General features: G+C 69.1%; 58 protein-coding genes and 2 pseudogenes (1 of these 60 running past the window's edge). 25 read left to right on the forward strand and 35 right to left on the reverse strand.

All coding sequences use genetic code 11. The annotated features are described in order from the left end of the window. Positions 1-100: 100 nt before the first annotated feature. A complete protein-coding gene (gene thrS, locus ACIBF5_RS22435; protein WP_396814619.1) occupies positions 101-2,164 on the reverse strand; it encodes a threonine--tRNA ligase in 2,064 nt (687 codons plus the stop codon). 114 nt (positions 2,165-2,278) lie between these two features. On the opposite strand from thrS, the gene ACIBF5_RS22440 reads away from it, so the two are divergent. Next, positions 2,279-3,421 carry a class I SAM-dependent methyltransferase gene (locus ACIBF5_RS22440; RefSeq protein WP_396814621.1) on the forward strand — a complete coding sequence of 381 codons (1,143 nt, stop codon included), beginning with the start codon at positions 2,279-2,281 and terminating at the stop codon, positions 3,419-3,421. Positions 3,422-3,540: 119 nt separating this feature from the next. Here ACIBF5_RS22440 and ACIBF5_RS22445 read toward each other — a convergent pair whose 3' ends face one another. After that, on the reverse strand, positions 3,541-4,494 hold the full coding sequence (locus ACIBF5_RS22445; protein WP_396814623.1) for an ADP-ribosylglycohydrolase family protein: 954 nt from the start codon (positions 4,492-4,494) through the stop codon (positions 3,541-3,543). A gap of 74 nt (positions 4,495-4,568) precedes the next feature. On the opposite strand from ACIBF5_RS22445, the gene ACIBF5_RS22450 reads away from it, so the two are divergent. The 4 genes from ACIBF5_RS22450 to ACIBF5_RS22465 all read left to right on the forward strand — a co-directional run bounded on the left by ACIBF5_RS22450 (position 4,569) and on the right by ACIBF5_RS22465 (position 9,182). Beyond that, the gene (locus tag ACIBF5_RS22450; protein WP_121159681.1) at positions 4,569-5,258 is read left to right on the forward strand and encodes a response regulator transcription factor; all 690 of its coding nucleotides are present in this window, start codon (positions 4,569-4,571) and stop codon (positions 5,256-5,258) included. Positions 5,259-5,287: 29 nt separating this feature from the next. Then, positions 5,288-6,679 (forward strand): ATP-binding protein, encoded by a 1,392-nt coding sequence (locus ACIBF5_RS22455; RefSeq protein ID WP_396814913.1) that lies wholly within the window; start codon positions 5,288-5,290, stop codon positions 6,677-6,679. Positions 6,680-6,793: 114 nt separating this feature from the next. Next, complete coding sequence (locus tag ACIBF5_RS22460) at positions 6,794-7,552, forward strand: class I SAM-dependent methyltransferase (RefSeq protein ID WP_396814625.1); 759 nt, start codon at positions 6,794-6,796, stop codon at positions 7,550-7,552. Positions 7,553-8,225: 673 nt separating this feature from the next. After that, complete coding sequence (locus ACIBF5_RS22465) at positions 8,226-9,182, forward strand: cation diffusion facilitator family transporter (RefSeq protein WP_396814627.1); 957 nt, start codon at positions 8,226-8,228, stop codon at positions 9,180-9,182. 58 nt (positions 9,183-9,240) lie between these two features. On the opposite strand, the gene ACIBF5_RS22470 is transcribed toward ACIBF5_RS22465, so the two are convergent. Further along, on the reverse strand, positions 9,241-10,266 hold the full coding sequence (locus tag ACIBF5_RS22470) for an adenosine deaminase (protein ID WP_396814629.1): 1,026 nt from the start codon (positions 10,264-10,266) through the stop codon (positions 9,241-9,243). Then, entirely contained in the window at positions 10,263-11,087 is an 825-nt protein-coding gene (locus ACIBF5_RS22475) for a trans-aconitate 2-methyltransferase (protein ID WP_396814915.1), read from the reverse strand. Before ACIBF5_RS22475 ends, ACIBF5_RS22470 begins: the two co-directional genes overlap by 4 nt. 84 nt (positions 11,088-11,171) lie before the next feature. On the opposite strand from ACIBF5_RS22475, the gene ACIBF5_RS22480 reads away from it, so the two are divergent. After that, positions 11,172-12,155 carry an aldo/keto reductase gene (locus ACIBF5_RS22480; RefSeq protein ID WP_396814631.1) on the forward strand — a complete coding sequence of 328 codons (984 nt, stop codon included), beginning with the start codon at positions 11,172-11,174 and terminating at the stop codon, positions 12,153-12,155. A gap of 103 nt (positions 12,156-12,258) precedes the next feature. Here the strand turns inward: ACIBF5_RS22480 and ACIBF5_RS22485 are convergent, their stop codons facing one another. From ACIBF5_RS22485 to ACIBF5_RS22515, 7 genes and pseudogenes are all read right to left on the reverse strand, one after another. Then, a complete protein-coding gene (locus tag ACIBF5_RS22485; protein WP_091424054.1) occupies positions 12,259-12,462 on the reverse strand; it encodes a cold-shock protein in 204 nt (67 codons plus the stop codon). Positions 12,463-12,798: 336 nt separating this feature from the next. After that, entirely contained in the window at positions 12,799-13,071 is a 273-nt protein-coding gene (locus ACIBF5_RS22490) for a DUF4235 domain-containing protein (protein WP_396814633.1), read from the reverse strand. Beyond that, positions 13,068-13,418 (reverse strand): DUF3618 domain-containing protein, encoded by a 351-nt coding sequence (locus ACIBF5_RS22495; protein WP_396814635.1) that lies wholly within the window; start codon positions 13,416-13,418, stop codon positions 13,068-13,070. Before ACIBF5_RS22495 ends, ACIBF5_RS22490 begins: the two co-directional genes overlap by 4 nt. Then, positions 13,415-13,849, reverse strand: a complete 435-nt coding sequence (locus ACIBF5_RS22500) for a phage holin family protein (protein WP_396814637.1) — start codon at positions 13,847-13,849, stop codon at positions 13,415-13,417. The genes ACIBF5_RS22495 and ACIBF5_RS22500 overlap by 4 nt, the downstream gene beginning before the upstream one ends. Positions 13,850-14,071: 222 nt before the next feature. Further along, positions 14,072-15,256, reverse strand: a pseudogene (locus ACIBF5_RS22505) (mechanosensitive ion channel family protein); the annotation flags it as partial. Positions 15,257-15,424: 168 nt separating this feature from the next. Beyond that, on the reverse strand, positions 15,425-16,258 hold the full coding sequence (locus ACIBF5_RS22510; RefSeq protein ID WP_396814639.1) for a DUF1206 domain-containing protein: 834 nt from the start codon (positions 16,256-16,258) through the stop codon (positions 15,425-15,427). 134 nt (positions 16,259-16,392) lie between these two features. Next, the gene (locus tag ACIBF5_RS22515; RefSeq protein ID WP_396814641.1) at positions 16,393-16,719 is read right to left on the reverse strand and encodes a hypothetical protein; all 327 of its coding nucleotides are present in this window, start codon (positions 16,717-16,719) and stop codon (positions 16,393-16,395) included. 101 nt (positions 16,720-16,820) lie between these two features. Between ACIBF5_RS22515 and ACIBF5_RS22520 the strand changes: the two genes are divergently transcribed. Then, entirely contained in the window at positions 16,821-18,050 is a 1,230-nt protein-coding gene (locus tag ACIBF5_RS22520) for a cysteine desulfurase-like protein (protein ID WP_396814643.1), read from the forward strand. A gap of 83 nt (positions 18,051-18,133) precedes the next feature. On the opposite strand, the gene ACIBF5_RS22525 is transcribed toward ACIBF5_RS22520, so the two are convergent. Both ACIBF5_RS22525 and ACIBF5_RS22530 read right to left on the reverse strand, forming a co-directional pair. Next, positions 18,134-18,913, reverse strand: a complete 780-nt coding sequence (locus tag ACIBF5_RS22525) for a hypothetical protein (protein WP_396814645.1) — start codon at positions 18,911-18,913, stop codon at positions 18,134-18,136. Between the two features lie 139 nt (positions 18,914-19,052). Further along, on the reverse strand, positions 19,053-20,570 hold the full coding sequence (locus tag ACIBF5_RS22530) for a glycoside hydrolase family 3 protein (protein ID WP_396814647.1): 1,518 nt from the start codon (positions 20,568-20,570) through the stop codon (positions 19,053-19,055). A 147-nt stretch (positions 20,571-20,717) separates the two neighbouring features. Between ACIBF5_RS22530 and ACIBF5_RS22535 the strand changes: the two genes are divergently transcribed. From ACIBF5_RS22535 to ACIBF5_RS22545, 3 genes are all read left to right on the forward strand, one after another. Continuing rightward, complete coding sequence (locus tag ACIBF5_RS22535) at positions 20,718-20,852, forward strand: hypothetical protein (protein ID WP_281278655.1); 135 nt, start codon at positions 20,718-20,720, stop codon at positions 20,850-20,852. A 105-nt stretch (positions 20,853-20,957) separates the two neighbouring features. Beyond that, the gene (locus ACIBF5_RS22540; RefSeq protein WP_396814649.1) at positions 20,958-21,461 is read left to right on the forward strand and encodes a hypothetical protein; all 504 of its coding nucleotides are present in this window, start codon (positions 20,958-20,960) and stop codon (positions 21,459-21,461) included. A gap of 39 nt (positions 21,462-21,500) precedes the next feature. Further along, a complete protein-coding gene (locus ACIBF5_RS22545; RefSeq protein ID WP_396814651.1) occupies positions 21,501-21,944 on the forward strand; it encodes a nitroreductase family deazaflavin-dependent oxidoreductase in 444 nt (147 codons plus the stop codon). Between the two features lie 85 nt (positions 21,945-22,029). Here the strand turns inward: ACIBF5_RS22545 and ACIBF5_RS22550 are convergent, their stop codons facing one another. Then, positions 22,030-23,061 (reverse strand): hypothetical protein, encoded by a 1,032-nt coding sequence (locus tag ACIBF5_RS22550; RefSeq protein ID WP_396814653.1) that lies wholly within the window; start codon positions 23,059-23,061, stop codon positions 22,030-22,032. Positions 23,062-23,311: 250 nt separating this feature from the next. On the opposite strand from ACIBF5_RS22550, the gene ACIBF5_RS22555 reads away from it, so the two are divergent. The 6 genes from ACIBF5_RS22555 to ACIBF5_RS22580 all read left to right on the forward strand — a co-directional run bounded on the left by ACIBF5_RS22555 (position 23,312) and on the right by ACIBF5_RS22580 (position 27,925). After that, positions 23,312-23,656, forward strand: a complete 345-nt coding sequence (locus ACIBF5_RS22555) for a hypothetical protein (RefSeq protein WP_396814655.1) — start codon at positions 23,312-23,314, stop codon at positions 23,654-23,656. A 115-nt stretch (positions 23,657-23,771) separates the two neighbouring features. Continuing rightward, positions 23,772-24,629: an alpha/beta fold hydrolase gene (locus tag ACIBF5_RS22560; RefSeq protein WP_396814657.1), complete on the forward strand. Its 858-nt coding sequence runs from the start codon at positions 23,772-23,774 to the stop codon at positions 24,627-24,629. A gap of 250 nt (positions 24,630-24,879) precedes the next feature. After that, positions 24,880-26,376, forward strand: coding sequence for an FAD-binding oxidoreductase (locus tag ACIBF5_RS22565; RefSeq protein ID WP_396814659.1), 1,497 nt, complete (start codon positions 24,880-24,882; stop codon positions 26,374-26,376). 190 nt (positions 26,377-26,566) lie between these two features. After that, a complete protein-coding gene (locus ACIBF5_RS22570) occupies positions 26,567-26,848 on the forward strand; it encodes a hypothetical protein (RefSeq protein WP_396814661.1) in 282 nt (93 codons plus the stop codon). 64 nt (positions 26,849-26,912) lie between these two features. Next, positions 26,913-27,350: a GNAT family N-acetyltransferase gene (locus tag ACIBF5_RS22575; RefSeq protein WP_396814663.1), complete on the forward strand. Its 438-nt coding sequence runs from the start codon at positions 26,913-26,915 to the stop codon at positions 27,348-27,350. Continuing rightward, positions 27,347-27,925, forward strand: coding sequence for an SUKH-4 family immunity protein (locus ACIBF5_RS22580; protein WP_396814665.1), 579 nt, complete (start codon positions 27,347-27,349; stop codon positions 27,923-27,925). The genes ACIBF5_RS22575 and ACIBF5_RS22580 overlap by 4 nt, the downstream gene beginning before the upstream one ends. 30 nt (positions 27,926-27,955) lie before the next feature. On the opposite strand, the gene ACIBF5_RS22585 is transcribed toward ACIBF5_RS22580, so the two are convergent. Beyond that, positions 27,956-30,667: a tetratricopeptide repeat protein gene (locus ACIBF5_RS22585; protein WP_396814667.1), complete on the reverse strand. Its 2,712-nt coding sequence runs from the start codon at positions 30,665-30,667 to the stop codon at positions 27,956-27,958. 100 nt (positions 30,668-30,767) lie between these two features. Continuing rightward, positions 30,768-34,448, reverse strand: a complete 3,681-nt coding sequence (locus ACIBF5_RS22590; RefSeq protein ID WP_396814669.1) for a CHAT domain-containing protein — start codon at positions 34,446-34,448, stop codon at positions 30,768-30,770. Positions 34,449-34,582: 134 nt separating this feature from the next. Between ACIBF5_RS22590 and ACIBF5_RS22595 the strand changes: the two genes are divergently transcribed. Then, positions 34,583-34,990 (forward strand): hypothetical protein, encoded by a 408-nt coding sequence (locus ACIBF5_RS22595; protein WP_396814671.1) that lies wholly within the window; start codon positions 34,583-34,585, stop codon positions 34,988-34,990. After that, a complete protein-coding gene (locus ACIBF5_RS22600; RefSeq protein WP_396814673.1) occupies positions 34,987-35,796 on the forward strand; it encodes a hypothetical protein in 810 nt (269 codons plus the stop codon). The genes ACIBF5_RS22595 and ACIBF5_RS22600 overlap by 4 nt, the downstream gene beginning before the upstream one ends. A 196-nt stretch (positions 35,797-35,992) precedes the next feature. On the opposite strand, the gene ACIBF5_RS22605 is transcribed toward ACIBF5_RS22600, so the two are convergent. The 3 genes from ACIBF5_RS22605 to ACIBF5_RS22615 all read right to left on the reverse strand — a co-directional run bounded on the left by ACIBF5_RS22605 (position 35,993) and on the right by ACIBF5_RS22615 (position 38,812). Beyond that, positions 35,993-37,042, reverse strand: a complete 1,050-nt coding sequence (locus tag ACIBF5_RS22605; protein WP_396814917.1) for an NAD(P)-dependent alcohol dehydrogenase — start codon at positions 37,040-37,042, stop codon at positions 35,993-35,995. 501 nt (positions 37,043-37,543) lie between these two features. Continuing rightward, entirely contained in the window at positions 37,544-37,996 is a 453-nt protein-coding gene (locus ACIBF5_RS22610) for a GNAT family N-acetyltransferase (protein WP_396814675.1), read from the reverse strand. Between the two features lie 24 nt (positions 37,997-38,020). Then, positions 38,021-38,812 (reverse strand): hypothetical protein, encoded by a 792-nt coding sequence (locus ACIBF5_RS22615; protein ID WP_396814677.1) that lies wholly within the window; start codon positions 38,810-38,812, stop codon positions 38,021-38,023. 307 nt (positions 38,813-39,119) lie between these two features. Here ACIBF5_RS22615 and ACIBF5_RS22620 point away from each other — a divergent pair, with 307 nt between their 5' ends. Next, positions 39,120-39,245, forward strand: a complete 126-nt coding sequence (locus tag ACIBF5_RS22620) for a hypothetical protein (RefSeq protein ID WP_396814679.1) — start codon at positions 39,120-39,122, stop codon at positions 39,243-39,245. A gap of 293 nt (positions 39,246-39,538) precedes the next feature. Here the strand turns inward: ACIBF5_RS22620 and ACIBF5_RS22625 are convergent, their stop codons facing one another. After that, positions 39,539-39,811, reverse strand: a complete 273-nt coding sequence (locus ACIBF5_RS22625; RefSeq protein ID WP_396814681.1) for a hypothetical protein — start codon at positions 39,809-39,811, stop codon at positions 39,539-39,541. Positions 39,812-40,222: 411 nt separating this feature from the next. On the opposite strand from ACIBF5_RS22625, the gene ACIBF5_RS22630 reads away from it, so the two are divergent. Next, entirely contained in the window at positions 40,223-40,477 is a 255-nt protein-coding gene (locus tag ACIBF5_RS22630; protein ID WP_396814683.1) for an LAETG motif-containing sortase-dependent surface protein, read from the forward strand. 394 nt (positions 40,478-40,871) lie between these two features. Here ACIBF5_RS22630 and ACIBF5_RS22635 read toward each other — a convergent pair whose 3' ends face one another. Next, positions 40,872-42,389 (reverse strand): MFS transporter, encoded by a 1,518-nt coding sequence (locus ACIBF5_RS22635; protein WP_396814685.1) that lies wholly within the window; start codon positions 42,387-42,389, stop codon positions 40,872-40,874. A 129-nt stretch (positions 42,390-42,518) separates the two neighbouring features. Here ACIBF5_RS22635 and ACIBF5_RS22640 point away from each other — a divergent pair, with 129 nt between their 5' ends. Further along, entirely contained in the window at positions 42,519-43,247 is a 729-nt protein-coding gene (locus ACIBF5_RS22640; protein WP_396814687.1) for a TetR/AcrR family transcriptional regulator C-terminal domain-containing protein, read from the forward strand. Between the two features lie 107 nt (positions 43,248-43,354). On the opposite strand, the gene ACIBF5_RS22645 is transcribed toward ACIBF5_RS22640, so the two are convergent. From ACIBF5_RS22645 to ACIBF5_RS22675, 7 genes are all read right to left on the reverse strand, one after another. After that, complete coding sequence (locus tag ACIBF5_RS22645; protein WP_396814689.1) at positions 43,355-43,993, reverse strand: hypothetical protein; 639 nt, start codon at positions 43,991-43,993, stop codon at positions 43,355-43,357. A gap of 67 nt (positions 43,994-44,060) precedes the next feature. Next, on the reverse strand, positions 44,061-44,453 hold the full coding sequence (locus ACIBF5_RS22650) for a hypothetical protein (RefSeq protein WP_396814691.1): 393 nt from the start codon (positions 44,451-44,453) through the stop codon (positions 44,061-44,063). 185 nt (positions 44,454-44,638) lie between these two features. Continuing rightward, on the reverse strand, positions 44,639-44,830 hold the full coding sequence (locus tag ACIBF5_RS22655; protein WP_396814693.1) for a DUF397 domain-containing protein: 192 nt from the start codon (positions 44,828-44,830) through the stop codon (positions 44,639-44,641). A 646-nt stretch (positions 44,831-45,476) separates the two neighbouring features. After that, the gene (locus ACIBF5_RS22660) at positions 45,477-45,665 is read right to left on the reverse strand and encodes a DUF397 domain-containing protein (protein WP_396814695.1); all 189 of its coding nucleotides are present in this window, start codon (positions 45,663-45,665) and stop codon (positions 45,477-45,479) included. After that, positions 45,656-46,096 (reverse strand): DUF5753 domain-containing protein, encoded by a 441-nt coding sequence (locus ACIBF5_RS22665; RefSeq protein WP_396814919.1) that lies wholly within the window; start codon positions 46,094-46,096, stop codon positions 45,656-45,658. Before ACIBF5_RS22665 ends, ACIBF5_RS22660 begins: the two co-directional genes overlap by 10 nt. A 255-nt stretch (positions 46,097-46,351) precedes the next feature. Beyond that, complete coding sequence (locus ACIBF5_RS22670) at positions 46,352-46,543, reverse strand: DUF397 domain-containing protein (RefSeq protein WP_396814697.1); 192 nt, start codon at positions 46,541-46,543, stop codon at positions 46,352-46,354. Further along, positions 46,531-47,301, reverse strand: a complete 771-nt coding sequence (locus ACIBF5_RS22675; protein ID WP_396814699.1) for a Scr1 family TA system antitoxin-like transcriptional regulator — start codon at positions 47,299-47,301, stop codon at positions 46,531-46,533. Before ACIBF5_RS22675 ends, ACIBF5_RS22670 begins: the two co-directional genes overlap by 13 nt. Positions 47,302-47,481: 180 nt before the next feature. Here ACIBF5_RS22675 and ACIBF5_RS22680 point away from each other — a divergent pair, with 180 nt between their 5' ends. The 4 genes from ACIBF5_RS22680 to ACIBF5_RS22695 all read left to right on the forward strand — a co-directional run bounded on the left by ACIBF5_RS22680 (position 47,482) and on the right by ACIBF5_RS22695 (position 48,932). Beyond that, complete coding sequence (locus ACIBF5_RS22680) at positions 47,482-47,688, forward strand: hypothetical protein (RefSeq protein ID WP_396814701.1); 207 nt, start codon at positions 47,482-47,484, stop codon at positions 47,686-47,688. Continuing rightward, complete coding sequence (locus ACIBF5_RS22685) at positions 47,678-47,959, forward strand: hypothetical protein (protein WP_396814703.1); 282 nt, start codon at positions 47,678-47,680, stop codon at positions 47,957-47,959. Before ACIBF5_RS22680 ends, ACIBF5_RS22685 begins: the two co-directional genes overlap by 11 nt. Continuing rightward, on the forward strand, positions 47,956-48,249 hold the full coding sequence (locus tag ACIBF5_RS22690; protein ID WP_396814704.1) for a hypothetical protein: 294 nt from the start codon (positions 47,956-47,958) through the stop codon (positions 48,247-48,249). Before ACIBF5_RS22685 ends, ACIBF5_RS22690 begins: the two co-directional genes overlap by 4 nt. A 413-nt stretch (positions 48,250-48,662) precedes the next feature. Next, entirely contained in the window at positions 48,663-48,932 is a 270-nt protein-coding gene (locus ACIBF5_RS22695; protein ID WP_396814706.1) for a hypothetical protein, read from the forward strand. A 25-nt stretch (positions 48,933-48,957) separates the two neighbouring features. Here the strand turns inward: ACIBF5_RS22695 and ACIBF5_RS22700 are convergent, their stop codons facing one another. The 7 genes and pseudogenes from ACIBF5_RS22700 to ACIBF5_RS22730 form a co-directional block, all read right to left on the reverse strand. Further along, positions 48,958-49,941 carry a DNA topoisomerase IB gene (locus tag ACIBF5_RS22700; protein ID WP_396814708.1) on the reverse strand — a complete coding sequence of 328 codons (984 nt, stop codon included), beginning with the start codon at positions 49,939-49,941 and terminating at the stop codon, positions 48,958-48,960. After that, entirely contained in the window at positions 49,925-50,956 is a 1,032-nt protein-coding gene (locus ACIBF5_RS22705) for a glycosyltransferase family 9 protein (protein WP_396814710.1), read from the reverse strand. Before ACIBF5_RS22705 ends, ACIBF5_RS22700 begins: the two co-directional genes overlap by 17 nt. Further along, positions 50,953-51,654, reverse strand: a complete 702-nt coding sequence (locus ACIBF5_RS22710; protein ID WP_396814712.1) for an SDR family oxidoreductase — start codon at positions 51,652-51,654, stop codon at positions 50,953-50,955. The genes ACIBF5_RS22705 and ACIBF5_RS22710 overlap by 4 nt, the downstream gene beginning before the upstream one ends. Next, complete coding sequence (locus ACIBF5_RS22715; RefSeq protein ID WP_396814714.1) at positions 51,651-53,090, reverse strand: PfkB family carbohydrate kinase; 1,440 nt, start codon at positions 53,088-53,090, stop codon at positions 51,651-51,653. Before ACIBF5_RS22715 ends, ACIBF5_RS22710 begins: the two co-directional genes overlap by 4 nt. 221 nt (positions 53,091-53,311) lie before the next feature. Next, positions 53,312-53,941: pseudogene (locus ACIBF5_RS22720) on the reverse strand (SIS domain-containing protein); the annotation flags it as partial. Continuing rightward, positions 53,941-55,158, reverse strand: a complete 1,218-nt coding sequence (locus tag ACIBF5_RS22725) for a glycosyltransferase (RefSeq protein ID WP_396814716.1) — start codon at positions 55,156-55,158, stop codon at positions 53,941-53,943. The gene ACIBF5_RS22725 and the pseudogene ACIBF5_RS22720, both read right to left, overlap by 1 nt. Beyond that, a protein-coding gene (locus ACIBF5_RS22730; RefSeq protein ID WP_396814718.1) for a glycosyltransferase crosses the window boundary here: on the reverse strand, positions 55,143-55,217 show its 3' portion. 903 nt of this gene lie beyond the right edge of the window; the window shows 75 of its 978 coding nt (coding positions 904-978); its start codon lies beyond the right edge, outside the window; its stop codon occupies positions 55,143-55,145. Before ACIBF5_RS22730 ends, ACIBF5_RS22725 begins: the two co-directional genes overlap by 16 nt.

Consider the following 55,217-nt stretch of genomic DNA (forward strand, 5'->3'; position numbering starts at 1 on the left):
ACGATCGCTGCGAACCTCGAACATCACAACCCCTGACACGATCAGGCGTTGCAACGATCCCTAGAACCCGAGGCGATAACAAGGGGCCCTTCCTTACACCTCAGCTGGTGGGCTGCTCGGTTTCGGCCACGGGGTCTGCGGCGGGGCCGGCGTTGGCCCGGGAACGGACCACCTCGACCACGTGCGCCACCGCCTCGGCCAGCGGGATCCCGTTGCGCTGCGACCCGTCCCGGTAGCGGAAGGAGACCGAACCCGCCTCCACGTCCGAGTCACCGGCGATCGCCATGAACGGGATCTTCTGCTGCTGGGCGGTACGGATCTTCTTCTGCATCCGGTCGTCGGAGCTGTCCACCTCGGCCCGGATCCCCTCGGCGCGCAGCGCCTCGACGAACTCGGCGAGGTATCCGGTGTGCTCCTCGCGGATCGGGATGCCGACCACCTGCACCGGCGCCAGCCAGGCCGGGAACGCCCCGGCGTAGTGCTCGGTCAGCACTCCGAAGAACCGCTCGATCGAGCCGAAGAGCGCACGGTGGATCATGACGGGCCGCTGGCGGCTGCCGTCGGAGGCCTGGAACTCCAGGCCGAACCGCTCCGGCAGGTTGAAGTCGACCTGAATGGTCGACATCTGCCAGGTCCGGCCGATCGCGTCCTTCGCCTGGACCGAGATCTTCGGGCCGTAGAACGCCGCGCCGCCCGGGTCGGGCACCAGGTCCAGGCCGGACTCCTCGGCGGCCGACCGCAGCGCCTCGGTGGCCCGCTCCCAGTTCTCGTCGGTGCCGACCGACTTCTCCGGGTTACGGGTGGAGAGTTCGAGATAGAAGTCGTCCAGGCCGTAGTCGCGCAGCAGGTCGAGCACGAAGCGCAGCAGCGACTTCAGCTCGCCGGCCATCTGCTCCTGGGTGCAGTAGATGTGGGCGTCGTCCTGGGTCATGCCCCGGACCCGGGTGAGGCCGTGCACCACGCCGGACTTCTCGAACCGGTAGACCGAGCCGAACTCGAACAGGCGCAGCGGCAGCTCGCGGTAGGAGCGACCACGGGCCCGGTAGATCAGGTTGTGGAACGGGCAGTTCATCGGCTTGAGGTAGTAGTCCGCGCCCTCGACCGACATGGGCGGGTACATGCCGTCGGCGTACCACTGGAGGTGGCCGGAGGTCTCGAAGAGGTGCCCCTTGGTGATGTGCGGGGTGTTCACGAACTCGTACCCGGCCCGCTCGTGCTGCTGCCGGGAGTAGTTCTCCAGCTCACGCCGGATGATCCCGCCCTTGGGGTGGAAGACCGCGAGGCCGGAGCCGATCTCGTCGGGGAAGCTGAACAGGTCGAGGTCCGAGCCGAGCTTGCGGTGGTCGCGACGCGCGGCCTCTTCCAGCAGCTTCAGGTACGCCTTGAGCGCGTCCCGGGTCGGCCAGGCGGTCCCGTACACCCGCTGGAGCTGCGGGTTCTTCTCCGAACCGCGCCAGTACGCGGCGGCGGAACGCATCAGCTTGAAGGCGCCGATCAGCCGGGTGTGGGGCAGGTGCGGCCCACGGCAGAGGTCGGACCAGCAGACCTTGTCGGAGTTGACGTCCAGGTTGTCGTAGATGGTGAGGTCACCGGAGCCGACCTCCATCACCTCGCCCGCGTCCAGCCCGGAACCGCCGGACGAGTCGCCGGCCCCCTTGACCTCGATCAACTCCAGCTTGTACGGCTCGTCGGCCAGTTCGGTACGGGCCTCGTCCAGGCTGGCGAAGCGGCGACGGCGGAACCGCTGCCCGCACTTGACGATCTCCTGCATCCGCTTCTCAAGCTTGTCGAGATCCTCCGGCTGGAACGGCTTCTGCACATCGAAGTCGTAGTAGAAGCCGTTCTCGATCGGCGGCCCGATGCCGAGCTTCGCCTCCGGGAAGACGTCCTGGACGGCCTGGGCGAGCACGTGCGCGGTGGAGTGACGCAGCACGTTGAGCCCGTCCGGGGAGTCGAGGCTGACCGGCTCGACCTCGGTGTCGACCTCGGGGGTCCAGTCGAGGTCGCGCAGTTGACCGGTGCCGTCGGAGGCCAGTTCCCGGACGACGACGATCGCCTTGGGGCCGGCTGCGGGCAGGCCTGCCGCGGCTACCGCGTCGGCCGCCGTGGTCCCGGCCGCGACGACGACCGGGTCAGCCACGACGGGGGTACGGGGTGCGGACACGGTTGACTCCTTCAATTAAGACAAAACGGGCAACGCCCTTGGATCGGCTATCCGATGCTATCGGTCCTGGATTTACGCCTCCCAGCGACGCGACCGCGGCGATAGATTGGCGCGGTGGCACCCTCGGACGTAGTCAGCGCACTACAGCGCAGGTACGAGACTTTTTTCGCCGCCCAACCGGCAATGCCGTTTGCGGTGGCGAACGCCGGCGCGCCGGCACACGTATTCGGCACCGGTGACCCGAAGTTCACCATCACCATCAGCGACCCCCGGGGCGCGAAGGCGCTGGCCGGGCTGGACCAGTTCGGGGTCGCCGTCGCGTACCTCCAGGGCTGGCTCGACGTGGAGGGCGACCTCTCCGCGGCGCTACGGATGCGCGCCTTCTTCACCGACTTCCACCCGGTCGCCTGGGTGGGTCGCTTCCTCCCCGCGCTGGTACGGGGCCGCCGGGAGGACGACCGCCGCTCCATCTCCCACCACTACGACGAGGACTCGGCGTTCTTCCTCACCTTCCTCGACCACCGGCACCGGTGCTACACCGAGGGTGTCTTCGCCTCCGACGACGAACCGCTTGAGGACGCGATGACCCGGAAGATGGACCTGGCGCTGGAGGCGATCGGGGTCAGCCCCGGCGATCACGTGCTGGAGGTCGGCGGCGGCTGGGGCGCGTTCTCCGAACACGCCGCCCGGCGTGGGGTGAACGTCACCACCACCACGCTCTCCAAGGAGTCCGAGCGCTACCTGGTCGACCTCTTCGAACGGGAACGGCTACCGGTCGAGGTGGTCCGCGAGCACATCTTCAACTACTCGCCGCACCGGCGCTTCGACGCCATCGTGAACATGGGCGTCACCGAGCACCTGCCCGACTACCGCACCACCCTGCGCAAGTACGCCGAGCTGCTCCGCCCTGGTGGCCGGGTCTACCTGGACGCGCTGGCGATGCGGCGCAAGCACGCCGCCTCCACCTTCCTCAAGCGCTACATCTACCCCGGTGCCTCGGCCCCTCTGCTGCTGCACCAGTACCTCCGTCACGTCGCCCGCTCGCCATTCGAGCTACTCAGCGTCACCGACGACCGGCACAACTACTACCTGACCTGCCGGGAGTGGGCCAACCGGCTGGACGGCGCCCGGGACGAGATCGTGCACAACTGGGGCGAGCCGCTCTACCGCCGTTTCCGACTCTTCCTGTGGGGGTCGGCCGCCGGCTTCGACACCGGACTGGTCCAGGCCTACCGCTGGGTCCTCCGCCTCCCCTGAGGTGTAAGGAAGGGCCCCCTGTTATCGCTTTCGGTAGAGGAAGGGCCCCTTCCTAACCCGCGCGGCGCGGGGGCGGCGGGACCCACGCGGCGCGGGGGCGGCGGGACGGGGGGCGCGGTTCAGGGGAGCCAGGTGGGGAGGGGTTCGCGGGCGGCGATCCAGTCGGCGGGAACCCCACCGGCGCCACCAAGCCCGGCGTACGCCGCGACGACGCCGCCGACGATCGCCGCCGTGGTGTCGACGTCACCACCGGCGTCGACGCAGGCCCGCACCGCCGCCGGGTAGTCGTCCAGGTACCTCGCGGCGACCCAGAGCGTGAACGGAACGGTGTCCTGGGCGCTCACCCGGCTGCCGTTGCCCAGTTCGTCGGCGACCTCAGCGCTCGTACGGTCACCGAGGGTAATCGCCCGTCGGATACCTCGGTGGACCTGTCCGGCACTGTCGAGCGGAGCCGCCGCCGCAGCGAGGAAACGCTCGGGCTCGGGCCGGTCACCGGAGAGCCGGGCCCGGGCGGCCAGCGCGGCGGCGACCGCCACCGCCACCGCTCCGGCGATCCCCTCGGGGTGGGCGTGGGTCACCTCGGCCGACGCTGCGGCCTGCGCCGCCGCCCGCGCCGGGGAGTCGCCGAAGTACGCACCGAGCGGCGCGACCCGCATCGCCGCGCCGTTGCCGTACGACCCCTGCCCGTCGAAGGCCGAGGCTGCGGCGACCGGCCAGGGCGTACCGGCGCGGATCAGTTCGAGTAGTTCGACGGCGCCCGCACCGTACCGTCGGGCGGGGTCGTAGTGGGCGGCGAACGCGGCGGCCAGCTCGTCCCGCTCGATCGCGCCGTGCCGGGCGAGGACGGCCAGGACCGAACAGGCCATCTCGGTGTCGTCGCTCCACTGCCAGAGCGCATCGGACGGGCAGAGTGCATCGGACCGGCTGGGTGCATCGGACCGGCTGGTTCCCCACGGCGCCACGCCGTCGCCGGGCACGAAGTGGCGACCGCCGAGGGCGTCTCCCACCGACAGACCGGCCAGACTGTCCCGAGCCAGGGCGAGCCGGGTGTCATCGACAAGTACGAAGGACATGGTACGGGGAGCATGCCGGCAAAAGGCACGTGGGCGCAACGCGCCGCACTTGCCAGGGGCAGTACGGTCTTCACGTGGCCACGGTGCTCCTGGTCGAGGACGACCACGTCGTACGCGGCGCGATGCTGCGCTCCCTGGCTGACCGCGGGCATGCGGTGCATGCGGTCGGTACGGCTCTCGACGCCCTGCGCCGGGTCGCCGCCGAAACGCCCGACCTGGTGGTGCTCGACCTCGGCCTGCCCGACCTGGACGGCGCGGACGCGCTGCGCATGCTCCGGGGCATCACCGACGTGCCGATCATCATCGCCACCGCCCGGGACGACGAGCAGTCCGTGGTCCGTCTGCTCCGGGCCGGCGCCGACGACTACATGGTCAAACCGTTCACCGGCGCGCACCTGGACGCCCGGATCACCACCGTGCTGCGCCGGGCCGGGCGGGCCAGCCGGACGGTGGCGCCCGCGGTGCACGAGGTCGGCGGGCTGCGGGTGGACGTGGGAGAGCGCAGCGCCCTGCTCGACGGGGTGCCGCTCGCGCTGACACGCAAGGAATTTGACGTGCTGGCTTATCTCGCGGCGCGACCGGGCCGGGTAGTGTCCCGCCGGGAACTGTTGGAGGAGGTATGGCGTCAGCCATCAGTCGGCGAGGATCAGACAATCGACGTACATCTGTACTGGCTTCGTCGCAAACTGGGCGAGTCCGCAGCGAAACCCCGCTACCTGCGCACCGTGCGGGGGGTCGGGTTCCGGTTGGTGGTACCGGACTGAGGTTGGCGCTGGCCTATCTCGGGGCCGGCATGACCTCGATCGTCGCGCTCGCCTTCCTCATCCCGCTCGGCCTGGCCTTGCAGCAGGAGGCGCGGGAGCACGCGCTCGCCGACGCGGGTAGACACGCCGCCGTGGTGGTGGGGGCGTTGGCCGCAGGGGCGGATCCGGCCCGACTCACCCAGGTGATCGATCAGTTCGACAGTGCTTCGGCCGAGCGGCCGGTGGTGCACGGGCTGGAGGCCGGTGGCACCCCCCACGCCAGCGAGGCTGACGTGGACCGGGCCAGGTCCGGTGGTGAGCTGGTCGTCGCCGACGTACCCGGCGGTGTGGTCCGGTTGGAGCCGGTGCAGCTCAACGAGCAGGTCGCGGTGGTCGAGGTCTTCATCCCCGCCGCCGCGCTGCAACCGGGGGCGGCCGGTCGCTGGCTCACGCTGTTCGCCATCGCGGTCGGGCTGGTGGTGGTCTCGGTGATCGTGGTGGACCGGCTCGCGGCCCGTGCGGTCGCCTCCGCCCGTGGCCTGGTCGAGGCGGCGCTCGCGGTGGGTGACGGCGATCTGGAGGTACGGATCGAGCCGAGCGGCCCACGGGAGCTGGCCGAGGCCGGCTACGCCTTCAACCGGATGGCGGACCGGCTCGTGACCTCGCGTACGGACGAACGTGAACTCGTCGCCGACCTCTCCCACCGGCTGCGTACGCCCCTGACGGTGCTGCGGCTCGACGCCGACGCGCTCGACTCCGACGACACCAGCGTCGGCTCGTTCAGCGAGGCGGAACTCGACCGGCGCCGGACGATCCGGCGGATCCGGCAGGCGATCGTCACCCTGGAGGGTGAGATCGACGTGCTGATCAACACCACCCGTAAGACGGTGGCGCAGGAGGCCGCGCCGGGCATGTGCGACGTCAGCGAGGTGGTCCGGGACCGGATGGTCTTCTGGGCGGCGCTCGCCGGGGACCAGAACCGCCCGCACCGGATCAGCGGCGCCCAACTGCGCATTCCCGTACCGGTGCCACGGGCGGAGCTGGCGGCGGCGCTCGACGCGGTGCTCGGCAACGTCTTCCGCTACACCCCGCAGGGGACCGCGTTCGAGGTGGCGGTCTCCCGACGGGACGGTTACATCGCGGTCCGGGTCGACGACGCCGGTCCTGGTATCGCCAACCCTGATCGCGCGCTGCGCCGTGGTGCGAGCGATCGGGGCTCCACCGGGCTGGGGCTGGACATCGCCCGACGGGTGGCGTTGCAGGCGAACGGTTCGGTCAGCATCGACCGGGCCCGGCTCGGCGGAGCCAGCGTGGTGATGCTGCTCGCCGACCCGGAGGCGACGCCGCGTCAGGTGAGCCGGTTCGGGCTGGTCGGGCGGCTGGCTCGGGAACGCGACGGCAAGGGCCGCCGCCAGCCGAAACCCGGCGGTACGGGAAGCTGACCCAGCGGGTTCGGGGTGCTGCGGGCGGGCTGGACCCGCCGCATCGCCGACGGCCCCGCGAGGGTCGGCAAAACCGTTGGACAACGCGCAGGTCCCGTGGCGATGGTGGGCGGCATGCGACAGGACGAGATCTGGAACGCCGACGCCGCACGCCGCTATGACACGCCGGGCACCGGCATGTTCGCGCCCGAGGTGCTGGGGCCGACCGTGGAGCGCCTGGCCGAGTTCGCCGGCGGTGGCGGCGCGCTCGAATTCGCCATCGGAACGGGGCGGGTGGCCGTCCCGCTCGCCGCGCGGGGTGTGCCCGTCACCGGCGTCGAGCTGTCCCAGCCGATGATCGACAAACTGCGGTCGAAGGTGGACGAGGTAACGATCCCGGTGGTCGTCGGTGACATGGCGACCGCCGTCGCCCCGGGCACGTACACGCTGGTCTACCTCGTCTACAACACCATCGCCAACCTGCTCACCCAGGCCGAGCAGGTCGCCTGCTTCCGCAACGCCGCCCGCCATCTGGCACCGGGCGGCCGGTTCGTGATCGAACTATGGGTGCCTGAGCTGCGTAAACTCCCACCCGGCCAGCAGGCCGTGGTCTGGCACTCCGAGCCCGGCTACATCGGCTTGGACACCTATGACGTGCTGCACCAGCACGTGGTGTCGCACCACTTCAGGTTCGACGACGGCACGCAGGCACGGTTGACCCGTACCCCGCACCGCTACATCTGGCCGGCCGAGCTGGATCTGATGGGCCAGTTGGCCGGGTTCGAGCTGGAGTCCAGGCATGCGGACTGGACCGGTTCCGACTTCACCGCCGAGTCGCGTTCCCACGTCTCGGTGTACCGCACCGCGCCGGGACACCAGCCCGGTACGAGGTGACACGCCGGCCGGGGGCACTGTGGTTGGTGCCCGAGCCCGCCGTCCTCCACAGAGGTCCGTGGTCGCTTACACCACTGTGGAGTGCGTCGTCGGCCCACGACTGCGCGTAACAGGCAAGAAATCTTCAAGTTCAGCTTAGGTCTGGATTAATCCTGTGATCGAGACGGATCGCCGATGGCAGGATTAACACCGATCCCATCCAGTTCCGCCGGACTTACCACCAGTTTTCCCCATCCTGGTCCGGCGGAAGTCGTGCGCGCGGCGGGACTCGGTCCCCCACACCCGTCCCGCCGCGCGCGCCAGCCCGAGCAGGAAGGTGGGTACGGCCCCCACCGGCCCTGCCTCACCGGCGACGCTCCGGTGCCGGGCGCCGACCCGCTGGTCGGCGTGCACCGCGAACCGCCCCCGTACGCTGGCCCGGCCCGGCCGCCCGCAGCACCCCGCGCCGGGCCAGCTCCTTCTCCCCAGATTCCGTCTCCGCCCGACAAACCGTTTCGTCCGGAAGACGCGGGGGAATCCGTCGCCCTGTTGCCGACCTGACCAGCCGTCCCCGACCGGGCGACCGCTCCCCCGACCCGGCGGTCCGTCTCCCGACGGGCGCCGGCCCGACCAGCTACCAGCGACCAGAGGCCCACGGCAGCCTCGACGGCCGCCAGCCGAGAAGGTCACCACCATGTCCCCAACGCCCGCGCGCGACCAGGCACAGGAGAGCCTGCTCACGGTCGTGATCGCGTTCGCCGCAAACCTCCTGGTCGCGACCGCCAAGACGGCCGCCGCGTTGGTCACCGGCTCCGCCTCACTGGTGGCCGAAGCCGCCCACTCCTGGGTCGACACCGCCAACCAGGTCTTCCTGCTCGTCGCGGAACGCCGTTCCCAGCGGCCCCGCGACGTCCGTCACCCCCAGGGTTACGGCAAGGAGGCGTACGTCTGGTCCATGATCGCCGCGTTCGGGCTCTTCACCGCCGGAGCCGTGCTCTCCGTGCAGCACGGCATCCAGGAGTTGCTCGCGCCGGAACCCGCCAGCGACTATCCGGTGGCGTACGTCGTACTCGCGGTCTCCGCGGTCATCGAGGGCGTCTCGTTCGTCCGGGCGTACCAGCAGGCCCGCCGGCTCGCCCGGGAGCGCAACACGGGCACGCTCGAACACGTGATCGCGACCTCCAACCCCACCCTGCGTGCCGTCTTCGCCGAGGACTCGGCGGCCATGGTCGGCCTTGTCCTCGCGTTCCTCGGCGTGCTGCTGCACCAGCTGACCGGGTCGCCGCTCTTCGACGCCCTCGGGTCGATCCTGATCGGCGTCATGCTCGGCGTCGTCGCGATCATCCTGATCGACCGCAACCGCCGGTTCCTGGTCGGTCAGAGCATCGACGAGGCGACCCGGCAGTTGATCATCGAGCAACTGCTGCTCCGGCCGGACATCGATCGGGTGACCTACCTCCACATGGAGTACGTGGGCCCGGACCGGCTCTTCGTCGTCGCGGCGGTCGACCTCGCCGGCAACGAACCCGAGGACCGGCTGGCGCTGTGCCTGCGCCGACTCGAACTGGACATAGAGCGCCATCCGAATGTCGCCGAGGCGGTGCTGACGCTTTCCGCACCGGGGGGCGAGGATCCGCGAACGGCGCGGTGACGCGACCCGCCGGGCCGAGCCCGCTGCCCAGCCACAGCGGGCGGGCGACCGGGGTTGTTCAGCCGATCGCCGTGGCCAGGTAACCGTCGATCTCGGCGATGATCCGCGCCTGCTCCGGCGCGGGGAGGAACGAGGCGTTGACCGCGTCGACGGCGAGTGCGGCCACCCCGTCCGGGCCGAGGCCGAGCAGGTTGGCCGCGACCGCGTACTCCTGTTCCAGCGTCGTGCCGAACATCGGCGGATCGTCCGAGTTGATGCTGACCAGCACCCCGGCGTCGACCAGGGTGGGCAGCGGGTGCTCGTCGATGCTCCGGACGGCGCGGGTGCGCAGGTTCGAGGTCGGGCAGACCTCCAGCGGGATCCGCCGCTCGGCCAGGTGTTCCATCAGTCGGGGGTCCTGGGCGGCGGAGATGCCGTGCCCGATCCGTTCCGCGCCGAGTTCGCGCAGTGCGTCCCAGATGGTCTCCGGGCCGGTGGTCTCCCCGGCGTGCGGGACGGACCGCAACCCGGCCGCGCGGGCCTGGTCGAAGTAGGGCTTGAACTGGGGCCGGGGGACGCCGATCTCCGGTCCGCCGAGACCGAAGCTGACCAGGCCGTCGGGGCGCTCGTCGAGCGCGATCCGGAGCGTCTGCTCGGCGGCCGGGAGCCCCGCCTCACCGGGGATGTCGAAGCACCAGCGCAGCTCGATACCGAGTTCGGCCGCCGCCGCCTTCCGGGCGTCCTCGATCGCCTCGCAGAACGCCGGCGCGGGGATGCCGCGCCGCACGTGCGAGTACGGGGTGACGGTCAGTTCGGCGTACCGGACCTCCTGTCGGGCGAGTTCGCGGGCCACCTCGTAGGTGAGGATCCGGACGTCGTCGGGGTCGCGGATCAGGTCGACGACGCTCAGGTAGACCTCGATGAAGTGGGCGAAGTCGCGGAAGGCGAAGTAGTCCGCGAGGGCGGCCGGGTCGGCCGGCACCGGGGTACGCCCCTCGTGCCGGGCGGCCAGTTCGGCCACGATCCGAGGGGAGGCGGAACCGACGTGGTGTACGTGCAGTTCCACCTTGGGCAGTCCGGCGATGAAGGCCGACAGATCGGTCACGGGTTCTCCCTAACTGCGGGTCGCTGATCCGCCACGGCACGGGCACCGGTCTGGGCGACGAAGAAGTGGCGGCGGAACGGGAAGTACACCAGACCGTCCCGGACCGGGTACGCCTCGGCGAGCCGGCGGCCGAGCGTGGCCCGGAAGTCGGCCCAGGCCGGGGTGTCGCCGCCCAGGCTCGCCCGGATCGGGCGCAGCGCGGTCCCCTCCATCCAGGTCAGCACTGGATGGTCGGCGGCGCGGTCGGCCGGGAGCAGGTGCACGTAGGTAGTTTCCCAGGCGTCCACCGCGCAGCCGGCGCCGGTCAGCAGGGTGGCGTAACCGACCGGGTCGGCGACGGGCGCCGACCGGAGCAGCGGCTCGATCGGCTCACGCCATCGGGGGTCCTCGGCGACGGCGCGCAGGGCACGATGCGAGGCGGCGTCGAAGTTTCCCGGCACCTGGACCGCGAGCCACGCCCCGGCGGACAACTGGGCGGCCCAGCGGACCAGCAACTCCTCGTGTCCGGGCACCCACTGGAGTACGGCGTTGGAGACGACCACGTCGACGGTCGGGTCCGGGGCCCAGTCGCGTACGTCGCCGACGGCGAACTCGATCCCGGATCCCAGTCCGACCGCCTTGGCGATCATCTCGGGGGAGGAGTCGAGTCCGGTGACCCGTGCCTGTGGCCAGCGCTGCGCCAGGGTCGTGGTGAGGTTGCCCGGCCCGCAGCCGAGATCGACCACGGTTCGCGCCGTGGTGGCGGGGACTCGGGCGAGCAGGTCATGGAAGGGGCGGGCGCGTTCGTCCCGGTAGCGCAGGTATCTGCTCGGATCCCACATGGCAATCTCCAAACCGTACGTACGTTTTTTTAGCATAGGGGCACCACGGCCCGCCCCGCCAGCCGAGAGGACTAGGCTCCTCCTGTGGAAAAGCGAAGCTTCCCCCGATTGGGGCGTGAGGTCGGTGTGGTCGGGCTCGGCGCCTGGCAACTCGGCGCCGACTGGGGCAACGTCAGCGAGGACGAGGCCCTCGAAATCCTCACCACGGCGGTGGAAGGCGGGGTCACCTTCCTCGACACCGCAGACGTGTACGGCGACGGGCGCAGCGAGCAGCTCATCGGCCGCTTCCTGCGGGAGCGTCCGAACGCCGGGCTGACCGTGGCGACCAAGATGGGCCGTCGGGTGCCGCAGACCCCCGAGGCGTACACGCTGGACAACTTCCGGGCCTGGAACGACCGGTCCCGGACCAACCTCGGAGTGGACCGGCTCGACCTGGTCCAGCTCCACTGCCCGCCCACCGCCGTCTTCTCCACCGACGCCGTCTACGACGCCCTCGACACCCTGGTCGAGGAGAAGCGGATCAGCGCGTACGGGGTCAGCGTGGAGACCTGCGACGAGGCACTGGCCGCGATCGCCCGCCCCGGCGTGGCGAGCGTCCAGATCATCCTCAACGCGTTCCGGCTCAAGCCCCTGGAGCAGGTGCTGCCGGCGGCCGAGGCAGCCGGGGTCGGCATCATCGCCCGGGTCCCGCTCGCCAGTGGCCTGCTCTCCGGCAAGTACGACGAGCGGACCACGTTCGGTGCCGACGACCACCGCAACTACAACCGGCAGGGGCAGGCGTTCGACGTCGGGGAGACCTTCTCCGGAGTGGACTTCAGCATCGGTCTGGAGGCCGTACGGCGCCTGGCACCGCTGGTCCCCGTCGGCGCGACGATGGCCCAGTTCGCACTCCGCTGGGTGATCGACCAGCAGGGCGTCACCGTGGTCATCCCCGGCGCCCGGAACCCCGCGCAGGCTCTCGGCAACATCGAGGCGAACGACCTGGCACCGCTGCCGGCCGAGACGCTGGCCGCGGTGAACGCGGTCTACGACGACCTGATCCGGCCCCAGGTGCACGACCGTTGGTGACCCGTTGACGCATCGAGCCCCGCAACCATCGCTGGCTGCGGGGCTCGACGTCGATCCGGTGATGGATCAATTACTAGGCCGGCGGCGGCCGACCGTCACTGAGTCAGATGGGGCGGACCTGCTCAGCCTGCGGGCCCTTCTGGCCCTGAGCGATCTCGAACTCCACCCGCTGGTTCTCCTCCAGCGTGCGGTAGCCGCTGGACTGGATCGCCGAGAAGTGGACGAACACGTCAGCACCCCCGCCGTCGACGGTGATGAAGCCGAAGCCCTTGTCTGCGTTGAACCACTTCACGGTTCCCTGCGCCATGTGTATCTCCTTCTAAACTGGCGGCCGAGCACGCCGTGCGGCCGGTTGGCCGTTTTCGAGCAGCGGCGCCTGAGGCGGCCCCCACGAAGGGAGACTTCTCAACCCCGCTGTCTCTAACAGCGGGGAACAGCAAACCACGTACGCAAAAACTTCGCACAGCCTACCCGACGAAATTCTCCGACATGTGACCTGAACGGCCGCTACTTCTTCGGCGAAACCATCGATGGCGGGCAGCGCTCCGGCCACTACGGTTACCAGCGGTGGCGGACATTTCGGGGGCCGACACCCAGAGCGATCCGCGCTGTACCTAACGGACAGTCGCGGCGGGCGCACCGGTCACTGCGGCCAGGAACCGGTGAGCCGCCGTACGCCGATCGCACCGCCCCGGTCGACGGCGGCGCGGACCACCGCGAAGATCGCCCCCTGCAACGCCGCGGCGGCCAGGATCTCGACCCAGCCGCGCTCCTCGTCGGTCGCGTCCGGCGCCTCGCCGTCGCCCGCCGTCACCTTCCAGACCTGCCGGAACAGCGCCCCGGCGAGGACACCCGCGCCCATGCCGAGCAGAATGCCGACCGGACGGTACGCGGCGCGACCGATTGCCCTGCTCATCGTTGCCTCCGCCGCATCACCAGCACCACGATCGCAGCCGCCACCGCAGCCGCGGCGAGTACGCCGGCACCCCACGGCACCGGCCTGCGCCGGACCGCCTGGTTCGCCTCCGACACCGACGAGCGGACCTCACCGATCCGCTCCTCCGCCTGCGTGCGCACCGATCCGGTGACGTTGGCGGCCTGCCCCCGCAGACGACCGGTGACCTGGCTGGCGGAACCCTTGATGCGGGCCTTCACATCCGCCTTGGCAGCGAGCGCCTGGACCGTCTCGGCCAACTCCGCCCTGGTCTGCCGGATATCCTCCCGCAACGCTTCGTGATCGCCTCTGCCATTACTCAACGTCATGGCTGTCCCCTGTCCTTCACCGCCGCGGCAACCGTGTCGACATCAGCCCGCACGCTCCGGACCGCAGCGGTCGGAACCGGCGGCACCGCCCGGGTGACCTGTCGCTTGCCGATCAGGGCGAGCAGCCCGGCACCGAGGAAGAGCGCGCCGGCGATGACCAGGGCCGCCGCCCAGGCCGGCAGGACCACGTCCAGGGCCAGGATCGCCGTGACCACCAGTGCCCCGAGCCCGTAAAAGGCCAGTGCGCCGCCACCGCCGAAGAGGCCCACGCCGATGCCGGCGTGCTTGCCCTTCTGGGTGAGTTCGGCGCGGGCCAACGTCAGCTCGTCGCGGACCAGCCTCGACACCTGCTCGGTCGCACGCTGCACCAACTCGGCCACCGACTGATCGGCCACCGGTCGGGTTACCTTGCCGTCGCGCAGGTCGGCCATGGTGTCCTCCTATCCGCGTGCTCGACCTGTATGCCCCGACTTACCCATGGTCAATCCTCCGCCCACAAACTTTTCCCCCCACCCCCGACCAGGGGTGAAGGAAGGGCCCCTTGTTATCGCATTCGGTAGAGGAAGGGGCCCTTCCTAACCCTTGAGGGGGCCGACGTCACCCTTGAGGGAGCCGAGGTCGGCACCGTTGACGTGGCCGGCGGGAGGGCCGGGGTCGACGGGTTCGTCGGGGCCGACGAAGGTGCTGCTGCGCGCGTCGCCGTCGTCGCTGCCCCCGAAGACACGGGCGTCGTCCGGTGCCTCGGCCGCAGGGGTCGGCCTGCCCCGGCCGGTCGTCGGCACGCCCTGCCAGGCGAACCCGCCGCTGGCGCCGCCGACCTCGGCCCGGGTACGGGGCAGGGCGATCGGACGCTGGTCCCTGATCCAGGCGACCAGGTGCTCGCGGACCAGACAGCGCAGGTCCCAGAGGCTCGGCGCGTCTGCGGCGCTGACCAGCGCCCGTACCCGGACCAGACCGCCCACCGCGTCGGTGACCTGGAGTACGCAGACCCGCCCGTCCCACAGGTCCGTACCCTCGACCAGCCGGCGCAGCTCCTCGCGCATGAGCTGGACCGGTACCGACCAGTCCACGTCGAACTCCGCCGTCCCGAGCACCGCCGCCCTGGTCCGGGTCCAGTTCTGGAACGGCTTGCTGGTGAAGTAGGAGGTGGGCAGGATCAGCCGCCGGTCGTCCCAGATCTGGACCACCACGTAGCTGAGGGTCAGCTCCTCGATCCGTCCCCACTCCCCCTCGACCACCACCACGTCGTCGAGGCGCACCGCGTCGCTGAAGGCGAGCTGGATGCCGGCGAAGACGTTGCCGAGCACGGTCTGCGCGGCAAGCGCCGCGACCACACCGATCACACCGGCCGAGGCGAGCACGCTGGCGCCGACACCGCGCACGCTGGGGAAGGTCATCAGCGTGGCGCCGAGGGCGAGTACGACGATCACCGCGATGGTGACCCGACGCAGCATCACCACCTGGGTCTTGATCCGCCGGGCCTGCCGGTTGTCCGGTACGTCGGTCCGGAACCGGGCCAGCGCGGTGTCCTCGGCGGCGAGGAGTACCGCACCCACCAGCCAGGCGGCGCCGGCGATCGTACCGAGGACCAGCACGTGCAGTAGCACCTGCCGCCACTGCGCGTCCTGCGCGTAACCGGTGCTGGCGCGAAGCCCGACCTGCACGGCGAAGACGGTCCCGGCGACCTGGAAGGGCCGGTGCCCGTGCTCGGCCAGTTCGATCAGGAGCAGTGACCGACGGCCCAGCCAGTGCATGACGCGGTAGAGCACCTCGGCCACGAGGAGGGCGATCGCCGCGGCACCCAGGGCGGTGGCGATCGTCTCGGCGTATTCCGGCACAACTGTCTCCCCTGGGCCTGACCGGGGTCCCGCGTACAGGCGACCGGTGTTCCGCGTGGGTCGGCGGTCAGGCGCCGACCCACGGGGGAACACCGGTCAGGTGGTACGGATCCCAAGGTCACATGCGGTAGATAGCGAGATTGCGCAAATTAGCCAGTTCTATCCCGCTTAAACCTTGCGGTACCGGGCCTGTACGAAACAGAAGGCACCGAACGCGGCGATGCCGAGCGCGACCAGGGAGAGCAGCAGGGTGCCGTACGACTGCTCGCGCAGGGTGTGCAGCGCGGCGTCCAACCCCCGAGCCCGGTCCGGGTCGTACGTCACGGCGGCGGTCAGGAGCAGCAGCCCGGCGATGCCGTACGCGACGCCCTTGGCGCTGTAGCCGGCGACGCCCAGCCGGCGGCTGAGGGTCCGGGTCCTCGGGCTCATCTCGCCGGTCATCAGGTGCTTCTCGAACCGCTTCTTGACGCCGTAGACAACCAGCCCGACGCCGAGGGCGGTGAGCGCGAGCCCGGCCAACCCGACCAGCCAACGCCCGCCCGAGGAGGCCATCAGCTCCTCGGTGAGCGCCTGCTGCTTGTCCGCGCTGGAGGAGTTGGCGTGGCTGAACACCTGGTACGCGGTCCACGCGAAGTAGAGGTAGACGAGGGTACGGCCGGCGGAGGCGAGCCGTTCGAAGATCCGCTCGCGGCCCTGGTCCTCGGTGTGCCCGATGGCGGCCTCGAACGCCTGCCAGATCGCCATCGCCAGCAGGCCGATCCCGATCGCGATCACGAGGAACCCGCCGAGGGGCTGTTCGGCCAGGGTACGCAGGGCGCCGGACTGGTCACCGTCGTCGGCGGCCGTACCGAAGGCGATCTGGAGCGCCAGCCAGGCGAAGAGGAGGTGGACGACCCCGTAGCCGACGAATCCGGCCCGGGCCAGGGCGGCGAGGGCGGGGCTGTTCGCGGCGCGGGACGCGGCTCGGGAGGCGGTGGCTTCGACACCACGGGTCATCGACATGGCCGTGTCATTGACCGGCCGCCATGATTTCCAAACGTCGCCGGACACCGGTCAGGAAGGCCGGACAGCGGTCAGGTGGCGGCCGGGGTGACCCCGACCGCCACCGCACGCCTAGCGGGACGTGCCGGGTCGGATCAGCGGCCGATCCGAACCACGACCTCACTGTCGGTGACGCTCTGCAGAGTCACCGCCATGCCACCGACCTCGGTGGCCTGCTGCCCCGTGGTGAGGGTGAGCTGTTCCCCGGCGACCTCGATGGTCACCTGCTCGCCCTCGGCCTTGACCAGCCTGGCGTTCACGCCGAAGATCGAGGCGTTCGCCTCGACCCCCTGCTTGAAGGTGACCGTGCACTGGTCGATCCCACAGTCGGTGTCGGCACCATCGGAACTACAGCCGGCGAGCAGCGCGGCACCGAGTGCGAGACCGGCGGCGAGACCGGCGATGCGTCGGACATTCGTCATTCTGGGATACCTGCGGGGGATATTCACCCCAACAAGAGTACGAGAGCGATGCGACGAAGCTCATTCCCCGTCGTGATCTCCGACCGGTTATCGTGCCGAACATGCCGTACGACATCGCCCGGGTCCGGGCCGCCTACCCCGCTCTCGCTGAGGGCTTCCTGCACTTCGACGGGGCCGGAGGCAGCCAGGTCGCGGCCGGGGTCGCCGACGCGGTGGCGGAGACGATGCGGACCGCGGTGGCGAACCGGAGCACCGCCTTCGTACCCGGGCAGCGGGCGTACCAACTGGTCGCGCAGGCGCGGGAGGCCATTGCCGACCTGGTCGGCGGGGTGCCCGAGGGCGTGGTCTTCGGGCCGAGCGCGACCGCGTTGACGTACACCGTGGCGCGGGCGGTGGCACGGACCTGGCGTCCCGGCGACGAGGTGGTGCTCTCCCAGCTCGACCACGACGCGAACGTCCGCCCCTGGGTGCAGTCGGCCGAAGCGGCTGGCGCGACGGTGCGCTGGGCGCGGTTCGACCCGGACAGCGGCGAACTTCCGACCGACCAGTACACGGACCTGGTCACCGAGCGGACCCGACTGGTCGCGGTGACCGGGGGCAGCAACGCGCTCGGCACGATCCCGGACGTTCCGGCGATCGCCAAGCTGGCACACGCGGCCGGTGCCCTGGTCTACGTCGACGGGGTTCATGCTGCCCCGCACGCCCCGACCGACCTGGCCGAACTCGGCGCCGACTTCTTCGTGACCAGCGCCTACAAGTGGTCCGGCCCGCACCTGGCCTCGGTCGTCGCGGCGCCGGAGGTCTGGGAGCCGCTGCGTCCGGCGAAGCTGATCCCGTCGCCGGACGGGGTGCCGGACCGGTTCGAGGCGGGCACGCCGAGCTTCGCGATGCTCGCCGGGGTCCGGGCCGCGGTCGACCACCTGGCCGACCTGGGTCGCCTGGCCGGCCTGCCGGACGCCTCGGCCGGTGACCGCCGGTCCCGGTTGCTGACCAGCCTGAGCGCGGTGCGGACGTACGAGGAGTCGGTCTTCGACCGGCTGCTGACCGGACTCGCCGCGCTGGACTCGGTGACCGTCCTTGGTTCGCCCCGGCACCGCTGGCCGACGGTCTCGTTCCGGGTCGCCGGCCAGGCGCCGGCCGAGACGGCGGCGGCCCTCGGCGCGCTGGGCATCTGCGTCTCCGCCGGTGACTACTACGCGTACGAGTATTTCCAGGCGATGGGGCTGCGCGAGTCCGGTGGCGCGGTCCGGGTCAGCGTCTACCACTACAACACGGTCGACGAGGTCGACCGGCTGCTGCACGAGTTGGAGCGGCTGGGCACGCACGGCTGAGCCGACGCCACCGGGGCGGGGTGCCCGGACGCCACCGGCACCGGGCCCGACCGGTTCGGCGCCGGTCAGGCCGGGGACTCCGTTCAGACCGCGTGTTCCGGGGCGGGCAGTTCGGTGAAAGGGAACCGCAGCCGGAAGTCCGGCCAGGGCACGGTGAGACGAATCCGCTCGTCCCGGTCGCGCCAGTCCAGACCGAGGTCGGCGATCTCGCCGAGGTCGCCGAGGGCCTGGCGGGTCTGCTCCACCGACAGCCCCGCCTGCGCGGCCAGTCCGGTGACGCTGGTGCCGACCACCCGGCGCCGCCAACGCCGCCGGGTGCGCTGCGCGAGCTGACGGACCGCGATGGCGAGGAGCACCGCTCGGTCGTCGCGCTGCGCGCGGGCTTCGAGTTCGCGCTCCTCGAAGGAGAGCGGGAGCACGTCGAGCGGATCCCGTTCGAGCCGTGGGCGGATCCACGGGTCGTCGGCGCCGCCGTGGTGGTCCAACTCGAACAGGCCGAACCCGGACAGGCAGGGCAGCAGTTCTTCAACGGTGTGCGGCATCGGCAGGTCTTGACGGCGGCACATCTCGCCGAAGAGTTCGATTCGGGCGCCGCGTACCTCGACCATCCAGTCGTAGTGCTCACGGGCGTGCCGCTCGGCGTGGGCGGCATCCCGACGTGGGTGGCGCTGCCGGGAGCGGGCCACCCAGTCCTCCACGTCGCCGGGATCGCACCAGAGCGCGTCGTCCCAGGGCACGAGGTCGCTCCAGGCCGAACGGCGGAAAGGCACCGAGGCGGGCACAACGGTCAGGTAGACAAAGGAGCAGGGGAGCCAGCGGATCCAGGACGGCATCAGCGCGGCCCGCTGCCAGCGGGGGGTCACCGGACGGAGAATACCGCGACTCGACGTGAAGATGGGGGCACCCTTCGTAAAGACTGGATCCATTCCGTTATGGAGAGTCGCCGATCGCACGGGCGCACCGGCCCCACCGGGCGCGGAACGTCGGGGCGTCTCCGTCCTATCAGGAACGACCGGTGAGCAGTTCCGCGGCGGCGCGGGCACCGGCCCGGGTCGCACCGAAGGTGGCCAGATGGAGTCGCCCGGTCACCCGCTCCGGTACGCCGAGTTCCACCACCACCGCGTCCGGGCGTACCGCCAGCACCCGGGTCACGGTGCCGGCCATCCAGTCGTGCCGGTGCAGGTCACGGACGACCAGTACGAGTGGCCGACCGACCGCCGGGGCGAGCAGTGACGGCGGTAGCCGGTCGCCCGTCGGCAGGTCCTCGGCGGTCAGCCGGACCGAGGTGGAGCCCGGCAGCAGGGCGACGAGCGGCTCGGCCAGCCCCCACGGGGTCTCCGCGCCGATGGCGATGTTGCGCGGCGGCGCGAACTCCACCACGTGGGCGGGGCTGTCCAACGGCAGCGGGACGGCGTCCGACTCGGCGGTCACCCGGATCGCCCGGCGGGCCGCGGCCAGTCCGATCGTCGACCCCTGTGGTCCGGAGCCGGGCCAGAGGGCCTGCTCGGCCCGGGTGGCGGTGGTCCACGCCGCAAGTTGCCCCACCCGCTTGGCGGCCTCGATCAGCCGCTCCTCGGGCAGCTCACCGGAGATGACCGCGGCCACGATGGCGTCCCGGAGCCGGCTCGCGGTCTCCTCGTCGGCGTGGTCCCCACCGACGCAGATCGCGTCGACTCCGCTGGCGAGGGCCCGTACGGCCACCGCCTCGATCCCGTACCGGTCGGCGACCGCGCGCATCTCGATCCCGTCGGTGATCACGACCCCCTGGAAGCCGAGTTCCTCCCGGAGCAGGCCGTTGAGGACCCGTCGACTCAGGGTCGCCGGCCACTCGTCGTCGATCGCCGGCACCAGCAGGTGTCCCGTCATGATCGCCTGGACCCCGGCGTCGATCGCGGCCCGGAACGGCGGCAGTTCGGCCAGTTCGAGCCGGGCCCGGGTCGAGTCGATCCGGGGTACGTCGATGTGGGAGTCGACGCTGGTGTCACCGTGTCCCGGGAAGTGCTTGGCACAGGCGGCGACCCCGGCGGCCTGGAGTCCGCGTACCCAGGCGGCGGTCTGGCGGGCCACCAGGGCGGAGTCAGCCCCGAAGGCGCGTACACCGATCACCGGGTTGTCCGGGTTGCTGTTGACGTCGGCGACCGGCGCGTAGTTCAGCGTGATTCCGGCGGCGGCCAGTTCGGCGCCGAGGTCTCGGGCCACCCGCTCGGTGAGTTCGGGGTCGTCGATCGCGCCGAGGGCCAGGTTGCCGGGGCGGGAGCTGCCGGTACGCGACTCGAAGCGGGTGACGTCGCCGGCCTCCTCGTCGATCGCCACCAGCACGTCCGGCCGCTCCGCGCGCAGTGCGGCGGTGAGCGCCGAGACCTGCGCGGAGTCGCGTACGTTGCGGGCGAAGAGCGCGACGCTGCCGAGCCCCTCGGCAAGCCAGCGGCGCACCCAGTCCGGCGGGGCGTCGCTGCCTTCGAAACCCGGCTGCAAGACCGCCGCGGCCAGAATCGACAGGCTGCCCGTCGGAGTGCTCATCAGGCTGCGTACCCCCGTGTTGTCCACAGTGAACGCGCTGGTCCGGTCGCCGCGCGTGCTGCCATGGTCACACCGGCCCCGGAAATAGTCAATAAACCTTTCTATTAGCGGGATGCGCCCTTCCGCCGGCCGTACGACAATGTGCGGATGGGTCAGATTCCACTCGCCGCCGAGGACACCAGCTGGTACGACGTGCCCGGCGTACGGCTGCTCGGCGCGGTCCTGGGCACACTCCTGCTGATCGCGGCGATCCGTTCGATGTTCGGCCGAGGTGGCCGCTGACCAGGGCGGCGGGCGGTGGCGGACGCGCGTCGCGAGCCGGATGGCCGGACCTGTTCTAACCTGTCAGCTGATCTGTATCCATCCGGTACGCGAAAGGGGCTTGTCGTGACAGACCAGCCGGTATTCAGCGAGTTCGGGTTTTCCGACGACGAATGGGGTCTGCTCGTCGGCCTGCCGCAGGCCGTGTTGACCGCGGCGAGTGCCGCCGAGTCGAACGGCACCCGGCGCACCCGGACCGAGAACGCCGCCGGCCTGGACGCGATCTCCGCCGGCCGGGAGTCGGCCAGCCCGCTCGTCGCCGCGGTCGCCGGGGAGGCGATCGCCCGGACCGGTGACCCCGAGACCGGCGAGGAACTGCCGATCATCGAGCCGGCCGACCCGCAGGCGATGATCGCCGACGTGCTGCAACGGGCCAAGACCGCCGCCGCCCTGCTCGCGAACCGGGTGCACGAGGGCGAGGTCGGCGCCTACGAGCACTGGCTGGTCGAGATCGCCGACCAGGTGGTGTCGGCGGCGCCCAGCGGTGGCATCCTCGGCATCGGCGGCGAGACGGTCAGCGACGCCGAGCGGCGGTTCCGGGACCGGCTGGCCGAAGTCCTCAACGACTGACCCGATGGCGACTGACCCGATGGCGAAGGAGACGGCGAGATGACCACACCAGCGACCGAGGATGTCCAGGACAGCCCTACTGGCTGGGTTGCCGACCACATCCGCGAGTACGTGGAGAGCAACGGCGAGCGGGGCCGGACCTGGCGGGGCTACCCGACGCTGCTGATCACTGTTCGGGGCCGAAAGTCGGGCAAATTGCACCGGACCGCGCTGATCTACGGACGGGACGGCGACAACTACCTGCTGGTCGCGTCACAGGGCGGAGCGCCGAAGCATCCCGCCTGGTACCTCAACCTCACCGCCGACCCGGAGGTTCGGGTCGAGGTGGACGGAAAGACCCTTGTCGCTCGGGCGCGTACCGCCACGCCCGAGGAGAAGCCGGAACTCTGGCAGCGCATGGTCGAGATCTTCCCGCCGTACGCGACGTACCAGACCCAGACAAGCCGGCAGATCCCGGTCGTCATCCTCGAACCCGTCGACTGACAGCCCGCCGCCGGGCCACCCGGGGCCCGGCGGCGGCAACAGGGGTGAGGGCGACGGGTACTGAGCAGGCGGATCGGGGCCGCCGTCAGCCGCTGCGGTGGCCGTCCGCCCAGCGCTGCCAGGCGTCCAGACCCGTACGGCGATCGTCCGCCCAGGCCCGTTGCGCGTCGGCGCTCGACACGTTCCGCTCACCGGTGGCGGTCACCCAGACGATCTCGTTGAGTGCGCGTCGCCGCAACTCGTCCGACCTCCACCAGGTGGCGTCATCCTGTAGGTCACCGACCTGCGCCACCATCGCCGTCACCGCCTCTCGCGCGTCGGCCACGCCCTGCTCTCGCAACTGCCGCTGCCGGCGGATCGCCGCCTCCCAGCGCAGCCCCCAGTCGGCGACCAGCGGCGGATGCGGACGGTTCATCGCCAGCTTCGCCGCGTGTTCGGTGTGGCTGGCGATCGTCATCGCCAGCAGTCCGTGGTGAGCCCAGAGCGGCTGTGTCTCGTCCGGGCCGGTCAGCGGGGACGGCTCCGAGCGGCGGCCGGCGTGGAGCGCGGCCAGTGCGTCCAGACACTCGCCCCGGCGGGCCGCGTACGAGCCGAGGTCGGTGAGGCGGACCAGCCCCGGCAGGGTCGTCACGCCCCGCCCGACCACCGTGACCACCACATCGTCGCGTACGAGGCGCCAGGCGACGTACCCCTGCACCCGCTGGACCAGCGCGGACGCCGCCACGGCGTCGACGGTGACCTCGACCGGCTCGGCGCGGGGCGCGTCGGGCAGGCCGTCCCGAGGTCCGGGCAGCATCCCCGGCACCGGGTAGTCCTCGCCGGCCTCGGCGAAGGCCGACGCGAGCACCCAGTCGAGCGGCTGCACCGTCGTGTCCGTACGCGAGTGGGTCTCCACCAACAGCCAGGACTCGTCGGTGCGCAGGCCGTACCCGATCTGGACGGTCATCACCGCACCGTCCTGCCGCGACCACCCGGCGAGCCAGCCCGACTCCACCGAGTCGGCCAGCCCGTAGACCGGCCAACCGGGCAGTTCGAGATCAAGTTCGGCCCGTTGCGCCTCGGCGACCTCGCGCAACGCCCCCACCCAGCCGGCTTCCTCCGGCCCGACGAACCTCATAACCCATTGTCTCGACCATGCTCCGTCCACACCACCCCGACCGCCGGTCGCCGGACCGCCGATACTGGTTCGATGGAAAACGGCGGTGTGGATACCGCCCCTACCGTCCCATCACCACTCGCGCCGCAATCGGATCAGGCGGGCACCGCCACCATCGCGGCTCGCGCTCGCCTGACGGCCGGCGGTGGCGCGGCCACGTTACCGTCGCCGGGTACGTCGAGTGGACCTTGAACCGAGCGGGGATGAGTGCATGAGGTACCGCGCCTTGGCCATGATCGCGGTAGCGGTGACCGCGTCAGCCGCCCTGGTCGCCTGCGACGGCGACGAGGCGTGCGCGGCGCCCGGTGGGTCGAGCGGCGGTCGGTCGAGCGGCGGTGGGTCCAGCGGATCGAAGTCGACCGGAGGCGGGACGAGCAGCAACCGGACCGCACCGAAGGCGCCCGTCGTCCAGCCGGTACAGCCCGCCTGGCAGCAGGGTGAGCCGGTGCGGAAGGTGCCCGGGGGCGGGCCGGTGGGCTCCCGGACCGGGAACCGCAACGGCGGACCGGCGGCCGTGCCGTACATCGTCGGGGACGACGATGACGACTGCGACTGAGTAGTTCGGCACCGGGCGAACGCCGACCGGGGTGCCGGGACCGTTGTTATGGTCAGCCTGACGGTCAGATCACGGAGAACCCTCGGCCCGCATCGGCACAGGTAGGAGCCACGCCGTGACCCTCTCAGCCAGCCAGACCATCCACACCGGGATGCGCGACATCGACGGTGTGACGGTTCGATTCGCTGAGAGCGAGGACCGGGTCGAGCACGCCCTGCTGCTCAATCCGTGGCCGGAAAGCCTGTACGCGTTCGCCCCGGTCTGGGGGCGACTGTCTGAACGTACCCACCTGGTGGCGCTCGACCTGCCGGGCTTCGGGCACTCCGAACGCCGCGACGATTTGATGTCCCCGCAGGCGATGGGCGATTTCGTCGTACGCGTCGCCGACGCCTTCGGGCTCGACAGCCCGCACGTCGTCGGCCCGGACGTCGGCACCGGGGCCGCCCTGTTCGCCGCCGCCCGGCACCCGGGCCGGTTACGCAGCCTCGTCGTCGGCAGCGGGGCGGCGGCGGTGCCGATCCAGTTGGGCGGGGCGCTGAAGGACTGGGTCGAATCCCCGGACCTCGACAGTTACCGCCGCATGGATCCTCGGGAGATCGTCAGCGCCGCACTGGCGACCATCAAGGGGTACGAGATTCCCGAGCCGATCCGCGAGGACTACCTCTCGTCGTACGACGGCGAGCGTTTCGTGGAATCGATGCGCTACGCGCGGGCGTACCCGGAGCAGTTGCCGGTCTTGCGTGATCTCCTGCCGCAGATGCAGACGCCCGTCCAGATCATCGCCGGGGCGCATGACCTGGCCGTGCCGCCGGTCAACGCCGAGTTCCTCGACCGGCGGCTCCCCCGCAGCAAGCTCGCCATGATCGACGCGGGGCACTTCACCTGGGAGGAGCGCCCGGACGAGTACGCGGCGCTGATCCTGGACTGGTGGCACGGCGGGTACGAGACGGCCGCGTCCTCGGCCATTCGGTAACCCCCACCGGCATTTCGCCAGCGCCTCGTCTCCACGCTCCGCTAAGGCTCTGCCCAAGCTAACAGTCCGCCCGGTGCGAACGTCCGGTCCGCCCCACAAACGACAGGTCAGCGTCACCCGACCGGGTTTTCGAGACAAGTTCCCGGATCTCCGAGGAACTCTCCCGTATTAGCGTGAGCTGCGCGCTGGATGGCGAACAAGAGTCCTCTTGGTCGATTACTGGCGTAACCCGATCGAGAGGATGCGAACCATGCACGACCTTTCTCGTCGCAAACTGCTCCAGGCGACAGCGGCCGTTGGCACAGGGGCGGTCGTTTTCCCGGGCATCATCACCGGCACCCCGGCCTTCGCCGCCGACGGCTCGGGTTCGCCATGGGGCGAGACAAGCGCACCGGCTACGCTGACCGGCCGCATCGTCCGTCCCCAGGATCCCGGATACGCGGACGCGAGCCTCGGCTGGGACGAACTGTTCGTGCGCTATCCGTTGGTCATCGTCTTCGCCCAGAACACCCAGGACGTGGTGAACGCCCTCACCTGGGCACGACAGAACGACGTCGCGCTGCGGGTGCGCAGTGGTCGCCACAGCCTTGAGGGCTGGTCGAATGTCGACAACGGAATCGTGATCGACGTCAGCGAGTTGAAATCGACCCACATCGACACCGCCACCAACACCGCAAGGGTCGGCGCGGGGCTCAATCAGTTGGAGGCGGTGACCGCGCTCGGGGAGCAGGGCCTCGCGGTGACGACCGGCACGGAGGGAAGCGTCGGCCTGTCCGGTGCGACCCTCGGCGGTGGCTTCGGCTTCCTCACCCGCTACCTCGGTATGGCCTGCGACAACCTCATCGGGGCGGAGATTGTCATTCCGTCGGGTGCCGACGGCGCGAAGGCGATCGAGGTCGACCTGAGGAACCACGCGGACCTGCTCTGGGCGTTGCGCGGAGCGGGAAACGGCAACTTCGGGATCGTCACCTCACTCACCTACAAGGTGACCCCGCTCAGCAGCGTCGCCTATCTGCAAGCGACCTGGGAGGGGCTCAACGACCTGCACGGAGTCTTCGACACGTGGCAGCGCAGCGCACCGTTCGCCGACAACCGTCTCGGCACCCAACTCGAAATCCACAAGTCCCAGATCCTGCTGTTCGGGGTGCTCGCGGAGGGGTCGGAGGCAGAGGCGAGGGAACTGCTGGCCTCGGTCCTCTCCATTGGCAACCCCGAGGTCACGGTGCAGATCGGGGGCTGGGGCGAAACCTATGCCGCATTCCAGATTCCGATCGAAGACGAGCCGGCGAACTGGAAATTCTTCTCGCAGTTCACCAACGCGCCGTTCCCGTACGAGGCGATCAGCCTGATTCGCGCGTTCATGGAAAACGCCCCCTCCGAGGACAGCAACTTCTTCACCCAGGCATTCGGCACCGGGGCTCAAACGAACGAACCGCCGGGCGGCTCGGCGTTCCCGCATCGTAACTCGCTCTTCTATTCCGAGCCCGGTGCCGGCTGGGGCACCCGTGGCGAACCGGACAGCGGCGACGCTCTCACCCCGGTCGCCCAGGCCTGGATCGCCGAGTTCAGCCAGGCACTGCGCCCCTTTGTGGACGGCGCCTACGTCAACGTGCCGAACATCGGGATGGCGGAATGGGAAACCGCCTACTGGGGCCGCAACTTCAAACGGCTCCGCACGATCAAGGGGAAGTACGATCCCCTCAACGTCTTCCAGTACGAACAGAGCATCCCACCCGCAACCTGTTGACCTGAGCGTGGAAGCCGGTTGGCGCCCGTACCCGGGCGCCTACCGTGCCCCCAGGGATCTTCCCCGGGTCGAGCCCGGCCGTGTCGTCGGCCTTGGTGCCACCTGTGATTTCGCAGGGGCGCGCGCGGAGGATGTAAGCGCCCGGAGCTTCCGGGTCAGCGAGTTCGCGACGTTGGAAGACGGCCGGCGCGTGATGCTGCACGCGGAGCGTGGGTTCAGCATCGCCGCCAGATCAACCGGTGCCCCGGGTAACGGTGCGATCCCGCTCCACGAGACTCGGGACGGCATCACCCAGAACGTGTTGATCACCGTGCTTCCCGACGACGACGAGTGCACGCAGGCGCACCCTTGGGCGTGGTTGGCCGAGCTGGCTCGGGCGCGCGGCCTGGACGTCACCAGCGAAGAGCTGCGGGGACTACCGTACGAGGTGGTCCTCACCGACAGGGTTGCCCGTTGGCTCAGTCCCCCCTGAAACCGATCGCGATCGTCACGATGGCGCAGATGGCCGGGTCAGTGGGTTGGCTAGGCTCCGGGACATGTTCCGTGAGGCACGGCCCGACGACTTCGAGCAGATCACCCGCCTCTACCGGCAACTGCATCCGAACGACCCCGTTCTGGAGGACGGATCCTCCGCGCAGGCTTTCCAGCAGGTCCTGGGCTCGCCGGCGCTGCATCTCTTCGTACTCGAACTGGACGGGGTTGTCGTCGCCACGACGTACCTCAACGTGATCCCCAACATCACCCGATCGGCGTCGCCCTACGCCGTCATCGAGAACGTCGTCGTCGAGGAATCGCGGCGGGGTACCGGTCTGGGCAGGCAGATCATGGCCGGCACACTCCAAGCCGCCTGGGACGCGGGCTGTTACAAGGCAATGCTGATGACCGGCTCGCGCGAGCCCTCGACCCACGCCTTCTACAGGGCCTGCGGATTCTCCGCCGACGCCAAGACGGCGTACGTGGCTCGACCGTCGTGACGGATTCGCACTGGTTGATCGATCGGGCGGGGATGGAGTCGGTCTACCACGCCGATGATCTAGTGACGCTGGACGAGGCGACGCTTGCCGTCATCACACACGAACCCACCCGGGCCTTCCTGTGTGACGTCGGCCTGCCGGACCGGGTGGGCTGGTTCGAGGCCGACCAGCTTTTCGTCGACGGCGACCTGCGAGTCGGCGGCGCGGCGTGGCAGCGCGTCGCGCTGCGGCATCCGAGCTGTCCGTTCGACATGTCGGCCTGGTTGACGCTCGGCGGGATCGGCCTCGACGACGCCATCGTGGACACCATCACGGGCAACGTGTATTGCATTCCGGAGGACGGCGCTCCGCACCTGCTCAACAGTGGTGTCGACCGGCTGGCATTCTTCTTGCACGCCCTGGAGGTGGAGCGACCGCAGTACGACGTCGATGCGGGCGCCGACGTGGTCGATCCCGAGGGAGCGGAAACGAGGCTGCTGTCGCTGATGCGCCGGGCCGACCCGGCCGCGATGGCGTATCCGGAGGCCTGCTGGTTCACCGTACTCCGGAACGTACGCAAACTGCTGAGCTACTAGCCTGCCCATGGACGGCGGGGTCGGCGGCGATCAGGCAGCCCCGTCGATGATCTGTTCGAGATTGTCGCGGACCGTGGCGATAGCAGGGTCATCGGGGTTGAGCGTGCTTTCGAGGTGAGCAAGGATGGCCTGGTAGAGGGCAATTGCCTCGTCCAGGTGGCCGGCCGCCGCGTAGGCGTAGGCGAGGTTGCCACGGGCGCTAAGCGTGTCGGGATGGTCGGGGCCGTGAATGTCTTCGAGGTCGGCGAACAGGGCCTGAAAGAGGGTGACGGCCTCCTCCCGTCGGCCGGCGACCCCGTAGGCGTAGGCGAGCTGTTGTCGCGTATCCAGCGTCACTTCATGCTCGGCTCCCAGAACGCGCTCCTGGTCGCGGACGGCGGTGATGAAGACGCCGATCGCCTCGTCGGGTCTACCGGCCCACCGGTAACCGAGGGCGAGATTGCTCCGGGAGATGAGTGTGATGGGGTGCGCAGCGCCGTACATCCGCTCACAGCCCGCGGAGATGACTTCGAAGAGGTGCACCGCTTCCTGCTGCCGCCCGCTCACACGGTACAGGTGCGCCAGATCTGTCTTCGAGGTCAACGTGTTGGGGTGATCAGCGCCCAGTAGTCGCTCCTCGTCGGCGACGATGGATTCGAGCAGACGGGCTGCTTCATCGTCCATGCCGGCCCTTCGGTAGATGTGGGCAAGGTTGGAGCGGACGGTCAGTGTGGAGTGGTGCCCCGGGCCGAGAACACGCTCCATGGCGCCGGCCGTGGCCTGGTACGTGGCAATCGCCTGAAACCGCCAGCCCGCCGATTCGTACGCCTGGGCCAGGTTGTTGCGGGAGGTGAGGGTGGAGAGGTGGTCCCGACCCAGCAGCCGTGTGTTGTCGGCGACGATCGCCCGGAAAAGCCTGATCGCTTCGGCGGTCAGACCGGCTGATTCGTAGGCGCTGGCGAGGTTGCTTCGGGAGGTGAGAGTCTCCGGGTGCTCGTGTCCCAGGTCGCGTTCGCGCTCCTCGACGATGGCGCGGTGAAGGGTGATCGCCTCGTCGTGACGACCGGCCGCAGCGTACGCGTGGGCCAACATGGTGCGCACTGCTCCGGTGCCGGGGTGCCCGGCGCCCAGCTCGCGCTCCCGTGCGGCGACGATTGCCTCGTAGATGCTGATCGCCTTACTCAGTCGGCCGGCCGCCTCGTAGGTCTGCGCGAGGCTGTACCGCGCCTCCCGCGTATCAATATGCTCAGGGCCCAGTTCGCGGTGTCGTTCGTCCACGATTGCCTGATAGATGCCCACAGCTTCGTCGAACCGGCCCGCCGACCGATAGACACCGGCAAGATCGAAACGCGAGGTCCGCGTGTCAGGGTGGTGCCGGCCCAGAATCCGTTCCCGCTCGTCGTACGTCGTCTGCAACATCGGCACTGCTCGGTGGAGGTCTCCGGCGTCGTGCAGGCTTTCGCCAGCCCAGGCGTAGAGCGTGAGGAACTCAGCAGTCCATTCCGGGCTGTGCTCGCCAAGCGCAGTGATATGCGTCACGAGTTCGTGATGCCCGGACTTGCTGTCATCGTCCTCGACGGCCGTGTCGATGTAATGGGAGAGCATCCTCACTGCCGCCGCGACGCCATCGGTGAGGGTCACCGACGACGACCGGTCGGCCTGGGACCGGACAACCTGCGCGGTAATCCGATGGACGGCTAGAACGGCGATGTCGGCGCCGGAACCGTCCGATCGAGCCTTTGTCGTGAGAAGTAGTGCGTCTGACAGGAGACGCAGTGCCGTTGCCATCGAGGCGGCATCGGTCTGCAATGCCGCCTGTGCGGCCTCGCCGGTAACCAGCGCTTGCCTGACGCCGTCGATCGACATCACCGACAACACCGTCAGTAGCCGTTCGGCGAGTCCGGTGGGGTCTTCGTGACGCAGTCCCGCCAGACTCAACGCGACGGCCTTGTGTACCCCGGAGTGCAGCGGCGCACCGTCGAGAACGTGACTGTCGAGTGCGATCAGATATTCACCGCAGCTTGACCCGTGCTGCGCGATATGGGTCGCCGCCTGCGCCAGACCCAGGGGAAGCCAGTCGAGTCGATCGCCCAGTTCGTCGACAGCCGGGTCATCGCGCAGGGAGGCGGCCTCGGCCAGGAATGCTCTTCCCTCAGCGGCGGTGTACGGCGGAACCACAATCGCCGTGACATCGTGCATGGTGGCGACCTCTTGACCGGCACCGGTGATGATCACCTCGACCGCGTCGAACCTCGGCAAGAGTTCGCCGACCCGTGTGGGGTTCTCGACGTTGTCGAACACGACGAGCCGTTTCGTGTTGAAGTGAGCCAACATGGCCGACCAGGCATACTGCGCCTGCTTGCGAGGCTTCAGGTCATCGTCGAACAGTTCGAGTCGGGTCGAGAAATGGGTCGGACCGGTCATGAATCCAGACGTGGCATCGACCCAGGCGACCGAGGCGTATCCCGTTTCGACGCACTCACGGGCGTACGCGGCGGCCAGCTGCGAAGCACCGGCTCCGTTGACTCCCACCAGCGCTACCGTGCCGTTGCCTGCTGCCAGCGCCTGCTTCACCCGCGCGTACAGGATGGGACGCTGTTGGAAGTGCCGCGCCGGTGCTGGGATCGCGCCGAACACCACTTGTCTCGCCGGGATCGGTAGTGTCCCCGGCCGTCGTCTTGCCCGGTCCAGGAGCGCGAGACCGCCGCCCACCACGTCCGACAACCAGCGCGGCAAGGCCAGTTTCCATGGATGCAGCCGCATGGCGAGCTCCTCGGTTTCGGTGTCTCAACCAGGTTCGTAGATGTGACATCGGTGGGTTCCGGGCACTCGCGTGGCCACCGTTCGCGGTAGCCGTCGGGTTCTACGGCCCGATATGGAGGAACGGTGCCCAGGTACTCGGCCGGTGCGGGGCACGGTCGCGGAGCCCTCGTACGGTGTGGTGCAGCGCCTGCGCGGTGTGCGCGGAGTCGAGAATGCCGCCCTTGAGGAGCCGTGGATAGAACCCGTTGGCGACTTCGGTGGCCGAGAGGTCCGAAATGTTCCAAAGGGTGGCGATGACGTGGCGCCAACCCGTGTGTTGGAGGGCAGCAGCGACCGTGATGGTCTCGTCGGTGTTCGCCACACCGCCGGTCGCGGTATTGCAGGCGGAGAGAAAGGCGAGCTCACCGCCGCTGGTTGGCTGGGCGGCCAGGTCGACGACGGTTACCAGGCCGGCGGCGTCCCAGTCGTAGGGGGCCAGCCCACCCGCGTCCGGTTCGACAATGTCCTGATAACCGTGGCACGCGGCGTGCAGCCACGCGTGGTGCGGGAGTGCGGCGATGATGTTCTGGCGGGTGGCGGCCGGTCCGGTAAGGATCGTGTGACGGTCAGGCAGGACGCTGGCGAGTAGGTCCCGTTCGGCGGTAGCCCCGGGCAGTGGAGCCCGGTGGGGCGTCTCGGGCAGGGCCACGACGAGCATCTTCGACGCGGCGCCCGTCGAGGCCGGGGAGTGGTTGTCCACCTGGGCGAGGGCGCGCAGAGTGGGGGCGTAGGACGAAACGACCCGGTGGTACACAGTGTCGCTTGTGTGGTGGTGCCCGGCGGCGTGGATGGGCAGCGCGGTGAGCGGGCCGGTCGGGCACCACCAGATGCGGGGCCAGTGCTCGTCATCGGTGGGTGTGGTGGTGTGACCGAGGGCGTGGAGAACGGGTGCGGCGATGTGCTCCCAGAGCCACTCCAGGGCGGTGGTGACGGCCATGTCCAGGACGATGCGATCAGCCGTGGAACGCCGACTGTTGTCGAAGTCCTCCAGTGCTGACAGGTAACGGTTCGCTTCATCGGTGACCGCCTGGGCGTGCAGATCCCCGAGCGGGATTGGCCTGACGCCTTCACGGTGCAGGGCGAGGGCATCGCAGCCCCATTGACTGACGATGACGATGACGATATGACCGTCGCCCGGGGGCAGGAGGCCGGAGAGCCGGGGTGGGGCGAGAAACTGGTCCGGTTCCGGAAACCCGGCTGTGGCCGGGAGGGCTCGAATCTGAGCGACGAGTCGGTCGTACTCATAGGCGGCCTGGTGCCGGGTTTCCCGCTCGTACTGCTGTTGACTCGCGTCGTGAGGACCATCGAGGGTGCCGGCGGGTTGTTCGAGGCGGGCGCGGCACAGCGACAGTCGATCGGCCAGCTCCGGGTGTGCCTGGGTCAGGCGAGTGAGGTCGGTGCGGATGTCAAGTAGCTGTGCCCACAACACACCCCGGCCCTGTTCGAGGAGCTCGACCGCCCGATCGTGGCGACCGGCGGCAATGGCACACGCGGCGGCATCACGGCCCAGGGAGGCAGCCGTGCTGTCGAGGAGATGCTGTTGGTCCTGACGTTCGACACCGCGCCAGGAGAGCAGCGGCAACAGGTTCACGACCGCGGCCTCGTACACATCGGCCGCGGCCAGACGGCCGTGCGCGGAGGCGATCATCTCCGCGTGCAGCCGGGCCGCGGTCACCCGTACCGCCGCGGCGACCGCCGTCGAGGCGGACACCTGCGACCATGCCCGCGCAGCCTCAGCCACATCGTCCGCACGTCCCGTGCGCTTGTAGCGGCCGTGGAACGCGAGGCCGAGATTCGTCAGATACATCGCCCGGTGTGGGTCGTCCTCGGTGGCGGCCCGCACAGCCCGCTGTCCGAGCCGGATCGCCTCCTCCAGGTCCGCCGGCTGTCGCGTGCGTTCAAACCGGGCCAGTAGTGCACTACTGAGGGTGGACAGGCGCATTGCCTGGCCTGCGTCGTCGTCGCCGTCTGCTGCTTGCTGGGCAAGCCAGACCGCCTCCGCTAGGTCAGTCAGCACCCCACCGTGTTCAAATCTGACCTGTAGCACCCCGCTCAGGTTCGCCAGTCGTGTGAAACGTCGGGGATGGTCCAAGGGCGTTATGCCCAGTGCCTCCCGGATCACCCGGACCGCCTCATCGAGATCAGTGAATCGCCCGGTGCGTCGATAGCTGGCCAGTAACGCACTACCCACAGCGGACAGGGAGGTTGCCCGATCAGGGTAGTCACCGACCGTAGCGTCCAACGTTTGCTGGCCCAGTCGTACTGACTCCTCCAGGTCCGCCAGCCTCCCCGTGCGCTCGAATCTGGCGTGGAGCGCGGATCCGAGGTTGGACAGGCACATGGCCCGCTTCGGGTGGCCGGTGGGGGTGGCTTCCACCGCCTGTCGCCCTACCCGGACGGCCTCATCCAGATCAGCCAGTTGCCCGGTGTACTCGTACCGGGTGGTCAGGGTGAAACCGAGGTTGGACAGGCACATGGCCCGGTCGGGGTGGCCGGGTGGGGCAGCCTGCACCGCCCGCTGCCCCATCCGGACCGCCTCGTCCAGGTCACCTATCTGCCGGGAATGCCGGAACCTGGTGCGCAGTGTGTTGGCGAAGTTCGACAGCAGGGTCGGATCGTCGGGTTGGTCCGAGGACGCGACTTCAACCGCCCGACCGCTGATCTCTACCGCGTCATCCAGGTCAGCCGAGAGTCCGGTACGGTCGAATCTGGCGAGCAGCACGCTACCGAGGTTGGTCAATATCCCGGCCCGCTCCACGGGGTCATCCACGGCGGCGTTCACCGCTTCCCCTCCAAGGAGCTCGACCGCCTCGTTCAAGGCTGCCAGATCGCCGGTCCGGTCGAAGCTCTCTCGCAGAACGTGGCCCAAGCGGGCCACGAGCGGGGCTCGGTAGGGATGGTCGACCGCGATGGCACTCACTGCCTCCCGACCCACCCGGACCGTCTCGTCGAGGTCGTCAAGATCCCCAGTACGCTCGAACCGGGCCTGTAGCGCCCCGGCCAGGTTCGACATGTACATCACCCGATCAGGGTGGTCGACAGCCAGGTCATCGAGTGCCTGCCTGCTGGTCCGCACTGCCTCGTCCAGGTCCGTCGAATGCCCGGCCTGCCCAGCGCGCGCCCGCAATGCGAGTCCGAGGACCGTCAACATCGCCGCCCGGTCGGGATTGTCGAACGGGGTCGCGTCCACCGCCGCTTGACTCACCTTTACGGCCTCGTCCAGGTCGGCCAGATTCCCCGTACGCTGGAACCGGTACTGCAAGGCACCACTGAGATTGGACAGATACATTGTCCGATCCGGGTCGCTCGTGTCGGTGGAGACGACGCGGAGCATGCTGACCCCGAGGTCCGATGCGATCGGGTCGTGTGTACGGGACGAGCGCTCGACCAGCTCGGCCGCAATAGTGTGGCGAACCTCGGCACCTTTGCCAACGGTCCCCCAGAAGCGCGACACGGGTTCGGGCAACGTCCCGGTGGCCTCGCCGGCGAGCAGATCAGCAAGACCCACCGTCGTGTAGAAGTCGTCCAGGTCGCGCTCCTCCGATCGCTCGACGAAACGGCACCAGTAAAGCCGACACAGGGCAGTAACCACATCGGCGGAGGGTTCGCCCGCAGCGGTGGCCTCCGCCCACAGGGTGGCGGCGACGGTCAGAGCCTCCGGGTCCAACACCGGGTCGGAGTCGCCGTGATGATGTGCCTCGTTCCGTCGCCGCAGGTCGCCGACGAGCTCAGGTATTGACACCAATGGCTCCTCACCCCACGCCTGGGACCCCAGGAGGCAGTACACCTTAGGAGGGCAACAGTGCCATCGCCAGCAGGTTGTCGATATCCCAACACAAGGATCCGCAGGACGCGCCAAACAAAGATCCTTGGCGGATGAACACCCCCGACACCGCCGACGAGGCGGCGGTCGCCGCGTGGCTCTGCACCCGCCTGGCTGCCCTCTCCGAGACCGCGCGGGTGCACCGGTGGTCGCACAGGCTGGACGCGGCACTGGCGGCGATTCGGGCTGGAGCCTCGGTTTCCCGAGCCCTCAGCGCCCAGCACATCCCAATAGACTCCGCCGCCGTCACGGCCCAACGGACCGAGACGGATCGCGGTGACCCGGCCACCCTGTCCGACCTTGGCATCGATCCGGTCGCTGTGACCGGCGACTATGCCTGCCCCGCGTCCACCTTTCGCTGCGATCGCCGCGCCCGCCACGATCCCGACACGGGCCACGAGCCGCGCTGCGGCATCACGGAGCGCACGATGACCTATCAACCCCACCGCCCACGACCATGACCGAACTGATCAGCCTCATCGGTCAACGGCTCACCGAGCGTTGGGCCACCGTGGTCCTGCTGCCGGGCCTGCTCTATGTCCTCATCGGCGGCTGCGCGCTGACCGTCGGCCACGCACACGCCCTGGACGCGCTCTATCTCACCAAAGCGCTCAACACCTCGTGGCAGCGCATCGTCGGCCACGCCCCGGCCGGTCCTCTCCTCAGCCTGGCGGCGCTGTTCGGCCTCGCCATTCTCAGCGGTGTCACCGCCACTTTCCTCGCGGGGCGCGTCCATTCGCTGTGGGTGATGAGCGGACCGCAGCGCTGGGTCGAGCGGCGCCAGCGTAAGACCATGCGGGCGTGGGCGAGTCGAGAGCCCCGACCTCCGACGCGCTACCTACCCCGACGCGCCACCAGCATTGGCGACACCTTCCGCCTGGTAGGGGAACGCATCCACGCTCACTACGGTCTTTCCGTCCTGCTCGCGTGGCCGCGTATCTGGATACTTGCCAGCCCCGACACCCGTACCCTTGTCACGACCGCCTACCAGCGCTATCACAGTGACGCCGTCATCGCGGCCTGGGCATTGCTCTATCTCCCCCTGGCCGCCTGGTGGTGGCCGGCGGCCCTCATCGCGACAGCCACCGCCGTCATCGGCTACCGGCGTGCCCGAGGTAGCGCGTCCAGTCTTGCCAGCCTTATCGAAGCGACTGCCGACACGCACCAACACCAGCTCGCTGCCGCACTGGGCGTGCCGCTACCCGAGGGCCGGATCACTCCAGTCCAAGGCGCGCACATCAACAAGGACATCAACAAGCAGGCGTGATCGGGACTCCGCTGGATGTTCTGCCCAGGGGAGGTCGGTCGACCGGGGTCACCGCTACACGGCACCATCACGTCCGGCGGCAAGCCGAAGAAGCGCACCACCGGACGTGATCGGACCAAACAACGGGGACTCGGGGACGCTTCGCCAACCCGACGAGCGCCCACGATGCCTCGGGGCAAAGCTCAGCGTGCCGTCGTCACGACAGTGACGCCGTATCGATGACGAAACGGTAGCGAACGTCGCTGGCAAGGACACGCTCGTACGCTTCGTTGATCTTGTCTGGGGTGATCACTTCGATCTCCGCACCGAGACTGTGTTCGGCGCAGAAATTGAGCATCTCCTGGGTCTGACGGATGCCGCCGATCATGGAACCCGCCATGCTGCGGCGCTGCGAGATCAGCGAGAACTGGGCGAAGGAGCTCGGCTCACCCGGTGCACCCACATGCACCAGCGTGCCCTCACGCTTGAGCAGTCCCAGGTACGCGTCCAGCGGAAGATTCACGGAGACCGTGTTGACGATCAAATCGAAGGAACCGGCCAGCTTCTCGAACGTCTCCGGGTCACTGGTCGCATAGTAGTGATCAGCGCCGAGACGTACCGCGTCGTCCTTCTTCCGCAGCGACTGCGACAAGACGGTGACCTCGGCGCCCATTGCGTGTGCGATCTGCACACCCATGTGACCCAAGCCACCCATGCCAACAATTCCCACATTCTTGCCGGGTCCGGCGCCCCAGTGCGCAAGCGGCGAGTACAACGTGATGCCCGCGCACAGCAGGGGCGCGGCCACGTCCAGACCCAGCCCGTCGGGGATGCGTAGGACGTAGTTCTCGTTCACCACGATGTGGGAGCTGTAACCGCCGTAGGTCGGCTCACCGGTGAACTGCCTGCTGTTATAGGTGCCCACCATACCTTTGCAGTACTGCTCCTCGCCGGCCTTGCAGTTCTCGCACTCACCACAGGAGTCGACAAAGCAGCCGACTCCCACCCGGTCGCCGACGGCGTAACGGGTCACACCGGCGCCGACCTCGGTCACCACGCCCGCGATTTCATGGCCCGGGACCAGCGGGAAGATAGCCTCTCCCCATTCGCCGAGCGCCGTGTGGATGTCGGAGTGGCAGATCCCGGCATACTTAATCTCGATGCCCACGTCGTACTCGCCCACGGAACGACGCGGGATTGTCGTACGCGTCAGAGCAGCCTTGGGGGAAGCCACCGCATAAGCGGCAACTGTCGTGGGAGTTGTCATGGTGCATTTCTCCAAAGAGAGCGGGAAGGAAGGGTTGGCGTGGAGCGCGAGCCTCAGCGCCTCCACGATTCATCGCAAATGCTACCTACGCAACATCTGAGCCCTCCGGTTGCTTCCCCGGGTGAGATCCAACTCTCTCCCGTGCACACCGAGACGGGTAGACGGGCATCACGGGGGCAAAGGTCACCGCCGGTCGTTTTGAGGCACGGGAGCCCCACGGGCAGCGCGGCAACGCCGTCGGTGGTGATCGTGGGCCGTCGAGGATGGCGTAGGCCAGTTGTGTAGTAGCCATCGTCGTATCCGAATCCCCCAACTCGGTATAGGTCTGCGCGCGTCCCGGAAATCCGAGGCATACGCATTAGGGGGAGATAGGGTCGCAGCACCTTGAATACGCGTTCCGCCTCCGCCCACGTCGGCTACCAGCAGTGGCCAGGACGAAATCTCGGTGACCCCGGACCGTACCTGGTCCCGGTCGACCTACAGCGACCGCCAGACGCTCCGCTAGTCCGGTGGCCGCTGTAGGAGCCGTCGGGACGACTCGAAGCCCAGCCGTTCGTACACCGGCACGGCCGTGCGTCCGGAGTGGACACTCACGCGGGTAGACCCGAGGTGTGCCGCCTGCTGTGATGCGGCCTCCACGAGCGCCGAGCCAATCCCCTGGCCTCGCTGATCCGGCGTGACGAAGACGCTCTGGATGTCCGCGGAGAGCCGGCTTGTCGCTCCAGGTCTCGGGACACGGGGCACGAGCGCGACCCAGGCCATGCCGACGATCTCCGGTCGGCGGAGTCGAGCGACAAACGCCAGGTGCGAATCCTGGTGGACGGCCCACCACTGCGCGAGATCCGCGGCGAATGCGTCGACGGACGGCTGTGCTGGTTCCTCATGATGGGTGTCCAGCCACAACAGCCGGGCCAATCCTGCGACGTCGCCCGCGTTCGCCTGACTGATCCTCACGAGGCGAGTCTGCCACGGCGGACCTCAGCCGTCGTCCGTGCCCGAACCGTCCGGTACCCATCTCGGTATGGGTCTGCGCGCGTCCCGGAAATCCGAGGCGTACGCGTTCGCGGGGAGGTGGGGCCGCAGCACCTCGAACACGCGTTCTGCCTCCGGCTGCCGATAGTCCGTGAACCTCTCGGTTGCCTGCAACCAGTAACCGCCGCGAGGCAGCCGCTCGACGCTCCGGAAGGCGCCCGATTCGTTGAGTCCGTCGAGTCCGCCCAGGGAGAGCCCCACCTTCTCGGGCACCACCGTCACCCATGAGTAGCCGCGCAACGAGAGCTGGATGTCGAGGTAGTGGGACGCCTCGTAGATCCGAAGCATGTCACCGGGCCTCCCGTCTGCCGTCAGGGTGCCGGCGACGAACAGAGCGCTGGGCAGCTTGGCAAGGATCGCCAAGAAAACTGCCCAACTCTCGTCATCGAACCTCAGGTCGCGCTCGATTTCGTGCCCGAGAAATCCGTACGAGAAAACCATCCCCGCATCCACGCCGTACGGGGAGAGTGCACGCGCCGGCCCCTCGTCGCCCGAGGTGTGTGCGAGAGCCGCGTCGCGGAGTTCCCCACCGAGTCGCCGCCATCCGAGGTCGAACCAGGAGCGCACCGCCTCGGCGACGCCCGTTCGATCGGAGGACGGGTCAATGACCAACTGCACCTGCACGACATCCGGCAGGGACGGCACTTCCTGGACGTACGGCACCTTCACCGGTGTCGGCGTGGCGCATCCACTCTCGCCGCAGGCGTCCTGCTCCTGTTCATCGGCGCGGCCTCGCACTCGCCACCCACCTACGCCGACCCGCACAGCACGCCGGGTAACCGGGCCTGAGGGATGGACTGCTGATCCGGCACCCGCTGGCCCTGTCCAACAGGCCGTGCCGACCGATCAACAGGAGTGCACCCTCGCCCTGACCACGAGGTGGGCCGTCAACCACACGTCAATTGAGTCAAATGTGTCGCCGGGTCGACCGGCACACGAAAGGTGTTCACACCGATGTATTGGAATACCTCAGCACGCCGTCCAGCATCACGTTCGAACAGCGTCAGGACCAGTCGAAGTCCGTCAGGACATCAACTCAGCCGGCATGACGGACTTGAGCTGGGAGAACAGCCTCGACAACGCCGTCGAGCAACCGCCCCGCCAGGACAATCCGCCGCGCCTGATCCGCACCCTCGTGGATTCGGTGATGTTCACACCGAACACCCCCTGACGCTGCGACGTCCCTCGCTGAAACCGTTGTAACAAAGTGGCCTTGACCCTGAATGCGAAGATCAACCCTGTCGTTGCCAAACCACCCACCAAGCCATCAATCCATTGACATTAACGAGGGACTCGAACGCGCGGTCCGCCATCCATCTCATCCACGCCGCAGTCGTCCACACGAATGGCTCCTACCCGACTCCCGTAGCACACTCGGGCCAGGAGTTCCTGGGCTCCGGAAAGTAGGTTCCAAACGGTAACCCGGCTATACCAAAAGTCATCTCTCAGGTTCATGAGGTACCGTCACACCGTCAGTTGATCAACAGGATGGATAAAAAATCCATGAGGTTCAGTAACATCCGGTGGACACGCTCCGGCTTCGTCACTGTGGCAGCCGCAGGTGCGGCCCTGTTCGGCGCGGGAATGCTCGCCTCCCCAGCGTTGGCAAACAACCAACTGTTTGACGTCACATGCAGTCAGGCCACGATTGACCTGTCCGGATATCCCACGCAGGACCAGACCACGGTCGAAGTTCAATTCGCCGGAAAAGTTCTGCTGGCCCCCCGGTTGTTCCACGGGTCGTTCCACGATGTCCTTGCCATTCCAAGTCACAGCAGTCCGGCCAACTCGATGCTGATTGTCACCGACAAGGACAACGGAGAATACTCGTACCGGATGATCCGGACGACTCCGGTCTGCGCGAACAACCAGCCCGTTGCTCCCGCAACGCCCGTTCCCCCCAAGCCGAGCACCGCCGCACCCACGCATGCTCCGGCCCCCGGGACGACCGCGACCCCGCATGCTCCAGCCACTGGAACTGGGGCCGGGGCCGGCACTGGGACTGGGACCGGCACTGGCACCGGGACTGGCACCGGGACCGGGGCCGGCACTGGGACTGGGACCGGCACTGGGACCGGGACTGGGACTGTGGCCAGGGCCGGAACCACGACTGCGACCGGGACTGCGACCGAGTACGCGGCCGAGAGCGTGAGCGCGCAGGCTTCGGCCCCCGCGACCGAGACAGCCGCCAGCACGCCCGACGCTTCGCTGACCGCTACTCCAGGGAGCGATCCGAGCTTCTCCGCAGCCAACCTCGCCGAGAGCGGCGGATCCAGTTCCACACCGATTATCGTGAGCCTGGCTGGCGCTATCCTGGTCGCTGGTGCCGCCTCCTTTTTCCTGATCAGGAAGCGTCGCACCGCGCGCAATGAGCTCGCCGACACGCAGCCGATCTTCAGCTAGTCGGATCTCGGCTCTCGGCACCACACGCCAGCCTGACTCCTCTCGCTCACACCCCTGTCGAAGTCGGGTTGGAGCCATTCGCCGATCATGGCGAGGCGAGACATGACGTAGTGCCGAACAGCAACCTTGTTTGTCGAAGTGGTGGCGATGGTGGGCTTTTTCCACAGCGCGGAGCTGCTTCTGATGAGGGGGGGTCGAACGACGGTTTCAGCCGCCGTTCGACCCCTTTCGCAACCAGTTCACGACTACAGCACATTAATGGGCACGGATGTGCCAGGACGTCTCTAACGACGGACCGCGTCGTCCATAAACCACCTGCCAGAGACTGCGCGTCAATAGGAGGCGAGGGTGCCGGTACCCCGACACTCTCAACCGACGGCCCTTCCACACTCACTTACCGGTAAGCCGGTTCGTCTTGCTGTGTCGGTTCGTCGGCGGGCGCGGTGACCTGGCTCGATGCCGAGCGGAGGAGGAGTGCCACGAGCACGGCTGCGGCGGCCATGGCCGCGCCGCCGCATCGCAGCGCCAGATGGAGCCCTTCGATGAACGCGGTGTTCACGGCATCATGGACGGGGGCGGGCAGCACCTGGGTTCTGTCTGCCCCCGTGCTGGTGAGCGAATCTGCGATGCCGTCTCGGGTTTCGCGGGGGACATTGAGCCGATCGAGCGATCCGGTCAACGTCGCGGCCAGGCGACTGGTGAGGACGGCTCCCAGAGCGGCGACGCCGACGACACCGCCGATCTCGCGCAGCATGTTGAGCGTCGCGGAGGCCATACCGGCCTGGGCGAGAGGCACGCGCTTCATGACCGTGACGGAGACCGGTGTGAAGGTCATCCCCATGCCGATTCCCATAGCGAGCAACACCCACAGATACTCCAGGTAGCGGGCGTGCTGACCGTAGAGCGAGAGGCCGCCGAGGGCCGCCGCGCACAGGGTCAGGCCGGTCACCAGAGGAATCCGGGGACCACAGCGCGCGGCGAGTGTGCCGGACAGCGGAGCGGCGACGACGATCATCGCGGTCATGGGCAGCCCCGCCAGGCCCGCGCTCGACGGTGCCCAGCCCATCACGTCCTGCATGAGCAACGGCAGGAAGAACATGGCGCCGAACATGCCGAAGCTGATCATGAATCCGCTCAGTGCGGCTCCGCCGATTACCGGATCCCGGAAAAAGTACAGGTCGAGCATGGGGTCGGTGGTGCGGAGTTCGACCGCGACGAAGGCCAGCAGCGCTACCGCCGCCGCTGCCGCGAGGGTCAGGACACGGGTGTCGGTCCAGCCACGGGCCGGTCCTTCGATGAGTACGTAGACCAGGGCGCCGAAGCCGAGAACTGAGAGCAACTGCCCCGGGAGGTCCAGTCGCCTGGCCCGGCCCGCGAACTCCGGGAGCACCCGGGCGGCAAGCAGCAGCCCTGCCGCTCCGATCGGGACGTTGATCCAGAACACGCTGGCCCATCCGAACGTGTCCACCATCGGCCCGCCAAGGACCGGGCCGATCGCCAGGCCCAGGGCGGAGACACCGGACCAGAGCCCGACAGCCCGGGTCCGCTCTTTTTCGCCGGTGAAGACGTGCCGCAGAATCGACAGGCTGCCCGGCGTGAGCAGTGCCGCGCCGAGTCCTTGCAGCATCCGTGCGGCGATCAGCGGGCCGATCGACCCGGACAGTGCCGCCGCCGCTGATCCTGCCGTGAAGAGCGCCAGCCCGGTCAGGAAGATCCGTTTACGGCCGTATCGGTCGCCGAGGGTTCCGCCGGTGAGCAGGAGGGCGGCGTAGACGAGGCTGTAGCCCTCGACCACCCACTGAAGTCCGCTCACGCCGGCGTGCAGCTCCTGCCCGACGCGGGGCAGGGCGTTGTTGACGATGACGTTGTCGAGCATCGCCATGAACATCGTGGCGCACAAGGTGGCAAGCACAAGCCTCTTGCGCCGGGAGCCAGACCCCTCCATCACACTCCCTAACAGTGTTAGTTGGTCATCCCGAACCGGGAGGCTGCCACTAACAGTGTTAGATTGCAAGCCGGTCTTCTTCGACGGAGGTGTGTGGTGGCACGAACCGGCGCAGCCGAGGAAGCCGCACAGCCAGGACTGACCCGACAGACGCTCGTCGCGGCGGCCCTGCGGGTGCTGGAACGTGAAGGCATCAGCGGGCTGTCGATGCGCAAGGTCGCCGCCGAACTGGGAGTGCAGGCAGCCTCCCTGTACTGGCACGTTCGCAACAAGGAACAGCTCCTGGACCTGCTCACCGACGAACTCATGGCCGATGCCGAGCTGCCTCCCCGGCAGGGCGACTGGCGGGAGCAGCTCCGCGAGTACTCGCTGCGCTACCGACGGCACCTGCTGGCCAAACGCGACTCCGCCAAGGTCGTCGCGGGGCGGCTCGCACTCGGCCCGAACCTGCTGCGTCTCATGGAGGAGCAATTGGACCGGCTACGTGAGGCCGGATTCTCCAACGCCGACGCCGCCCTGGCCCACTACCTCCTCGGTGCCTTCGTCCAGGGCTTCGTGTTGCAGGAACAGTCACCCATCGCCGCGTCCGAGACCGAGGGCGTCAGCCGTTTCGAAGTCGCCCAGGCGGCGGCCGACCGATTGCGCGAACTACCGGAGAAGACCTTCCCGAACCTCGTCGCCCTGGCCGGCGACCTCACCGCCCCGTCCATGGAGGACCGCTTCGCCTTCGGCCTCGAACGGCTCCTCGACGGACTGGCGGCCCTGCTCACCGAGAACCCCGCACATCCGACAACCAAGCCCGCCCCCGTCGAAGGGAAGCCCTGACCCATGCGCGAGGGCAGCCGCCGACCCCTCAACGAGTTAACGCGGCCCTGCACCAATGCCCCGACAGGCCGCTCTACCGTCGCAGGCGAAGGTGCTTCGACCCGGGCTCAAACAGAAGCGTGAACTCCATCGACGGAAACGTCGGCGGCTTGGATGAAGTGAGCGAGCTGTAACAACTGCCGGGTGCGTTGGAAGAGTTCGTGGTCCGCATTCCCTCCTTCGTGAATGCGCTGCCTTAACGTGTCGCAGGCGGCTGCCAGACCATGCCGATCAGCGGGCGTGAGCACTCCTTCGACGCTCAGGCGTGCCATGACGTACGCGTTGATCCGCGCTGCGATCGGGTCGTCGGTCGCCAGCAGGGTCGGTAGCCGGTCGCGTTGCCAGAACGCCAACGCGTGCAGGGCGCCCTGGCGGGGGGCGCCGTACCAGCAGCACGGACCTTGGTTCGGGTTCCGATCATGCGGGTTCGGACTGCGTTGCCCGAGGCGCTTGGCGGGCCGGCGCACTGCGGCGTACCGGCGCAGTTCCGCATGCCAGCCGGCCCGGCTCTCGGCGAGGGCGTCGAGCGCACGTAGCAGCGCCGTCTCGTCACGCTCGAACGGCCCCGCCACCTCCCGCAGAAAACTCAGGGTCACCTCGAAGCCGAGCGGCCGGTACAACTGAACGCAGGAGCGCAGCGCGGACACCCGGCGCCGATGGGGCAGCGCTGGGTTGCGCACGTGGTGGGCGTAGGCGCTGAAGCTCACCGGACGAGGCTAGCCCTGGCCGCCGCCGTTGCTGACAGAGCGCTGCTGTGTCAGCCACGCGTGCCCGTCAGGCGCTACGACCCAGTTCACCGATCTCAGCATCGAGATCCGCCTCGGTGTAGTGCGAGGAACGGATCGGGTCGCCGTCCATCAGTAGGATCACCTGGTAACCGCCGGTGGCGACAAGGGCGGTAAGTATATGGTTCGCCAACTCGGGCTCCCGGGACGGATCCTCAAGTCGCAGGTCGACGCCGTACGGGTGGCTCGCGAACGGCTCGAAGTCCGCAGGGTCGAACTGTACCCAGACATACCCGGCGCCGATCCTGCCGACGACCGACTCAGTCTCGCCGGGCACGTCGCGCAGGGTCGCAGCGGTCATCTTGGCAATCAGCTCCACGAGTTGGTCGAACGACCTCCCTTGGTCGAGGAACCCCACCATCAACCGGTAGTCCGCCACCATGACTGCTCCATCGTGTCTCGTCGAGTCGCGGACCGATCGCTCACCCACTGATCGACCCTCAGGGGACAACAAAAGACGTCACTCCTAATCCCCCTCAAGAGTTCACTGACTTGAGAAGGAGCAGGGAGTGACGCCTTTCGATACTGCTGCCAGCCGGCACCCACCGAGGCGCCCGCTACGGGAGTTCAGCTCTGCTTCGCCAGCCCGACAAACGCCCGCCACGCCTCGGGAGCGAAGGTGAGCGTGCCCCCGTCACGGTCCTTGGTGTCCCGGACCAGCACGCGACCGGGGAGGTTGTCCGCCACCTCGACACAGTCGCCGCCGTTCCCGCTGCTACGGGTGCTCTTGCGCCACCGGGCGCCGGTCAGGTCGTCCATGTTCCTGCCATTTCCGTCATCAGGTTGATTGACTGTCGGTGCGGTAACGCCTCACCGCGCACAGATTCCCACGCCGTCTGAAGCGCTTCCATCTTTGTCTGCCAGATGTTCAACGATCCTGTACGAGCCGTGCTTGCCAGTCATACGTTTTCCCGGAGGCGCTTTCCCTTGTCGGTCGCTGGGTCATACTTGCCCTCAAGGAACAGCAGGAACCGATCAAGGTGGAACTCACGCAGTTCCTTCGATCGAGGCTCATAGCCACCTTCCTCGTGGGCTGCGCCATACTCGTCGGAGAGCTGGCGTAGATCCGCGATGAGCCCTGGGGTGAGTTTCGGGGTAGGGATAGCTGCCTCCTTCAGTCCGGGTGGCGAGGTACCGTTTCGCCTGGGGCCTCCCAGGCATCGCCCGTTCGTTAGCCCAACGCAACGACCGATCATGGCAACTCCGACCGAAGTTGTTTCCATGATCAGCCGGCCGCCCGTCGAACCCGGCCAGAATTATGTCTGAGTCGGCCCTCAGGGAATGACAAAAAGGCGTCACTCTCTATCTCTGTCTCAAAAGTTCGGCACGCTTGAGAAGGAGCACAGAGTGACGCCTTTCGTCACTGCTGTCAGCCAGCGCCCACCGGGGCGCCCGCCACGGGCGTTCAGATCTGCTTCGCCAGCCCGACGAACGCCCGCCACGCCTCGGGAGCGAAGGTAAGCGCGCCCCCGTCACGGTCCTTCGTGTCCCGGACCAGCACGACACCCGCGAGGTTGTCCGCGACCTCGACGCAGTCACCGCCGTTGTTGCCGCTCTTCGTGCTCTTACGCCACCGCGCGCCGGTCACGTCCATGATGTCGCCGCTTCCCTGATCAGGTCTAGGGACTGCGCTCGCGGGAGGGCCTCCCCCCGGATGCGTTCCCACCGTCGGTCAAGCGTAGCAACGTCCTCGGGCCGCTCCAGGAACTGCGCGGGGGCCTGACTGTCGACGTGGACGATCCGTTTGCCGCCGTCCGCGAGGTCGGCGATCGCGAACGGCCCGCCGAGACCCGGATACATGCCGACGTTGAGCGGCACAATGTGCACCTGAACAGAGGGCAGCTCGGCGCACTGGGCCAGGTGAAGGCACTGCTCGCGCATCAGTTTCCGGTCCCCGTAGGCGGACCTGTGCAGAACCATCGCGTCGATGACGGCGATCAGCAGCGGTGGACGCTCGCGGCGCAGGATGACCTGGCGGGCGATCCGCGCGGCGGGACGGGCAGATGCACAGGCCGAGGCCGAGATGGGTGCATTCCTGGATTCGCGGCTCGCGGACGCGCTGTGGACGTCATGGCGGGCGAGGAGCAATTTGGGCACGACACGCTCTGCGTCAACGTCCTCTGGCAGGCCGATGGACGCCCACCGATCGATCCCACGGCGACACCAAAAGACGTCACTCTCTGCTTCTCTCAAGAGTTCACCCACTTGAAAGGGATCAGGGAGTGACGCCCTTCGTCACTGCCGTCAGCCGGCACCCACCGAGGCGCCCGCTACGGGAGTTCAGCTCTGCTTCGCCAGCCCGACAAACGCCCGCCATGCCTCGGGAGCGAAGGTGAGCGTGCCCCCGTCACGGTCCTTGGTGTCCCGGACCAGCACGCGGCCGGGGAGGTTGTCCGCCACCTCGACACAGTTGCCGCCGTTCCCGCTGCTGCGGGTGCTCTTGCGCCACCGGGCGCCGGTCAGGTCGTCCATGTTCCTGCCACTTCCGTCATCAGGTTGATTGACTGCCGGTGCGGTAACGCCTCACCGCGCACGGACTCCCACGCCGCCTGAAGCGCTTCCATCTTGTCGGCGCTGTCGACCACCTGGCCGTCCAGTTGGGTGTCCAGGTAACCGGTGAACCGACCGCCCGGGCCTGCGGCAAGCACGAAGGCTCCGTTCAGGCCAGCGTACGCGCCGGCCGTCGATGGCACGACGTGCACTCGTATGTGTGGCTCGTTGCACGCCGTGATGATTGCCTGAACCTGGTCACGCATCACCTGCGGGCTGCCAACCGGACGGCGCAGCACTCCCTCGTCCAGAACGGCTGTGAACTGCGGCGGCTTGTTACCGACAAGGATCGCCTGCCGGTCCATCCGAGTGCGCACGCGCTGCTCCACAGCGTCTCGCGAAAACAGCCCCGCGTCGGTCAGCACGGCACGGGCGTATGCCTCGGTCTGCAACAAGCCCGGCACCACCAGCGGCTCGAACGAACGCAGCGAGATGGCTTCGCGCTCCGCTTGTGCCCACGGTACGAACCAGAGCGGGTCACGGCGGCGGCCGGTGTTCGGCCACAACTCGCCTACTTCGAGGCCGAGGACCGCAGCGGCTCGGGCACGGGTGCGGGCGTGCGGCACCCGACCGGGCGACAACCACCGACCGACGGTCTTTCGGTCGACGCCGGTCTGCTCGGCAAGGGAGTCCACCGTCAGGCCACGCGCCGTCATCGCGGCCCGCAAAACCTCATTCACGTTCGGTACCTCCTCTGGGGACGGAGCGTGGATGTCTCCGGACATTACACATCGGCCACTGTGGTGTCTGCCCCGAACGCGGGAGGGTTTCTACCAGCGAGATCGCTTGCATGAGCGGAGCCAAACGGGCCGTTCATGATCCATGAGGTAGTGCGAACCCCACGACGAAGAGGTGCCGAGATGTCCCGAGTCCGCCGCTGGTGGGGCTGCGTCTGGCCGTGGCCGCCCGGGGCCGCCGCGTCGCAACCAGCCGACCCACCGCCGCCACCCCGCCCCGAGTGGGCCGACGAGCGTACGGCGAACCTGCGCCCGCTGCCGCTGCTCACCCACGGGCAGGCCATGGGCTACCGCGTGCCCCGGAACAGGGGTCGTCACCATGTCCGATGAACCCCTGGTCAAGGTCGGTGACATCGTCAACGCCGAAGGTGAGGACTACTACCGAGGCACCGGAGCCAACCGCCGGCCGGGCGTCGGAGACCTCCACCTACGGGTCACCCGAGTCCCGACCCACACCCATCACGACAACCGGGAATGGATCCCCGTACGCGGCATCGAAAAACCGATGGGCAAACCCGAACGCCCCGAAGCCGAATACGTCATCCGCCGCCGCGTCCTGCTCGACATCGAACGCCCCGCACCGAAAGGGCCAACCTGGTGATCGACCCGAAACCGGTCGCCGGTCGGCAACTCCACCTCCCGTTGCGACCGGTCTGGTGCTGCCGGGTATGCGCCCAGCCCTGGCCGTGCGCGGACGCCCGACTCGACCTCACCGTCAGCTTCCGACACCAACGCATCGCACTGATGCTCTACCTCGGCACCCAGTTCGTCGACGCGGTCTCCGACCTGCACGTCTACGACTCGGCGCTGGGACCGCCGCCGGACGTGCGTGCCATCTTCGACCGCATTATGTGCTGGATGCCACCCGAGCGTCCCCCGGCTGCGACCTGATCGCACATTGGTGCCCCGTACCCCCCGCCCCTGGCGCGTCGTTACTTCCCCCGTGGTGCGACGCCCGGGGGCGGGGCTATGCCCGGCGAGTGGAACGAGAAAGGGGGGCAGCGCCAGCCCGGTCACGTGCCCCAACTGCGCACGAGTGGCAGACTGGCCCGACGCTCCGCTGATTGCTCCTCTTGGCACGGATGGACTCTTTGGATGAATGAGCGAGAGCTGTTGGACCTGTTGGAGAACCTGTACAGGGCCGCCGCCCATCCCGAAATTGTTGACGTCTCCCAATTTCAGGGCGACGTCTACAGTCCGGCTGGCGTAAAGGTGGCATTCGAGAGCGGCGCGAAAGGCATGCTACTCATCCACCCAAAGAGTGGGTGGCCCAAGCCGGGCACCCAACTTGGAGGGGGACGCTGATGCGTACGCCCAGGTTCATCGACTTCACTCGGCAGCTTCTCGAACGGGCCAACCACCCGGACATCGCCAAGATCGAACCGCTGAACGATTCCGATACCCACCTGAGCCCGTGCGGTGTGGTGATCACGATGACCGATGGCACAGTCGTCCGCCTCAAGGGCGTGCGCACGTCTGGTCCCGGTGGGGACGACCCGAACACGGAAGAGATCATTCCGTATCCGGACTACCAAATCCCGGAGAATCTACTCTCTGCCGTCAGAGCAGAGTAGGTAAGTCGGCGAGGCGTCTCGCGTTTCAGGCTGACGAGAGGAACTCGACCACCGCGCGTTCGAGGACTTCGGGCGGAGCGTCCGGGTCGACGTCGATCGTCTGACCGTCGTGGTAGCGGTCGATCAGTCTCGGGTCGACGTACGACGCTCGCGCCACGGCCGGGGTGTTGCCGAGCAGTTCGGCGACCTCGCGCATCACCCCGGCGACAACCCGGCGCCGCCCTGACGTTGACCTTTGCGGGCCGGCTTCCGCTAGGCTCAGTGAAGTCCTAAAAGTTGCCTTCCACGTACGGAAATCCTTCGCGGTCATCTCGCCGCCGCTCGCCGCGCGCAGATACTCGTTGATCTCGTCGCTGCGTACGTCCCGCCAACCGTGACCGTCCCAGTAGCCGAAGAGCCGGTTCGCCCCACGCCGCCTGCGGCGCAGGTCCCGCAGCACCGCGCAGAGGCCAGGGTCCTCGATCCGCTGCACCTGGGCGATGCCGCCCTTCGCCGGGAACTCGAAGACCACACAGCCGCGCTTCGCCCGGGTGTGCTCCGGTCGCAGCGTCGCCACCCCGAACGTGGGTTCGTCGCCGGCCGCGTACTGGTCGCTGCCGACCCGGAAGGTGCCCGAGTCGAGCAGGCTCGCCACCGTCGCCAGCACCCGTTCGCGGCCCAGTCCCCGACCGGCGAGGTCCGCACCAACCCGGGCGCGCAGCACCGGCAGCCGGGCGGCGACCTCCAGGACGTGGTCGAACTTCGCCTCGTCCCGGCGGGTGCGCCAGAGCGGGTGGTAGAGATACTGCTTGCGGCCGGCGGCGTCGATCCCGGTCGCCTGGATGTGACCGGCCGGGTGCGGCGAGATCCACACGTCCCGCCACGCGGGCGGGATCACCAGTCCCCGGAGCCGGTCCAGCTCCTCCCGGTCGCGGATCGGTCGGCCACGCAGGTCGACGAAGCTCACGCCGCGACCACGGCGGCGCCGACCGTACCCGGGCTTCGCCGGGTCGCTACGTCGCAACCGCATGGCGCTCCCGCGCCACCTGGTCGACCTCGTCGACTGCGGTCAGCACCTGCTCGATCCCGATCGCGGCGAGCGTCGGATGCGGGGTGAAGGGTTCACTGTCCCCCTCGACCGGGACCGTCTCCGGCACCTCCGGGTCGAGTGCCACAAGCTCGGAGCCAGCCGCGTCAGTAGCGGCGTCGTCATCGACCAGGGCCGCCGCCCAGAGCGCGCGGTGCCAGGGCCGGTCCACCGGCGGCCCCCAGTGTTCGGGGTGGACCGGTCCGAAGAGCACCACCGACGGAATGTCGTACGCGGTCGCCAGGTGGGCGACTCCGGTGTCGGCGCTGACCACCAACCGGCTGTGCGCGACTATCGCCGCCAGTCCTTCCAGGTCGAGCCGGCCGGCGAGCACGGCGGTGGCGGGCAGACCCGCACGGCGGGCCACCTGTTCGGCGAGATCACGCTCGGGCGCCGAACCGGTCACCACCACCCGGTGACCGGCGAGGCTCAACTCCCGGGCGACCGCCGCGAACCGCTCCGGAGACCAGCGCTTGGCGGGAAGCTTGGCGCCCGGATGGACGACCGTCACCCCGACCGGCACCCGGTGCGGGCTCGGTCGGCGCAACGCCAGGTCCGCCGGGTCGGTGGCGATGTCGTACCAGCTCAGAAGCCGGCACCAGCGGTCCACCTCGTGCTCGTCGGCGGACCACGGCGGACCGTCAGTGTGGTCGGCCTCGGCGTTGTGGAACGCGCAGAGCCGCTCCGCCCCCACCTCCTGGAGGACCTGGTGCGAACGTGGCCCGCGACCGTGCAGGTTCACCGCCCAGTGCGGCGCCGGCCCCGACCACTCCACACTCTCCAGACCGTCCGTCGGCACCAGCCGGTCGACGCCGCCGACCAGGTCGACCAGGGGTGCCAGCCAGCCCGGTGCGGCCAGCGCCAGGGTCCGGTCAGGGAACGCGGCCCGCAGGCCACGCAGCGCCGGGACGGCGGTGGCCAGGTCGCCCACACCGAGCGCCCGCAGGACCAGGATCATGGGTACGACGTCTCCTGTTCGGCACAGACCACGAGTTCACGGATCGCGCAGCCGGGCGGCTGGCCGAGTGCGAAGAGCACGGCGGCGGCGACACTCGCCGGGTCGTTAAGAACGGCGTCCGCTCCCGGTCGGTACTGCTCGGTGCGTTCGTCGAAGAAGGCGGTACGCATCCCGCCCGGCACCAGCAGCGTCACCCCGACCGAACCGGCCAACTCGGCGGCGAGCGCCCGCGTGAAGCCGACCACGCCGAACTTCGCGGCGCAGTACGCGGTGGCGTCGCTGACCGCCTTGACGCCGAGTGTCGAAGCGACGGTGACCACCGTCCCGTGCGAGCTTTCCAGATAGGGCAGTGCCGCCCGGACCACGGCGGCGGTGGCGAGCAGGTCGACGGTGACCACCCGCTCCCAGGTTTCCGCCGGCAAGTCGACCAGCCGACCGGGTACGTCCATCCCGGCGGCGGTGACCAGCCCGTCGAGCCCGCCGGCCTGCTCGGCGAGCTGTCGGGTGGCCGCCTCGGCGGCGCGGGTGTCGGCGAGGTCGCACTCGACCCACGGCACCCCGTCGCCGGGTGCCTGCCGGTCCAGCACGTACGGTCGGCCGCCGGACTTCGCCACCGCGGTCACCACCGCCGCCCCGAGACCGCTGGAACCCCCGGTGACGAGTACGGCTGGGCCGGCGCCCGGCACGGTTGTGGTCATCGCGCTCCTCCCGTCGAATGTGGCGCGGCCGTTCGAGCCGCAGCGATCATTCCGGTGGTCGACCGGCCGTCCAGGTACGGGACCACGACCGTGTGCCCGCCCCACCGGTGCACGATCTCGGCCTCGGGCAGCCCCGGCTCGTCCCCGCCGCCGGTGCCGTAGTCGCCGCCCTTGACCCATACGTCGGGACGCAGCCAGGAGAGGGCGGCGTGCGGGGTGGCCTCGTCGAAGATCACCACTGCGTCGACGCAGCCGAGTGCGGCCAGCAACCGGCTCCGGTCGTACTGCGGCACCAGCGGACGGTCGGAGCCCTTCAGCCGGGCCACGCTCGCATCGGAGTTGAGGCAGACGATGAGACAGTCACCGAGCCGGCGGGCCGCCTCCAGGGTGGCGACGTGTCCGGCGTGGAGCAGGTCGAAACAGCCACCGGTGGCGACCACGGTCCCGCCCGCCGCCCGCACCTGCGCGACCAGCGCACCCGCCGGCCCCGGCCCGATCCGCTGTTCCCGGTCGGCGACCGACACCGACACCGGCTCCGGCACAGGCGCCGGTACGGCCTCGGACACACCCCCGGCGGCCACGTACGCCGACGCCTCGGCAACCGCCTGCTGCACCGCCTCGGAGACCAACGCCCCCCGGGCCAGCGCCAGCGCGGCGGTGGCGGCGAACCGGTCCCCGGCCCCGCAGGTGTCACCGTCGGCGCTGGTCGGCGAGGGCACCACCAGTGGGGTGGAACCGGCGTGACAGAGCAGCGCCCCGTCACCGCCGAGGGTCACCGCGACCGCGCCGACCCGCCACCGCTCCCGCAGTCCGTTCGCGCTACGGGAGGCGGTGATCAACCGGGAGGCGCCGGGCGTGGAACCGGCGAGTTCGCGTACCTCGACCTCGTTCGGGCAGGTCAACCGGATGCCGGGAACGGCGGCCGGACCACGCGGGTGCGGGTCCCAGACCACCGGGGCGGTCGCGTTGGCGAGCGCGGCACGCAGCGTCGGCTGCGCCGCCACCCCCCGACCGTAGTCGCTGACCAGGATTCCAGCCGCCCCGGCGAGCAACTCCAGGACGGCATCGCTCGGTTCGCCCGGCGGGCCGGCCGCACCACCCCGGTCGAGTCGCAGCAACACCCGCCCCCGGGTCCGGAGCCGGATCTTCTCCGGGGTCGCGCCGGGTAGCGGCAGCGCGTACACCTGCACCCCGGCAGCGGTGAGCAGACTGCTCAACCGGGCCCCACCGGCGTCGTCGGCGAGCGCGGTGACCAGGGCCACCTCGAATCCCCGTCCGACCGCGAAGAGCGCGGCGAGGCCGGCGCCACCGGGCCGGTCCACGTGCGTGCTCTCGTCCAGCACCGGCACCGGGGAATCCGGGCAGAGCCGGTTGACCACACCCTCGACATCCCGGTCGAGCAGCGTGTCTCCGATGACGACCAACCGGCCGGTCACGGCCCGGCTCCACGGCCGTTCGGCCCCCGCCCGTTCGGCCCCCGGCTGTGCGTACGCCGAGAGCCCACCGGTCGGTGCTCCACCGGTGGCAGCTCCTCCACCAGTTCCTCCGCCACCTCCACCTCCACCTCACCCGGGGGAAGGAAGGGCCCCTTGTTATCGGATTCTGTATAGGAAGGGGCCCTTCCTAACCCGGGGTCGGCGCCTAACCCGGGGTCGGCGCCCAACCCGGGGTCGACGAGCGGGAGGGCGGCGTAGCCGGCCGGGGTGCCGAGGGCGGTGGGCAGGGCCAGTTCGACGTACTCGCAGAGCACGTGTGCCGAGACCAGGTGCAGTTCCTGCACCACCTGCGGGTCGGGCGACGGTACGGCGAGCACCTCCGTACAGGCTTCGGCGAGCGGGTTCGGCACCGGCCCGGTGAACGCCCAACATCGCAACCCCGTCTCCTGCCCGGCCCGCGCCGCCCGGATCAGGTTCGCGCTGCGGCCACTGGTGGACAGGAGCAGCAGGATGTCGTCGGGGCGGCCGTGCGCCCGTACCTGCCGGGCGAAGACCTCCTCGAAGCCGTAGTCGTTGCCGATCGCGGTCAACGACGAGGTTTCCGCGCTCAACGCGATCGCCGACAGCGGCGCCCGGTCCGCCCGCAGTTTGCCGACCAACTCCGCGGCGAGGTGCTGCGCCTCCGCCGCGCTGCCGCCGTTGCCGGCGACCAGCAACCGCCCGCCCTGGGCGAGCCGGGCGGCGAGTTCGTCACCCCACCGGGCGAGTTCCCCCGCCACCCGCCGGTAGGGCAGCAGCGCCGAGGCGAGACCGGCGAGATGCGCGTCGATCACCTCGGTGGAGTGCGGCATCAGGCCACCACCCCGCTCGGCCGCCGCACCTCGCTGACCGCCGCGTAGACCCCGCCGAGTTCGGCCGCCGCCCGCCGCCAGGAGTATTGCTGACGGGCCCGGTCCAGGGCCGCCTTCGCGTACGCGAAACGGCGGGTCCGGTCGGCCAGCAGGTCGGCGATGGCGGTGCCGAGCGCGGACGGGTCCCGAGGCGACACGAGGTCACCGGTGCGGCCCTCGACCACGGTGTCGATCAGTCCACCGACCCGGGTGCCGATCACCGGTACGCCACACGCCATCGCCTCCAGTGGGGTGAGGCCGAACGGTTCGTACCACGGGGCGGCGACGAGCACGTCCGCCGACCGGTACCAGCGGGGCATCTCCTCGCGGGGTACGGCACCGACGAGCCGTACCCGTTCGGCGAGGCCACAGGAGCGGGCCAGCGCACGCAGGCGACGGGCCTGCGGATCCTCTCCGAGCAGTTCCTCGGGCGGCCCGCCGACGATCACGCACTCGGCGTCCGGGACCGCCCGCATCGCCCGGATCACGTCCTGGAAGCCCTTCCGTTCGACGAGCCGGCCGACGGTGAGCACCCGGGGGCGGCCGGGTTCCCGCTCGGCGACGTCGCCGGCCGGGGAGAAGTTCTCCACGTTGACCCCGGAGGGCACGACCACCATCCGGTCCTGGGGTACGCCCATCCGGACCAGTTCACGTACCTCGTCCTGGCTCTGCGCGATGACCCGGTCCATCGCGCGTCCCAGCGCCCGTTCGTAGCCGATCCGCCGTGCCGGGCTGGTGTCGGCCGCCCCCTGGTGCCGGCGCTTGACCGTGCCGAGCGCATGGTAGGTCTGCACCACCGGCACCCCGGTCTGCCGGCCGGCGGTGATCGCGGCGAGGCCACTCATCCAGAAGTGCGCGTGGGCGACGTCCGGCACCCAGTCGTCGCGCCGCCACTGCCCGGCGAGCCAGCGGCTGAATTCCTTCATGTACGGCAGCAGCGCGTCCTTGGCGATCGGTTCGGGCGGACCGGCCGGTACGTGCACCACCGCCACCCCGTCCCGCATCGGCACCAGCTCGGGTAGATCCACACTGTCCCGGCGGGTGTAGACTCGGACGTCGTGCCCGGCCGTGGCGAGTGCGGCGGAGAGTTCGGCGACATGCGTGTTCTGCCCACCGGCGTCCTCCCCGCCCAGCGTGGCGAGCGGACTGGCGTGCTCCGAGATCATCGCGATCCGCATAGCTCCTCCTCCAGCAACCGGTCCCAGTCGGTGAGGAAGCGGTCCAGGCCGTACCGGCT

This window comes from Micromonospora sp. NPDC050417 (assembly GCF_044458865.1).
Lineage (GTDB): Bacteria > Actinomycetota > Actinomycetes > Mycobacteriales > Micromonosporaceae > Micromonospora_G.

What these genes read in the sequence shown, in the direction of transcription:
- ACIBF5_RS22705 (WP_396814710.1), bottom strand. Translation starts at nt 50,956, where the DNA reads ATGATCCTGGTCCTGCGGGCGCTCGGTGTGGGCGACCTGGCCACCGCC.
- ACIBF5_RS22655 (WP_396814693.1), bottom strand. Translation starts at nt 44,830, where the DNA reads ATGGACGACCTGACCGGCGCCCGGTGGCGCAAGAGCACCCGTAGCAGC.
- ACIBF5_RS22595 (WP_396814671.1), top strand. Translation starts at nt 34,583, where the DNA reads ATGAACACCCCCGACACCGCCGACGAGGCGGCGGTCGCCGCGTGGCTC.
- ACIBF5_RS22620 (WP_396814679.1), top strand. Translation starts at nt 39,120, where the DNA reads ATGACGGACTTGAGCTGGGAGAACAGCCTCGACAACGCCGTCGAGCAA.
- ACIBF5_RS22495 (WP_396814635.1), bottom strand. Translation starts at nt 13,418, where the DNA reads ATGACGTTGAGTAATGGCAGAGGCGATCACGAAGCGTTGCGGGAGGAT.
- ACIBF5_RS22605 (WP_396814917.1), bottom strand. Translation starts at nt 37,042, where the DNA reads ATGACAACTCCCACGACAGTTGCCGCTTATGCGGTGGCTTCCCCCAAG.
- ACIBF5_RS22685 (WP_396814703.1), top strand. Translation starts at nt 47,678, where the DNA reads ATGTCCGATGAACCCCTGGTCAAGGTCGGTGACATCGTCAACGCCGAA.
- ACIBF5_RS22475 (WP_396814915.1), bottom strand. Translation starts at nt 11,087, where the DNA reads ATGTGGGATCCGAGCAGATACCTGCGCTACCGGGACGAACGCGCCCGC.
- ACIBF5_RS22545 (WP_396814651.1), top strand. Translation starts at nt 21,501, where the DNA reads ATGACCACACCAGCGACCGAGGATGTCCAGGACAGCCCTACTGGCTGG.
- ACIBF5_RS22700 (WP_396814708.1), bottom strand. Translation starts at nt 49,941, where the DNA reads ATGCGGTTGCGACGTAGCGACCCGGCGAAGCCCGGGTACGGTCGGCGC.
- ACIBF5_RS22695 (WP_396814706.1), top strand. Translation starts at nt 48,663, where the DNA reads ATGCGTACGCCCAGGTTCATCGACTTCACTCGGCAGCTTCTCGAACGG.
- ACIBF5_RS22660 (WP_396814695.1), bottom strand. Translation starts at nt 45,665, where the DNA reads ATGGACGTGACCGGCGCGCGGTGGCGTAAGAGCACGAAGAGCGGCAAC.
- ACIBF5_RS22555 (WP_396814655.1), top strand. Translation starts at nt 23,312, where the DNA reads ATGAGGTACCGCGCCTTGGCCATGATCGCGGTAGCGGTGACCGCGTCA.
- ACIBF5_RS22535 (WP_281278655.1), top strand. Translation starts at nt 20,718, where the DNA reads ATGGGTCAGATTCCACTCGCCGCCGAGGACACCAGCTGGTACGACGTG.
- ACIBF5_RS22520 (WP_396814643.1), top strand. Translation starts at nt 16,821, where the DNA reads ATGCCGTACGACATCGCCCGGGTCCGGGCCGCCTACCCCGCTCTCGCT.
- ACIBF5_RS22455 (WP_396814913.1), top strand. Translation starts at nt 5,288, where the DNA reads ATGACCTCGATCGTCGCGCTCGCCTTCCTCATCCCGCTCGGCCTGGCC.
- ACIBF5_RS22565 (WP_396814659.1), top strand. Translation starts at nt 24,880, where the DNA reads ATGCACGACCTTTCTCGTCGCAAACTGCTCCAGGCGACAGCGGCCGTT.
- ACIBF5_RS22515 (WP_396814641.1), bottom strand. Translation starts at nt 16,719, where the DNA reads ATGACGAATGTCCGACGCATCGCCGGTCTCGCCGCCGGTCTCGCACTC.
- ACIBF5_RS22550 (WP_396814653.1), bottom strand. Translation starts at nt 23,061, where the DNA reads ATGAGGTTCGTCGGGCCGGAGGAAGCCGGCTGGGTGGGGGCGTTGCGC.
- ACIBF5_RS22490 (WP_396814633.1), bottom strand. Translation starts at nt 13,071, where the DNA reads ATGAGCAGGGCAATCGGTCGCGCCGCGTACCGTCCGGTCGGCATTCTG.
- ACIBF5_RS22575 (WP_396814663.1), top strand. Translation starts at nt 26,913, where the DNA reads ATGTTCCGTGAGGCACGGCCCGACGACTTCGAGCAGATCACCCGCCTC.
- ACIBF5_RS22445 (WP_396814623.1), bottom strand. Translation starts at nt 4,494, where the DNA reads ATGTCCTTCGTACTTGTCGATGACACCCGGCTCGCCCTGGCTCGGGAC.
- ACIBF5_RS22710 (WP_396814712.1), bottom strand. Translation starts at nt 51,654, where the DNA reads ATGACCACAACCGTGCCGGGCGCCGGCCCAGCCGTACTCGTCACCGGG.
- ACIBF5_RS22680 (WP_396814701.1), top strand. Translation starts at nt 47,482, where the DNA reads ATGTCCCGAGTCCGCCGCTGGTGGGGCTGCGTCTGGCCGTGGCCGCCC.
- ACIBF5_RS22500 (WP_396814637.1), bottom strand. Translation starts at nt 13,849, where the DNA reads ATGGCCGACCTGCGCGACGGCAAGGTAACCCGACCGGTGGCCGATCAG.
- ACIBF5_RS22530 (WP_396814647.1), bottom strand. Translation starts at nt 20,570, where the DNA reads ATGAGCACTCCGACGGGCAGCCTGTCGATTCTGGCCGCGGCGGTCTTG.
- ACIBF5_RS22510 (WP_396814639.1), bottom strand. Translation starts at nt 16,258, where the DNA reads ATGTCGATGACCCGTGGTGTCGAAGCCACCGCCTCCCGAGCCGCGTCC.
- ACIBF5_RS22585 (WP_396814667.1), bottom strand. Translation starts at nt 30,667, where the DNA reads ATGCGGCTGCATCCATGGAAACTGGCCTTGCCGCGCTGGTTGTCGGAC.
- ACIBF5_RS22460 (WP_396814625.1), top strand. Translation starts at nt 6,794, where the DNA reads ATGCGACAGGACGAGATCTGGAACGCCGACGCCGCACGCCGCTATGAC.
- ACIBF5_RS22485 (WP_091424054.1), bottom strand. Translation starts at nt 12,462, where the DNA reads ATGGCGCAGGGAACCGTGAAGTGGTTCAACGCAGACAAGGGCTTCGGC.
- ACIBF5_RS22600 (WP_396814673.1), top strand. Translation starts at nt 34,987, where the DNA reads ATGACCGAACTGATCAGCCTCATCGGTCAACGGCTCACCGAGCGTTGG.
- ACIBF5_RS22725 (WP_396814716.1), bottom strand. Translation starts at nt 55,158, where the DNA reads ATGCGGATCGCGATGATCTCGGAGCACGCCAGTCCGCTCGCCACGCTG.
- ACIBF5_RS22650 (WP_396814691.1), bottom strand. Translation starts at nt 44,453, where the DNA reads ATGGTGGCGGACTACCGGTTGATGGTGGGGTTCCTCGACCAAGGGAGG.
- ACIBF5_RS22465 (WP_396814627.1), top strand. Translation starts at nt 8,226, where the DNA reads ATGTCCCCAACGCCCGCGCGCGACCAGGCACAGGAGAGCCTGCTCACG.
- ACIBF5_RS22670 (WP_396814697.1), bottom strand. Translation starts at nt 46,543, where the DNA reads ATGGACGACCTGACCGGCGCCCGGTGGCGCAAGAGCACCCGCAGCAGC.